This is a genomic window from Agaribacterium sp. ZY112 (genome assembly GCF_041346925.1).
Classification (GTDB): Bacteria; Pseudomonadota; Gammaproteobacteria; order Pseudomonadales; family Cellvibrionaceae; genus Agaribacterium.
Genome location: NZ_CP166840.1, coordinates 114,257 through 171,927, shown reverse-complemented (window position 1 = coordinate 171,927; position 57,671 = coordinate 114,257). Strand labels below are relative to the sequence as shown.

The window sequence follows — 57,671 nt, the reverse complement described above, 5'->3', positions numbered from 1 at the left end:
TACTAGCCCTAGGGTGGCAGAGGTAAGGCCTACATTGCTACCGGCCGGAGCCAGAAAGAAACTTTTAATCACGGTTGTACTACTCCCCTATCAAACGTGCAGTGTCTTGTGCGATTGCCCACTCTTCGGCGGTGGCAATAACCACTGCGCAAGTGCTTGAGTCGCTGGTAATGACACCGTTGTTATCGCTGCCATGTTTGCCGTTTTGCTCGGTATCGAGTTCAAAACCTAAGATTTTTAAATTGTTCAAGGTGAGTTCGCGTACGCGCACTGCATTTTCGCCAATGCCACCGGTGAAAACCAGTGCGTCTAGTTTGCCAAGAGGCATGGCCAGAGCGCAGATGCTTTTGGCTAAGCGGTAGCAGAATAATTGCACGGCTAGTTCGGCTTGCTCATTACCTTCTTCGGCAGCGTCACAGAGGCTACGCATATCATTGCTGAGTTCAGATACGCCTAATAAACCGCTCTTTTTATTGAGCATGTCAGTGATTTCATCAATGCCAATGTTTAAACGTTGGGCCAAGAATTGATGCAGGCTAGGGTCGAGGTCGCCACTGCGGGTGCCCATCACGAGCCCCTCAAGCGGGGTCATGCCCATGGTGGTATCAATACTGTGTCCATTTAAGACGGAGGTCGCTGAACAACCGTTGCCTAGGTGCGCGGTAACAATGCCGTGTTGGCTAGGGTTTAAGCCCAGCTGTTTAACGGCCTGCTGGGCAACGTATTTGTGGCTGGTACCGTGGAAACCGTAGCGACGTACGCCGTGCTCTCTGTACAGTTCATACGGCAGGGCATAGAGGTAAGCTTCTTTGGGCATCGTCTGATGGAAGGCTGTGTCAAATACTGCAATTTGAGGCAAGCCCGGGAAGAGCTTTTGCATTTGCTCAATGCCCAATACATTAGCTGGGTTATGTAGTGGTGCTAGATCGTTACAGCGCTTAATTTTATCGAGTACAAGATCGTCAACCAGTACGGAGTCGTAGAAGTACTCACCACCGTGAACAACTCGATGACCTACGGCGCTTAACCTGCTTGCAAAGCCTTTGTTTTCTAGCAATTGAAGCAAGGTCTCTAGGGCTTTTGCTTGATCAGCGCCCGCTATGGTTTGTTTATCTTTAACACCTTCGAACTTCCAGCTAAGTGCGGCTTCATCATCGTTCTGACCGAGTCTATCGGCCAAACCATTCATAAGCTCTTGTTGCTTGCCTAAGTCGAAAAGGGAAAATTTTAGTGAGGAACTACCCGAGTTTAATACGAGCACAATTGAATCGGCCAAGGTCTTACCTTCATCTCTGGTTGGCTGGGGGTTAGCTACAAGTTTAGAGCTTATCTGTTACCGCCGCTTGACGGAGGTCAAGCGGCTTGAAGCACAAAGAAAGACTGGCCTGTAGACTTAGCTTTCCATGTCAAAATCGTAGTCCATATTCTCGGCAGGAGCTTGCAAGTAGTAGCCCTGAATATAGTGCACGCCACTTTGCCACAGCTTACTCAAGAGGTTCGCGCTTTCAACAAGGGGCACGATACTGATTTTGTCTTTTTGGTGCAGTTCACTAACTAAGTTATTGAGTGTTGCTACACCTTCGTCGTTATCTTGCAGGTCTTCAGTAAAAGAGCCATCAATTTTGACATAGCTGCTATATACCTGCTCTAAAGCCTTAAATGGATTTAAGGCGCAACCAAAGTGATTAATACTTACGCCGCAGCCTACTTCTTTTAGGGTGTTGGTGAAGTTGCTAGCATCATTCAGGTGATCGTTAATATCTACTTCATTTAGCTGGAAGATAATGGAATCGGTAGGCAGTTTGGCGGTTTTAAATACCACGCTTAACCACGGTATAAGGCTCTCATCAAGCATACTTTCTTTGCTTAAGTGAAGAATGAGTACGGTGTCTGAACCGCTCTCTCGATGCTTAGCTAGGGTCTTAGTCGCTTCTAAGATAACCCAGCGATCAATACGTGTTGTTGCACCAATACTGCTTGCATGGTTTAAAAACTCTTTAGGAGAAATTTCTTCACCGTTGTCATTTAGCATGCGCAACAAGACTTCATAGTGTTCTTTCTCGGCCCCTCTCAAGCTTAAAATGGGTTGGAATAACAAGCGGAAGCGGCCTTGCTCAAGTGCCTTTTGGATATCAAAACTGGGCTCACCATCGCTCTCTTGAGTGACCAGTGGCGCTTCGTACAGTACGGCAACAACGTCGTTATCCTTGTCGTTTTCAATGCGAGCTTGGTCAAGTGCAATAATACTGTGTTCGACCGGCAGTTCGGCTTTACTGCTGGTTTCGTTGATAACGGCAATACCAATGTGGAAGTTAAAGTGCAGTGTTTTACCTTCAACACTGACCACGTGGTTTCTAAGCTCGTGACCAATTTCGTTAGCTCGTTCTTGCGCTCGTTGTGCTGTAATTTTAGGCGCAATTAAAATAAAGCTGTTATCACCGTAGCGGCATAAAACATCCGTTTTTTTAACAAGGCTTTGGGTGTGTTGAGCAATAGCGGCTAGGGCTTTATCGATGGCACCAACACCAAGTTTGGCTGAGACCGTTTCTTGAAAATTATCGATACCAATATGCAAAACGGCGGAGTTAAATTCTTTATCTGCGGCTTTACGTATGCAGGCATTTAACGCTTCGGTCATATAGTTTTTGTTGTATAGCCCTGTTAGCGCATCTTGATTTTTATATTCTTCAAGTTGGGCCTGCAGTTCCTCGCTGTCACCGCCTTTCTGGCTGTGATAAATCAGCTGGATACAGCTTTCTTCATCGTAGACATCTTTGTTGATAGAGAAGTTAATGGGTTTTTCTGTGCCGTCTTGCTGAATTAAGTGCAGCTCCATCTCTTTAACTTCTTCTTCATCTACTTTAAGCATAAAGTTTTTGAGGAAGCTTTTAAGAGTGTCATGCTGCTTAGCCGCGACAATATCGATTACCGGCATGCACTCAATATCATCTCTATCTTCATAGCCTAGTAACTCAGCAAAGCTTTCGTTGGCGTAAAGAAACATACCGTCTTGAACAAAGGCGATAGCATCACGGCTATTATCGAGTAGTTGTTGATTGCGTTGAGCTAGGGTGTTAAAGCGCCGTTCTGCTGTGCGTCGTTTTTCTCGATCGCTGCGGTTACTCAGCTCTCGATCGATAACGAGTAATAAGTGCTGATCTTCATCGAGCTGAACGACATCTTTGGCCCCTATTTTTAAGCCTTCTACTGAAGGCTGAGAGCCCTCTTTATCCGTCAGCATAATCATCGGGATATCTTTATTCTGGCGTCGTATTATCTTAAGGGCTTCAATAGGACTTAAATTTTCAGAGTTCTGTGTGGCGATAACCAGATCCCAAACTTTTTCTTGCAGCAGTTTGGCTAGGGCTTCGGAGCTTTCGGCGTGAGTTGCCCGTACAGAGCGCCCTGCATTTTGCAGCATACTAATTAAGCGCTCGGCCTCTTCCGCCGAATCGTTAATAAGCAATAAACGTATGGTTGGTTGTTGCATTGTTATTGGGTTCTTTTGTTAAGCTCTAATTCTTATTTCCGTTTTAGGCTAAAGCCTTTACCACTGGGCTTTTTTGCTTGGCGCCGGCTTTTGGTTTACGCTTTTTTCTAAAACTTGGAAGCTAAATTGTTGGACTGTGCTTGTTGAAAATAAGCAAACATCTAATTTTGCTAGTGTTGTGTGTTCTTTATCTAGCATTTTTATCCTGTCGCCGGCTTGAAACGGAGCGCTGGCTGTCAATATCGTATTGCTTTGTTGATTACTAAGTGGTGTTGCTGGAAGAAACAAGGCCCGCATAAAATCAGAATAACCGCCCATGTCGTAAGTCTGAGCAAGTCCACAGGGCTCTATCTTCTCGCTGAGTATCTGTATGCCTAGCAAGCTGCTATGGCGACGTTGTCTAATCCATCGAACTACACCAACTTGCCATAGACGCTTGTTAAGTTCTTTTAAACCGATCACGTCTCCAGCCTGAAGTTTTAACATTGACTCGCCTTTCCACTCTAAACAGTAACCACCTTGGCTAATGTTAGATATGTTGAGTCGAAATAGAGGTCGTTCTGAATGTTTAGTTTCAGTTGTAAAGGCATCGCCAGGGGTGAAGCTCATCGCTTTGCTGTCGAGCTCACTTTCACTGTGGTTGCTGTTTATAAAATCTTCAAAACTTTGATTGTTATTAGCGAAATAAAGGCAGTCACTTAAACCTATGCAAATATCGGCACTCATTTGCGTTTGGCGTCGATCGTGGCGGCGCTGTACTACGCCGCCCCAGCAATTAAGTAAATGCTTAAGCAGTGCCGAGCTTACAGTGGGGCTGATACTTAAACCGCCTGCTTCTTGTTTCTCTTCACCGTCTTGTTCTTGTTTGGCTATTTGATTGGTGATGCTGCGTAGATCTAACTCTAACAACAGTTGTTCTTGCTCAGCTTCGTTGGCCCGGCTTTTATAGTGAGGCCCAGCATCTGCCTCTAGGTTTAAATATAAAAAACACTCGGAGTTGTCGCTAAGGTCGAGTTGAAAGCGTGCTTGCTTGGCCCAGTCGCAAAAGTCATCGTAAAGCGCGCTGATATCGTTTTGAGTAATTTGATCCGGATGGGCTGAGGCGAGTAGCACACTGCGCAGATAATTATTTTGTATGCTGCTGAGCTTGGTTTTGTTTTGAATATTGTCGTTAACGCGGTGGTCGAGTAATTCAAAGGCATCTGCGCAGCGAAATAAACGGTGCATCGTTAACCAAATCCCTTTGGGGGCTGGCGTATAGAGTTGCAGGCCGCGCATGATAATCAGGCCTAAGCCGGTGATCGCGCGGTGGAGGCAGGTGGCGAGTAGTTCTCGTTCCTTTTCTTTGAGCTTACGTGCTTGGCTTAGCTCTTTTACGGCTAAACAATAGCCATCGACCATGTGCTTTTGCAGGCTCTGTGCGATGACAACGCTGCGTTGAGCTTCTTCGCTGAGTGGCATAGCTTGATTTAAGAACGCTTTACCTAAGCCCGTGATTGTATGCTGAACGTAGGGTCTTAAGCATTCTAGCATTTCAACGCGCGTACTAGTTGTGCAGCGTAATTGATTGATTTCGGGTAGGGCCGCATAGAGTAGTGCGCTGGTTTTTTCTACCTGCGAGGGGCGCAGTAGACTTGCCCAGTCGGCTACGCGCTGGGCTTTATAGCTGGAGCAAAAACTTAGCTTTTTAATGCTCTGTTCGGGCAGTGTTATCTGGCTTAAAAGATCTAAGGGCTGCACCAAAACGGATCCTGTTGTTGTGCGTCAATAAAAGTCTATCGGTCAGTGTACCCAGTATAGCCGTGTAATATAAAACACTGCATCTGTTATAAAGGGGTTTTAGCTATTTGGCCAGCCTCTTCTTTGACCAGTTTGGGTAGAAGATAGCCTGAAAGTTTGCGTCGCATCTCTTGATAGATGACATGGGCGTCATTGCTGTGAACAGTGAAATGAGCTGCGCCATTAACTTTATCTAATATATGTAAATAGTACGGTAAGACCTTGTTTTTAAACAAGCTGTGACTTAATGCAATTTGTGTTTCTGGGCAATCATTCACGCCGCGTAAGAGCACAGCCTGATTGAGCAGGGTGATATTGGCACTGTGCAGGTAATCCAGCCCTTGCTTAACGCATTCATCCAGCTCTTGGGCATGATTGCAGTGAATAACCATAATAGCTTGTAGGCGTGTATGACTTAAAGCCTTTGCCAGTGCTTTTGTAATGCGAGAACTGAGCACAATGGGAATGCGGGTATGCCAGCGCACTCGCTGTATATGCGAAATGGCTGCAAGTTGTGATAAGCGAGTACGAATATGTTCATCGGTCATTAGCAGGGGGTCACCACCGCTAAAAATAAACTCATCAATCTCTGGGTGTTTGTGCAAGTAGTCGAGAATGTCTAGCCACTGTTGCTGTCCACAACGATTTTCCTCGTAGGCAAAGCTGCGTCGAAAACAATAGCGGCAGTTGATTGCACAGCTTGAGGTCGCGATATGTAAAACCCGATTTTTATATTTGTGCACTAAACCAGGCAGTACATTGAATTGCTGCTCTTCTAAAGGGTCGTCACTAAATCCTATTTCACGTTTCAGTTCTTCGTTAAGAGGCAGTATTTGCCGTAATAGTGGGTCATTAACTTGGCCCTTTTTTACTCTAGCCAAAAAGCTTGGGCTTACTCGCAGAGGGAAGAGCTGACAGGCTTGTTGAGCTGCGGCTAATAAATTGGGGTCGAGTTCTAAGCGCTGAATGAGCTCTTTTGGATCGCTAATTAAGTTCTTTAACTCTTCTTGCCAAGTGATGACGTTTTTTAGAGGGATGGCGCTTTGCAAAGGGTATTCTCGCTTGAGATTAGTGAGCTTGCTGTCAAAGGTTGTTGCTTAGTGCTTGATGGATGGGGGATTCTAGCCGGAGTTAGTCAACTCTTCACCTCTTGCTGTACCTGAAGCCCAAAAACTGCTGTACTAAGGCACTTTAGTTCTAGTCTAGCTCTACTCTTGGGCCCAGTTGGCTGCTCTTTTGTCAGTCTTAGTAGTTATCTACTGGGGGTGGGCAAAACAGTATAGGGCCTAGTGGAAGAACGTCGTGACTCAGTTAAGGAGGAAATCAATGGTGAAATTTACGAAGCTTGTGTTTATCACTAGCTGTTTATTGACCGTAGCTTGCAGCTCTAGTCAAGATAAGGTCAGCACGGATATACAGGCGACCAGTGTTGATCAGCGTTACCTTTGGAATCTTACGGAGCTATATTCAAGTTCTGAAGCGTGGCAACAGGCTTATAGCAAGGCTCAGGCTGATATCGAAGCCTTAAAGCAATACAAAGGAAGCTTGAAAAATGGCAGCAATGCCATGCTCACCGCTAACCAAGCAATGAGCTCAGCTTATAAAGAAGCTGTTCGCCTACTTGTTTACGCAACGCTTAAGGCTGATGAAGACACTCGTATTGCTGCCAATGATGAGCGCCGACAATTAGCTCGCATGCTTATGACCGAGCTAAGTGCGGCTACTAGCTGGTATAGCCCTGAATTACTAGCCTTAGGTGAGAGCAAGGTGAAGGCTTATCTTAGTGAGGAGTCTAAGCTTGAGCCCTTCCGTATGAGTTCATTGAATACCTTGAGGCAAGCGCCGCATATACGTAGCACTGAGGTTGAGCAGGTGCTGGCCCAAACAGGAAAAATGTCTGCCGCCCCACAAGGAATTTATAGCACTCTGGCGAATGCCGACATGCCCTGGCCTGAAGTCGAATTACCCAGTGGTGATTTAAAAGTATTAAGCCAGGCTGGTTACGGCTCTTTGCGTAGCAATCAAAGTCGTGAGCTTAGAGCAGAGGTCTTTAACGAGTTTTGGTCGACCTGGATGGGCTTTGAGGCCACCATCGGGGCAACCTTAAACAGCCATTTGCAGGGGCTGGCTTTTACTACGCAGGTGCGCGATTACGATAGCTCCGTACAGCGCGCATTGTTTGGCGATAATATGCCTGAAGCTGTTTATTACACTCTTGTTGAAGAGGTGAACGCAGCCTTGCCAACCTTGTATCGATATTTTGAGTTGCGCAAACGTATGCTTGGTATCGAAGGTGACATGCACTATTACGACATTTACCCACCGCTGGTTAGTTTAGATAAAGAGTTTGATATTGAGACCTCCATCGATTTGACTCGGGAAGCTCTGCGGCCACTTGGGGCTGAGTACTTGCAAGCCTATGACATGGGTATCGAAGGTCGCTGGATGCATGTTTATCCTCAGCCGGGTAAGCGCAGTGGGGCTTATATGTTTGGCGCTGCTTATGATGTGCACCCCTATGTTCTGCTTAACCACAATGATGACTACGACAGCGCCTCGACCTTTGCTCATGAATACGGCCATGCAGTACACAGCGTCTTAAGCAATGAGAGCCAGCCTTGGGAGATGGCGGATTATTCGACCTTTATTGCCGAAACAGCCTCCATTATGAACGAGATGCTCTTGCAAGACTTAATGGTGAATAAGGCGCAAACAGCCGAAGAGAAGCTGTTTTATTTAGGTAATGGTTTAGAAAGCTTACGTGGCACTTTTTTCCGCCAAACGATGTTTGCTGAGTTTGAGCTTAAAGTGAACGAAGAAGTGGCCGCAGGTAAGGCGTTAACGGGGGAGCGCTTTAGTGAAATCTATTTGGACTTGCTCAAGCGTTATCACGGCCACGACCAAGGCGTGATCAAGATCGATGACCTTTATGCAATCGAGTGGGCTTATATCCCTCACTTCTACTACGACTTCTATGTCTTTCAATATGCGACCTCTATTGCTGCAGCGGCAGCCTTAGCCGATAAAATTGGTGAAGGTGATGAGCAAACCCGCGATGCTTTTATTACTATGTTGAAGGCCGGAGGCAGCGATTACCCCTATGAGTTAATGAAAGCGACGGGTATGGATATGGCCAAGGCTGAGCCTTATCGCGCCTTAGTTCAACGCATGAATACGATCATGGATGAGATGGAAGCTATCCTCGATCAACAAGCTAAGCCTTAGTTAGCTGTGATCAAGCGGCTAGCTGTTGTATCATGCCGCTTTTTTTATGGGCGATCTAAGCATCGCCCCTCATGTATTTAGAAAGAGGTCCTCATGGCTTACTCTACCAATGAATTTAAAAATGGCTTAAAAGTCATGCTCGATGGCGACCCTTGCGCCATTCTTGATTGCGAATATGTAAAGCCGGGTAAAGGCCAAGCTTTTGCTCGCGTGCGTTTAAAAAACCTTAAAACCGAACGTGTTTGGGATCGTACTTTCCGCTCGGGTGAAAACTTAGAAGCTGCCGACGTGATGGATAGAGATATGGAATACCTCTACAGCGATGGCGAGTTTTGGCACTTTATGGAGCCAGATAGCTTTGAACAGTATCAAGCTGATAGCACCGCTGTAGGCGAAAACTACAAGTGGTTGCGTGAGCAAGATAAATGTATCGTTACTTTGTACAACGGCGCCCCCCTTTCTGTACTTCCCCCTAATCATGTCGAGTTAGAAGTCACAGAAACAGACCCCGGTCTAAAAGGTGATACCGCGCAAGGAGGTACCAAACCTGCGACTCTAAGCACGGGTGCGGTAGTAAAAGTGCCTTTGTTTATCTGTGAAGGCGAAGTGGTGCGTGTTGATACTCGCACAGGTGAATATCTAGGCCGCGCTGCTAAATAAGCCAAACTTAGAATTCTTTCTCAAGGCCCTGCCAATTGACATTGGTGGGGCTTTTTAATACCCGTCTGTTAGGCGCCTTGTTTCTTATGCCTGAGCACTTATAGCGGCTTGTACTATGCTTCAAAAATAGTGAGTCATATTTGGGCCGTAACTCATGTCGGGAGTTAAAACTATTGGGGTTTATACCCCTCATCTTCAGGGATTTTTCTTTGGTGAGTTAGTTAGTCAGTTACAGCAGTACAGCCTGATAAAAGGCTATCGTTTTACGGTGATTAAAACTGATGGCTTTGCTAACTACCACTCTGCCCTACATACAGAGCATATCGATTATGTCGTGATTTTACGCAACGCTGTGCACCCTGATTTTGCCAAATACTTGCTTGATGAGGGCAAACAGGTTGTTTCAATTGCTTATGACTACTTCCCGCTAAATATACCCGTCGTCAGTAGTGATAACGCTTTGGGGGTGGAGCAGGCCTTTAATTATCTCTTGCAAAAAGGCCATAGGAAAATGGCCTTTGTTGGAGACTTATCACAATACGATGTACGCAATCGCTACGAAGCTTTTTGTGATCAGCATGGAATAAATGACTTTGAGTTGGATGAAAATCATATTTTCTCTGTGCCTAATACCTTGGTCTCAGGCGGTGCGAGTGCTGCTGAGGCCTTTATAGCAAAGCGCTGTGATGCAACAGGGGTGATATGTGCTTCCAGCCTAACTAGTATTGGCTTTAGAAGACAGCTTAAACATCTGCACCCGTGCCCTGATGATATTGATGTTGCAGGCTTTGAAGCCATTTCTCTTGTGCCTATTGCTCACCCTGAAATAGCGATGGTTGATTTAAATTTACATCTATTTGCTTACAGTGCGCTTGGCGTATTAGAGCGTTTAAATCAAGGCAGTACGGTAGAACATCATCACTTAATAGAGCCCAAACTGATTAGCCCCTGCTCTGAATTTATGCAGGCTGACCAAGCGTTTTTAGCTACGAGCACGGAGCTTGCCGAGCTGCATAACGCAAACTATATGAAAAGCGTATTGAGTAATCTCGATGAGTGGCCAAAAGAGATCGTAAAAAGTGAGCTTGATGATCTGATGATGCTAGCGCCAATGTTTGAGAAACAAATGCAGTTGGCGTGTTTAGGTCGTTTTACTTTAAACCAAGAGGGAGGCGGCTTTGTTAAAGTAAGTAAAGTAATGACGTCTTTTGCGGTTCGCAGTGTGGATGAAGGCGATGCATCCATGAAGTCTAAAGTGGAGGCTTACCCTCCTTACAATGTCTTTGGGAATAATGAAGAGTGTGATACCTGTGTGCATATTCCCATCATGCTTAAGTCTCGATTATGGCAGGTGTTGAGCGTTTATGGTTGCAGTAAGTTAGGAGAGGGAAGCAGTAGTTTTTCGGCTTTTTGTAATTATATGGAGGCCATCGCATCGCAGTTGGCTATGTGTTCATGCATAGAGCACAAAAATGAAACGCACGAAAAAGCAGAGCCTGTCGATGATAGGCCAGTAGGTCATATAACGTGGCAGCTTGATAGTAATGAAAGCCAGTGGGATACCAATGCTTTAGCAATGTTAGGGTTGTGTTCGGCGCTCGAGCAGAGTGTTTATCAAAATATGGATTTAACGGACAGGATTCATGCCGATGATGATGCAGTATTGCGAGCTGCTATTGTTGCGGTTAAAGACGAAGCTTTTGATTTACGAGTACGCCTTATGCATAAAAATAAAAGCTACGTTCCTTTACAAATTCAGGGCGCCTATGATGAAAGCTATGACAGTGTCGCCCTTCAGCTTCGAGCTCTAGGTTAGCTTTAAGCTTATGTACGAGGCCAGTAACATACAATTATTGTACGGCCTGCTTTTACTGTTAATCATCAGTGTGATGATTAATTTGTATTTTTTTAGTAACCGCCTTTCTGCATCATCCATTAAAAAACGTTTTAAAAAAACACTTCCTTTAGAGATTAAGAAGTATTTATCTAGCCAAGAGGAGGCCAGCAAAGACTTTAGTCGGCACTTACAGCGTAAGCACCTTAATAAAAAGGCAATGCGCCTTAGGCAGGCTTATTTGTGCATTGAGTCAAAAGCAGTTGATCAAGGTATTGATAGCTTAGAGTACTGGAACCTGATCAATGCCAAGTTATTGTTACTTTTGGATGTTCTTGTGCCAGCTAAGGCAAAGGTTTGTGCAAAGCAAATTAGGGAGAAAATTACAAAGATTAAGGAGCTAGTATCAAAGTCTGGTAAGTCTAAGTTCGCAAATAAAGCCATAGAAAGCTTGTCAAATTTCGAGCAAGCTTGCTTAGATGATGCAAGTGATGAAGTAAAGCTTCTTTCTCACTCTAAAAAAGTCGATGCCCTGTTAGAGAAGTTAGAAAACGCAATGCAGAGGCGAATTGAGAATAGCTCTGATATTCATAAATCCTACTCTATTACTAGCCATAAAATGCTGAAGCAGCTAAGAGGGGCGATTGAGGAAGGTGAAAAGAAAGTTGATGAGATAGAGGAGCATGGTGCTCCTCCTATTGATGTGTCTAGTTTGCAAGAAAATAACAAAAAGATGCGAGATGCCGTTAATAAGTGCCGGCATCAAGTTTATAAGATACAAGAAAACAATGAAAAGGTTGATGCGGGTGTCATTAGTTATAGTGATGATGGTTCAGAACAGTCATCTCAAGATGACTTATATGATCTTTCTGAGCAAATCCAAAAGGAAAGTGAAAAAGAGATTGATCGCCTTAAAGGTGTAGTGCGTGACCAGCATAATGTCATTCTTGAGTTAGAAGAGAGTTTAGGTAGTGTGCAATCTGAAGTGGCTCCGGGGGAGGTTGAGTTATTTGATAGTAACACAAAGCCAACAAATGAAGGCCTAGGGGGATTAAAAGCAAGCCTTAAAGATGCCGAGAATTGTATCTCGACCCTAGAGAAGGAATTATTAACTCTACGTAAGAAGTTAAGTAAACAAAAAGAGTTAAGTAATGAAGAGGTCTTAGCTGAACCGCTATCTGAAAATTCATTAAAAACGCTTGAGCAAAGTGTCAGTGTTTTAGAAAAAGAAGTGGCTGGTCATAAGCAAGCTGAAGAACGAAGCTCTTTAATGATGACTTATGTTATGGAGTGTTTAGATGCCGGTTCTATAGAAGATGTCTCTTTATCGATTTATCAAATATTAGCAGATCTTGGTTGGAAGGTTGGGCTTATTGTGAAAGGGGATGGTCGCAGCCTAGAAATAGACCCTGAGTCGTGCCTCAATAATAAAGAAAAAACCTTAATTAAAAATATGCAGATTGATGAGATAGATTCAAGCCATGCTAAAAATGTAATTAAGTTTAGGCACGTCAATATAGCCGGTAAGTTACAAGAGTCAAATGATGGCGGTGCCGATGCTAAAGAGGTTCTTCGTCTGATTAAAGCTTCCGATAAAATATTAGAAAAAATGAAAAGTGGTCAAGGGCTTAAAAAAGAGAAAAAACGTGTTGAAGAGGGTGCCAATCTTGTTAAGCGCTTAGCACATGAAGTAGATACTTCGATTGAAAAAATGTGTACTAGAACTGAACAAGAACTCACCAGTAGCTTTGGTCAAATACAAGATCTTGCTCGAGCAAAAGGCTTAAGTGCTAGTCAAATTGCTTCTTTTAAAAGTCTTGAACAGCAGGCGATTTCTGTTGTAAAGGCTGAAAACACAGAACGCCTGAAAGTGAAAAAGAAATTTCTTGGGGTATTAAATAAGTTGGAATCTTAAGCGTTTCCATTATGTGGGCCTATTGTATAACCATGCTTTTAAGGTGGTTATTTGCTCTGCTAGTTAAGCTATGCTGTTAAGAGGTATTAGGCTTTCTGTGGTCGTTACTGTTAAGGAACTATCTATGAAGCCTAAAGAACAAATAAGGAACTATACGAGTGACTGTTATTCAAGCCTTAAGGGCCGACGACCACCCAGCATGGCCTATATTAATTGTTGATGACGATGAGCAGGTTCATGCCTCTACGCGCTTTTCTCTTAGAGCTTTTCATTATGAGGGCGGTGCTCTTGAATTCGTTTCAAGCTATTCATGTGCTGAAGCTAAAGAGCTTCTCTCTAAGCGGCATGATTTTGCTGTAGCGCTTGTTGATGTACAGATGGAAACTAAAACAGCGGGACTTGAATTAGTCGAGTGGATAAGAGACGAGCTTGGCGAAGAGCAGATGCGTATTGTTTTACGTACAGGCCAGCCGGGCGAATATGATCAACTCTCTATTGTCGAAGAGTTTGATATCAACGATTATAGAGAAAAAAGCAGCTTGACTAATAAAGGCTTGCACACGCTTATACACTCGTCCCTTAAAACTTATTGTGATTTAGAGTTTATTAACTCTGGACGCAAAGGTTTAAAAGAAATTGTATCGTCTTTAAGTGAAGATATGAGTTATCGCTCGCTTAAGCATTTGTCTCATGGGGTACTTGAACAACTCGCTGCATTATTACATACAGAGTCATGTCTTTTTTACAGTGAAGCTATTGTTCGAAGGGCAGATTATTCTGAATTAGATGGTTATGTTGTTGCTAGCACTGGAGATTATAAAAACCTACAAGATCAGCCCTTTTCTTCCTTATATGATGCGTTATCAACCCCGAAGGATGTATTGGATTCGGTTTTAAAACAGGGGTTAAAGAGTGTTAGAGATAATGTGTTTTTAGGAGGTTATATAACCCCGGGAGGACATAGAAGTTTAATGGTGATAAATACGCCAAAAGAGCATAAGTTAAACCCTGTTAATATTGCACTTATTGATATATATGGTTCTCATGTGAGTATGGCTTTTGAGAATATTGCTTACCGAGATGAGGTTAACCGCTCTCAAGTCGAAATGCTTTTTCGGCTTGGTGATGTTATCGATTCTTGCTCTAAAGATACGGGTAGTCATGTACGAAGGATGGCACTGTCGTGTCGAGCCATTGGAGAAGCAATGGGTTTTGACGCAGCGAATCTTGAACTACTCTATAAAGCCTCTGCCTTACATGATGTGGGTAAAGTCGGTATTCCGGTTGAAATATTAAACAGAGATGGGCCTTTGCTAGATGATGAGTGGGCCTTGGTAAAGCAGCACACAACTTGGGGGGCAGAAATTTTTGCTTCTTCTAACTCGGAGCTATTTCGCTTGGCGGCCAGCATTGCTTTAAATCACCATGAAAATTGGGATGGTTCTGGTTATCCTCAAGGCATCAAGGGTAAAGCGATTCCTCTTGTAGGGCGTATTGCGGCTGTTGCTGATGTGTGGGACGCACTTGTTAATAAACGCTGTTATAAAGATGACTGGGCTTACGAAGATGTGTTTGATTTTCTACTGGAAAATAAAGGAACTAAATTCGACCCAGAGATTGTCGATGTGGCTCTATCTATAAAAGATGAGCTAATTACTATTCAAATGGATGACTTTGTGCAAGCCGATACTTAGGTGTTGGTTTGCACTTGCTATTTTGGTTAGACCTTAACTTTGTACTTTAAATCTTTTACTTCATCTCCGCACATGCCTCTAAAACCCCACTGGTAAGCTTCTTGCTCTTTAATTGTTATTTCTATATCGATCGGGCTAATGTGTAGCTCTTGTTCAATTTTGCTAAACAGGGTTTTGATAAGTTGCTTTTGTGTTTCAATTTTTCTCCCAGCCATCATGTTAATTTCTATCACCGTGTAGGCGTCACTGCGGCCACCTGGATAATAAAAATCTTCTTTTGACATTGGAATAAAACGATGGGCGCGCTTATCTTCGGGCAATCCCAGCACTTGAGTCATGCATTGTTGAATGGTGTCCGATAACTTGGTTTTTATCGGGTTTAACTGTTCTTTAATTCCATATATAAGAATCATAAGTGCTCTACTTAAGTTGGCTTAAATGTGCTTGCTTAGCTGATTTTTATGGCGTTTCGGTTTAGCATGGCGGCAACTTAAAGAGGTGAACTATGTCCATATTATGGCAGCCACGGGCAAGCTTGAGTGTGCTTAAAAAACGTGCTCGGATCATACAGACAATCCGGTGTTTTTTTCAAGATCTCGATGTGTTGGAGGTCGATGTTCCTGTATGGGCTGAACACAGCGTTAGTGACCCTTGGTTGGATGCACTTTCTGTTGAGTGCGGTGAGCAGACTTTGTGGCTGCAGACATCGCCAGAATATTATATGAAGCGCTTGTTGGCGGCAGGTTCAGGTTGCATTTATTCGCTCGCAAAAGCCTTTCGAGCCGATGAAAAAGGGCGTTTACATGAGCCGGAATTTACCATGTTAGAGTGGTATCGATGCGGTTTGGATGATAGACAGCTTATTGATGAACTTATTCGCTTAATTAACATTTTGGCTCCTGACTTAGAGTTTCAAAAAAGCAGCTATGCCGATTTGTTTCAGTCGCTGTTTCAAATTGATGTGCACAGTGCGACAGCTGAAGAGCTTGAGTTATTAGCAAAGTCGCATTTAGACATCGATTGGCAGGATGATAAGAGCGGTTGGTTAGACTTGATTTTTAGTCACTTGGTTGAGCCTCGCTTACTTAAGGGGCTTCATGTTGTTTACGATTACCCTGAGTGCCAGGCTGCACTTGCGCGAACGGCCGTAAACAGTAAAGGGCAAACGGTAGCACGCCGTTTTGAATGTTTTATTAATGGGGTGGAGCTTGCTAATGGCTATTGGGAGTTAAGTGATGTGAAGGAGCAGCGTCGCCGTTTTGAGCAGGATAATCTTAAGCGTCACTCTCTAGCTAAGCCTCAGCAGGAAGCGGATCCTTATTTGTTGGCGGCTTTAGATCATGGTTTACCCGATTGTGCTGGGGTTGCTTTAGGGATCGACCGTTTAGTGATGGCGCTGCTTGAATTAGATTCTATTGCTGAGCAGCGCACTTTTTAGCGCTCATGTATAGGCGTTTACTTGATAACAGCTTAATCGCAGTCGCAATTAATATCGTGATTCATATACAGGGCGGGGGCATTACTGCGTGGTACTCCTACTGCTTTTGCGGGTACACCAACAACAGTGGTATGCGCTTCAACAGGGTCTAGTACAACAGAGCCTGCTCCAATCTTAGCGCCTTCCCCAATCTCAATATTGCCGAGAATTTTAACTCCGGCGCTAACTAGTACCCCTCGGCGAATTTTAGGATGCCTATCACCTCCGGTTTTACCGGTTCCGCCAAGTGTCACGTTCTGCATAATAGATACATCATCATCAACCACACAGGTTTCGCCAATAACAATTCCTGTTGCATGGTCAAGCATAATGCCTTTGCCAATTTGTGCGGCAGGGTGGATATCAACAGAAAAGACCATGCTTATATGGCTTTGTAAAAAATGAGCCAGAGAGGTACGGCCACCTAACCACAAGCAGTGAGCTACGCGGTAAGCTTGCAAGGCATGGAAGCCTTTAAAGTATAAAAAGGGAATGCTAAAGCTTTCACATGCGGAGTCTCTATCGTGAATGGCTTTTATGTCCGCCCTTACCGCGTCACTGATACCGCAGTCTCGCTTCATAGCATCTTCGATAATTTCACGAATTTGTAAGGCGCTAATGGCAGGATTAGCCAGCTTATTTGCTAAGTGATAGCTAAGCGCCGATTCTAGGGTGTCGTGATTCAAAATGGTTGCGTGGAGAAAGCTAGCCAAGGCGGGTTCTTGTTCGGCTTGTTCATGGGTTTCGTCACGAATTCGCTGCCAAACAGGGTCTTTATGTTTTTTGGTGGTTGTTGTTTGTACCGACATGGCTTTCTCTCTTTAGGGCAGAGGGTATTATTGGGGGTAAATTGAGATTTTTAAAGGCGCAGGAGGCTAAGTTATGTCAGTAGAAGACTATCAGCAGCAATGTAAGGCTTATGTTGCCGCTAAACAGGAAGCTAAAGCGAGTTTTCCTTTTGGCCCTGAGGCCGAGGTCTTTAAAATTCGAGGCAAGATGTTTGCGCTATGGATGGAGGATTACCAAGGCTGTGTTGCGGTGAATTTAAAGTGTGACCCCGAACAAGCTCCTGCACTAAGAGATGTCTTTGAGGCAGTGAGTGCGGGCTATCACATGAATAAAAAACATTGGAATACAGTAAGGTTGGATGGCTCTTTACCTTTGGCGGAGTTTGTACGACAGCTGGACCACAGTTTTGCCTTGGTTGCGAAGGGCCTGCCAAAAAAAGAGCGTGAAGCACTGCAGAGCTTATACGGGCCCGAGTTACTACGATGTTGAAAGTAAGGGCTTGTGAGCCTGCAATTACAGTCCGTTAGGGAACGCCTTATAGTGTGCCAAGGCTTGAAATTAGACTAAGCGCCATCATATCTAGGCTAAGCGTAAACTCTGGAGGAAATAGTGAAACGCATTGGATTATTTTTAGCGACTAACTTTGCCATTTTAATCGTCGCGAGTATCACCTTAAATTTATTGGGTGTTGGCTCGTACTTAGATGAAAGTGGTACAGGTTTGAATTTACAAGCCCTGTTGATTTTTTGTGCGGTCTTTGGTTTTAGTGGGGCCCTAGTTTCACTGTTTATGTCGAAGTGGATTGCTAAGCGCAGCGCCGGTGTACAGATTATTACTGAGCCCAAAACACCTGAAGAGCGTTGGCTCGTTGAGACCGTACGTGATTTAAGTCAGAAAGCGGGTATTGGTATGCCGGAGGTGGGTATTTTCCCTGCTCAACAGAGTAATGCCTTTGCAACAGGTGCTAGCCGCAATAATGCCTTGGTAGCGGTCAGTGCAGGTTTAATGCATCGCTTTGATAGAAGTGAGGTGCGCGCAGTGCTCGGCCATGAGATTGGTCATGTAGCTAACGGCGATATGATTACTCTGACCCTTATTCAAGGAGTCATTAATACGTTTGTGATGTTTTTTGCTCGTATTATTGGCCATACCGTTGATCGAGTGATTCTAAAAAATGAGCGAGGTCACGGCATAGGTTATTATGTTGCAACGATTGCATCTGAAATTGTCTTGGCGTTTTTGGCGAATATGATTGTGGCGTGGTTTTCTCGCAAACGCGAGTTTAAGGCTGATATTGCCGGTGCAACGTTGGCCGATAGAGCTTCGATGATATCTGCATTACGTCGTTTGCAAGAAGAGAGTAATGCTCATGTGCCAAATCAAATGCCGGATACCATGCGTGCCTTTGGTATTAGTTCGGGTTTTGTGCAAGGTTTTGCAAAGTATTTTGCAACTCACCCGCCGCTAGAACAGCGTATAGCCGCTTTGCAAACATCTTAAGATAAGGCGAGTTTAGCTCGCCTTTTTTACTTTTGATTAGCTGTTAATCGGCCTCTGTATTTTAATTCTGAGCCTTTAAATAGATGAGGCGAAAAAATCAAAAGCCCCGATAGGGGCTCCGAGTATTGAAGTGCTCGACTCGATTTTGTGCTAATGCCATTTATGCTTGCGTTTAAGTCGGCTAAATACAACAAGGCCTGTGACAATGGCTAGAACCATTAAACCATGAGTTAGATCACTAGCGGCGCTGTGTTCTATTTCCGCTTCAATAGGTTGTGCAGCTAAGGCGTGGCTAAAGCTACTTAAAGCAAGGCTAAGCGTGATTATTACTGTGGTTGGAATCCTTTGCATTTTGTACATGATTTCCCTCCGGTAGCACTGGGTAAGTGTTTGGGTTTGAGTGGGTTTTTTGGTTAAAAATCCAGTTAAAACAATAGCCTGTATATATGTTAAAGGCTTAATCAAGCAGTTTGATTGCTGCTGATTGTCTTCACATTCAAGAGTATTTTGAAGGTATTTTCCATCGTAAATTCAGAATAAATAGATTGGAACTTAGGGTCTTTTAAGTACAAATTTGTATAGGCTTTTTCTTGCTTAGTTAAGGGTTTTTATGCGGCTCGTATTTATCAACGAGAGTATGAGTGTTGACGAGTAAGCATGGGCTTACTTCAATGTTTTAGTGCTGAAGTAGAGCGTGTTTTTTGAGTAATCTTATTTTGTTCTTAAAAATATTTGTTTATGTTTGATGCTGATCTCGGGCCTGTTTAAGCTGGCGATTGGGTTTTGGTGTTCTTGCCAAGGCCCAAATTTCTACGCGAGCCGCGCCAGCTCGTTTTAGCTGACGGCTTAGTTGATTGGCTGTTGCCGCCGTCGTGATAAGGTCATCGACGATAGCAACATTTAACCCCCGAATGTCGCGCTTTTTAAGTGTAAATGGCTCTGCCGCATGAATTTGCCGTTGCTCTCGGTTCAGTAATTTCTGTTCGTTAAAGTCTAATTTGTGTTCAAACAGGCAACAGATCTGTAGTGGTATTTCTAGGTGTCGATTAAGTTGCTTGCTTATAAAAGCGGCTTGATTAAAGCCGCGTTTTAAACGCTTTAGCCAGTGTTGGGGCGTGGGACACATAAGGTCGATTTGTTGATGCTTAGCTTTTTGTTGCGCCGCTTGTTTTAGTCGTTGTGCCAATTCTTGGCTTAGCCAGCAACCAAGGCGTAACTGCCCTTTATCTTTAAAGTGATGAATGAGTTGCTTGAGCTCGGCTTCATAGTCAAAAGCACAATAGGCTTGGTCAAAGTTGTGTTGGCCCTGCTGGCACTCAGGGCAAAATGAGGCTTCTGAGTTTAAACGGAGATCACAGCCTAGGCAGGCCTTTGTCGGGCGTGAAAGCTTAAGGCTGCAGTTCAAGCAGAGCGCTTCGGGGCTAAGGCTATGACACAGCAGACAGTGGTTGGGCAGCAGGTAGTGCTGTAGCTCATGTTGTAAGTAGTGCAGCAGGCTGGAAGCCCTGCTTTGACTCTCATTTTTAGACATGCTGTAAACCTGAAGCTCCATTTCGGGTTGACAGGGCGCAAGCACCCTCTTAATGTTCGCAGCTTTAATTCTAGCCCCAAATTCTTGGAGAACATCATGCAAGCTGAGCTTGGCACCGTACGCAGTGACTGGACCCGCAAGGAAGTTGAAGCCTTATTTGCCCTGCCATTTAACGATTTGGTCTTTGAAGCCCAGCGAGTGCACCGCATACACTTCAAAGCTAACGAGGTCCAGGTGTCTACCTTGTGCTCGATTAAAACCGGAGCTTGCCCAGAAGATTGCGCCTATTGCCCACAAAGTGCGCGCTACAACACAGGCTTAGAGAAAGAAAAACTGATGGCTGTTGCGAAAGTGATCGAAGAGGCGAAAGAAGCCAAAGCAGCAGGTGCTACTCGTTTTTGTATGGGTGCTGCATGGCGTAGCCCCCGAGCACGCGACATGGAAATTGTCACCGAGATGGTTAAAGAGGTAAAAGAGCTAGGCTTAGAAACCTGTATGACCTTAGGCATGCTAGATGAAAGTCAGGCTCAAAACTTAGCTGATGCCGGTTTGGATTATTACAACCACAATTTGGACACATCACCTGAATATTATTGTGACATTATCACCACTCGCACTTATCAAGACCGCCTCGATACGTTGGCAAATGTACGCAGTGCCGGTATGAATGTCTGTTCTGGTGGCATTGTTGGTATGGGCGAAGAAGAAAGCGATCGCATTGGTTTAATGCTGCAGCTGGCTAATATGGAGCAGCAACCGGAAAGCGTACCGATCAATCAGCTTGTTCGTGTTGAAGGCACGCCCTTAGCGGAGCAAGAAGAATTAGACCCATTTGATTTTATTCGTTGTATTGCGGTGGCTCGTTTGATGATGCCTAAATCCCATGTGCGTTTAAGTGCGGGCCGTGAACAAATGAATGATCAAACTCAAGCTTGGGCCTTTATGGCTGGGGCAAACTCTATTTTTTATGGTGAGAAGTTACTGACAACTACGAACCCAGAAGAGAATAAAGATATGGCCCTGTTTAAGCGTTTAGGCATTGAGCCTGAAAAATCCCGTGTGCGCGAAGAGCCAAAAGCTGTGCCTGTACCTAAGCTTAATGAGCAGTTTTACGAAGCGGCCAACTAATCTATGCCTATGGACGAGGTGCTCGCCTCAGCACTGATGCAGCGGCAGGAGCAGGGGCGCTTGCGCCGTCGCCGCAATGTAGAGTCAGAGCAGGCGGTTGAGCTGCAGGTAAACGGGCAGCCACTGATTAACTTCAGCAGTAATGATTATTTGGGTTTGGCCGAGAATGAAGAGTTGCGCCTAGCTCTTGCGGAAGCTGCGGGGCGCTGGGGTTTGGGCTCTGGTGCCTCCCACCTTGTTTGTGGACACAGCCAAGAGCACCACTTATTGGAGCAAGAACTTGCTGATTTTGTCGGGCGAGAAAAAGCTCTGCTATTTTCCACAGGTTATATGGCCAACATGGGCTGTGTGCAGGCCTTAGTGGGCCGCGATGACGCTGTATTTGAAGACAAGCTCAATCACGCCTCTTTGCTTGATGGCGCCTTATTGAGCCGGGCTAAGCGTCAGCGCTATGCGCATTTAAATTACGAACAGCTCAATCATCGTCTTAGCAAGTCAGAAGCGAAAAGAAAGTTGGTACTTACTGACTCTGTGTTTAGCATGGATGGCGATATAGCCGAGCTTAACTTGCTCAGCCGCTGTGCCAAAGAACACGATGCTTGGCTCATGGTCGACGATGCTCACGGCTTTGCTGTTCTTGGTCAGCAAGGTCAGGGCTGTACAGAACACTTCAAATTAGATACTCAGCAAGTTCCTATTTACATGGCGACCTTAGGCAAAGCCCTAGGTGGTTTTGGTGCTTTTGTTGCCGGATCTGAGGCGCTGATAGATTATCTGTGCCAATTCGCTCGCCCCTATATTTATACCACCGCCTTACCTCCAGCGCTTGCGGCTGCTAACCGTGTGGCTTTGCGCTTAGTGAAAGAGCAGGGCTGGCGACGTGAAAAACTGAATAACAACATTGCTTATTTTAAGCAGCAAAGCGCTGTTGCTGGTTTGGTTTTAATGCCTTCCGATACGGCGATTCAACCCCTGCTCATTGGCGAAGATAAACAGTTAATGGCTCTGGCTGCGCAGATAGAGAAGCGAGGTTTTCTAGTGGGCGCTATACGTCCGCCAACCGTTCCTGAGGGCACCGCACGTTTACGCATTACCTTGAGTGCCGCGCACAGCTTGCAGCATATTGATGCTCTTGTTGCTGCCATTGTAGAGGGGCGCTCTGAAGTCCAAGCGTCTTATGTGAAGGAGTTTGGGCTTGGCTAAAGCAATCTTATATTTTCTTCCAGGCTGGGGGGCTGACGAGCGCTGCTGGGCTGAGTTAGTTAATGAACTCGGCACTGATTTTGATTGTCGCTATTTAGATCTTCCTTGCGAGCTCGCTGAGCCTGAGCTTATGCTCGAAGCATGGTTGCAACGTACGGTTTCTAATATAGAACCCTGTGAGGCACTTATTGGCTGGTCTTTAGGTGGCATGCTTGCTGTTAAGCTTGTTGAGCGTTTAAGTGAGCAGGGTGATGATCGTGTTAAGCGTGTGATCATGCTGGCTGCGAACGCCAGTTTTGTAGCTAAGCCTGACTGGCCTCTGGCGATGAGCGAAGCGGTATTTTCGGCGTTCTATCAAGGTTTACAGTCTAATCCAGCAAAAACGGCTAAGCGCTTTTCGGCCTTGCAAGCTCAGGGTGGGAGTGAGATAAGGAAAGTGAGTGCTAACTTGAGCTCAATTTCTTGCATTAACAGTGATCAGCAAGAGCGCGCATTAGCTCAATTAACACTTCTTGCTAGCCTTGATATCCGCACGGCTTTAAGCGCCATTAAGCGGCCAGTTTTAGCGCTATTTGCAGAGGGGGATGCACTTGTGCCGATGGCGCTGCAGTCGCTCTTTAAACGACACTGGCCTGGCATACGCAGCCGCTGCCTTTTAAATACAGGTCATGCACTGCAGTTAATCCAAGCAGAGCAAGTCGCTGAAGAGGTAAAAGACTTCCTCGCTTCTAGTGATAGCGCTCAAGTGCGTAGTAAGAAACGGGTGGAAAAAAGCTTTGCAAACGCCTCTTTGACCTACGATAACTATGCCCACTTTCAGCGTGATGTGGCTACTCGGATGCTCAAGTGGGCGCCAGAGCTCTCTACACCGCTGCTGGATCTTGGTTGTGGCACCGCTTATGTGCTTGAGCAAGTGCAAGCATCTCATGATTTAAAGGGCAGTGTGGGCTTAGACCTAGCGCTGCCAATGCTGCAGCATGCCAAAGAGAAACCCGCGTTTACAGACCTTGATGGCCCTTATTGGGTGCAAGGTGACATCGAGTCTTTAAGTTTTGCAGATAAGAGTTTTGCGAGCCTGAGCTCTAGCTTGGCCGTGCAATGGTGTGACGATATTAAGCATTGCATGAGCGAAGCTTGGCGTGTGTTGAATGATGGTGGCCTCTTTTTACTGAGTACACTCGGACCAGATACTTTAAAGGAGCTTAGGTTGGCATGGCAAAGTGCTGACCCTGAGCATGTGCATGTTAACCAATTTCTCGATGCTGATACGGTGATCAATGCTGCGACTGAGGTAGGTTTTGGGCTGGAATTATTTGCACAAGAATGGAAGGTCTTGCGCTATCAGGATCTCGGCCAACTAATGGCAGAGCTTAAGGGCATTGGTGCCCACAATGTTAATCAGGCAGGCAGCTCTGCTTTAACGGGTAAGTGTCGCATCAAAGCGCTTTATCAGGCTTATGAAGAACAGCGTGAAAGTGAAGGCTTACCTGCCACTTATGAAGTGTACTTCTTGTTGTTTAAGAAATGAGTATGAATGCATTTTTTGTTGCCGGTACTGATACTGATGTGGGTAAAACCTATGTAAGCGCTCTGTTACTTAAATCGGCGGCTCAAGCAGGTTTGAGTTCTTTGGGTTTGAAGCCTATTGCGGCAGGTGCAGAACTGGTAGGCGATCAGCTTCAAAATGACGATGCCGAGCAGCTTATGAGCGCATCTTCTATTGAGTTGCCTTATGCTGCCGTGAACCCAGTGTGTTTAGCGGAAGCGATGGCGCCACATCTAGCTGCAAAGCGCGCTGGCGTTGAGCTAAAGTGCGATGAGCTGCTTGAGCAAGTACGGCAAAGCCTTCATCTGGCTGAGGCTGATTTAAGTTTGGTTGAAGGCGCTGGAGGCTGGCGAGTACCACTTGTGCCTGGTTTTGATATGGCGGACTTGGCTAGGGCTTTAGACCTGCCTGTTATTCTGGTTGTGGGTATGCGTTTAGGCTGCTTAAACCACGCACAACTGAGCGCTGAAGCGATCCTTAAAGATGGCTTGAGCTTAGCGGGTTGGATTGCCAACGAGCTTGATACACCTATGCACTGTCTGGATGAAAATATCGAGACATTAGCTGAGTTGATGCCGGCACCCATGCTCGCTAGAGTCAGTAGTGGCGCGCTGTCGCTGGATATAAGTAAAGTGTTAAAGAAGTTAAAGTCTTAGTGATAAACAGTCTTAAAAGGTTGGCATTAAAGACCGTTTCTGGCTGATTTTTAAGCATTAAAGGCGTAAACTTAGTTTGTCAGTAGTTGTAGGTGGAGAGCAGCATGGTTTCTTCTGTGTTAAATGAAGGTGCAAGAGGGCTTGCAAACAGCCAGCGTGAATTACAGCGCGCGGCGAACGATATAGCCCGGGCGAACGTCGGCCCTGAAACCAGCACTAGCCCAGAAACCCTGCGTGACAACAGCCCCACAACCTTGGCCCCTGTTGAACAGACCGCAGAGAGTGAGCGCAGGCAGGACATTAATGAACCCCTGATAGAACTGCGCCGTCAAGAGTTGGTCTTCAACGCTTCTGCCTCGGTAGTTCGTACTGCTGACGACACGCTCGGCACCCTGCTCGATACTCAGGCTTAGCTTGCCCTTAAAGGCCTAAGACTTGAGCCGGCCCGGTGCTGAGCTTTTCATTCAAGCAGGTGAGGTCGCTACTAAAGCTGTATTGTCATGATTAATATTGGCGCTATCAGCAATCCCTATCCTACGTTAGCTAGTGAAGCTCAGCCGGCGGAGCTAAACTCGGTTGGTCGCCACGGCCTCGATTCAAATTTCTTAAGCTCTCGCCCTGTCCCCTCAATTGATGAAACTCCCGCAGCACAGTTAAACAGCAATGCGCCTAACGGGCTTGAAGCAAATCTGGCTCTTGGTAAAGAAAAGCAAGCCTCGTCCGGGGCTGATGATAGTGATCAGCAGCAAGAGCGGCGTGCGGAGCAACAAAGAGAAGCCAGTATAGAAAAACAAGAGCGAGCTGAAATTAAAGAACTTGCTGCTCGAGATCGTGAGGTTCGCGCTCATGAGCAAGCCCATGCCGCTGTGGGTGGGCAATATGCTGGTGCCCCACAATATGAGTTTCAGCGAGGTCCCGATGGTGTGAGTTATGCCGTTGGTGGGGAGGTAAGTATTGATGTTAGTAAAGCGGCAACACCAGAGGAAACAATTCGTAAGATGCAGGTGGTGCGAAGGGCTGCTTTAGCGCCTGCAGAGCCCAGTCCTCAAGATCGCTCAGTCGCCGCGCAGGCACAGGCAACCGAGTTAGAAGCCAAGCAGGATTTAGCTGCTGAAAATAGAGAGCAAAGTCGTGAGTCAAGTGCGGAAGCGGCTCGTTCTGAGAATAGTAATAATGCAGGAAGTGAAAGCAGCAACGGTGTCGGCCAAGGTATTGCAAGTCAAGGTGCCGCTGTTATCAACTCCAGTAATGACATTACGGCTTCTGTTATTAACACGTTCTCGCCCATATTGCCTTCGTCAGCGATCCAGAATCAACTCAATGACTCGATTGCATCAACTCAACTAGAGAGCCGTAATGGTCAGCTTATTGATCAGCGTGTTTAACTCTATTTATCCCTCTTTTGCTTGATATTCACTTTGCTTGGCATAGGCTGAAATTAAAGGTCTTCACTTATTTGGGCTGTTAATCCACTCGCTGAGCGTTGTTTATGTCTAGTTATCGTGCCCCTGTCGACGAGCTTCTTTTTCTCCTATTTCGAGTTTTTAATCTTGAGGGGCACTGCCAGCAGCTCGAAGATATTAACGACGTGGACGAAGCGATGACGTCGGCAATTTTAAACGAGGCAGCTAAGTTATGTGAGCAAGTGCTTGCACCTCTGGATGCTGTTGGTGATAGCGAGGGCTGCCAGTGGTCTTGTGATGGGGTTAAAGCTGCCGCAGGCTTTAAAGACGCTTACCAAAAGTGGTGTGATACCGGTTGTCTAGCGTTGAGTGGTCCTGAAAGTTATGGCGGCATGGCTATGCCTAAGCTTTTATCAGCGGCTGTAGATGAGATGTTGCAGGGCAGTAATATGGCTCTAGGTTTGGCGCCCATGTTGACTGCAGGCGCTTGTCTGGCCATCGAACGACACGCTAATGAGCAACTGAAGCAGCAGTATTTATCGTCAATGTATAGTGGTCGCTGGGCAGGAGCGATGGATTTAACCGAAGCTCATGCTGGCTCAGATCTCGGGTTGATAAGGACCTTAGCAGAGCCTCAAGCGGATGGCTCTTTTCTTATTTCAGGTAGCAAAATTTTTATTACCTGGGGTGAGCATGATATGGCTGAAAACATCATTCATCTTGTTTTGGCTCGCCTACCGGGTGCACCAGAAGGTGTTGCTGGCATTAGCCTATTTTTACTGCCTAAGTTCTTATTGAATGAGAACGGTGGTTTGGGACAGCGGAACCATGTGAGTTGCGGTGGTATAGAGCATAAGATGGGAATTCACGCATCGCCGACTTGTTTAATGAATTTTGATGCTGCTAAGGCCTGGATGATTGGTGAGCCAAATAAGGGACTGGCTTGTATGTTCAGCATGATGAATTACGAGCGCCTTGTAGTTGGTGTACAGGCTTTGGCTGTGGCTGAGAAAAGCTACCAAACTGCCAAGGCTTATGCCTTTGAGCGACAGCAGGGGCGGGCGCCGGTTGATAGTGCAATAGTCGTTCAGTCGAGTTCTGCCAAGCAGACTTTGCTAGCATCGAGAAGCCCAATTGCTGCTCACCCTGATGTTAAGCGCATGGTGTTGGAGATGCGCTGTTTTAATGAGGCTGGCCGTGCCTTTTATCTGTATGTCGCAAAACAGTTGGATTTATGGCGTTACGCTAGCGCTTCAGATCTGCGTGAGCAGGCTGAAAAGCGAGTCGCACTATTAACGCCTGTGGTAAAGGCATTTTTAAGTGACAGGGCGTTTGAGAGCTGTGTGTTGGGGCAGCAGGTACTCGGTGGGCATGGCTATTGCCGAGAGTTGGGGCAGGAGCAGCGTGTACGAGATGTGCGTATTACCCAAATTTATGAAGGCACTAATGGCATTCAGGCTGTGGATTTATTACAGCGCAGAGTAGTGGCTGATTCAGGTGTAGAGTTTAAAAACTACAGCCAAGAGATTCGTTTGGCTGCAGAAGCTGCAGAACCCTCTATTAAACAAGCGGTTCTTGAGCTTATTGATAAACTTGATGTATTGACTGACTACATTTGTGGTGAGAGCCGAGCTTATCTAACAGCAAGTTCGGCAGTCGCTTTTCTAGATTGTGTGGGCTATCTCAGCTACGCCTATATGTATATCTTGATGTTAAAACAGTCAGGTGACGATCAGCGTAAAGCTCGCGCTCACTATTATGTGGCAAAGTTATTGCCGCGAGTACAGGCCTTAGTGGTAAGTATTGAGACTGGAGATCAGCTGCTAATGGAGCTTAGTACTGATGCCCTATAAACGTTAGCTGGTAAGCGTTTTCTTATTCTTCCCAAACCCAGCGTATTGGGTCTCCAAAGTCATCAACGATAAGGCGTTTACGCGGCTTTTTTGTTTTTGTGCTTACAGGCTTATTGGGCTTGTGCTTGCGCGCCTCTAATGTTTTAACCACTTCGGTAAGAGGGGTGCGGGTGCTGCGCGGTTCGTCGGTATGGGTTTGTTTAAACAAGTTTTGGTTGTCAAAGTTGCCACTGGTTCCTCTCGGTACTTGAGTTACATGGCCGCCACTGTTCAAAAAATCTTGAACACTTTGGGCGAGCTCTTCACTTTGCTGGTGTTTGGACTTGTTTTCTTTCATATAAGAGACGATAGCGCCTTTCATTTCCTGTGTCTAAATCAAATCAAGCTGTTAGTACTTTTGTATGGGGGGTATATGAGCCTTGCAGCTAGCAATTGTTTTTATTTGTAGCTACATTACTTCGCATGAAATTAAACTAATTAAAAATACCCTTACTTTGTCTTTTTCTTGCTGTGTGAGCCTTAATTATTACAGCTTTACAGAGCGGATTGGTGTTAAACTGAACAGCGTTTGCCCATCTATTTTAGATGTGTGCGTACTTTAGTACTAGTTTCTAATCAATAAAAACGAATATAAAAAAATGAAAGCATTAGCGACAGACTCGTTTCAGCAGGAGGGAACGGGCTTATCACGCGTTGAATACGCTTACAGGAAGATAAAAACAAATATAACAACTAATACGTACCCATCTGGTTATCAGATCTTGGAGCCAGAGCTGGCTGAACAGCTTGGGGTAAGCCGCACGCCTATTCGTGAGGCTTTGATTCGTCTAGAGGCTGATAATCTTATTCAGCTAATTCCTAGACGAGGAATGCGTGTTACACCACTTAACTTTAAAGACATTGCTGAAATCAACGAGCTTATTGGCTCACTGGTTCTTACTGCTATTCGCTCTGTATGTGCGCCTGCGCGCAATGCAAATTTTGAATACATGAGCCAGTATCTTGCGGAGCTACATACGGCACTTGAATCCAATGACGCCAAAGCCTGGGTTGAAGCTGAAGATAAATTCTTTATCTCATTAATGGCTTTAACGGGAAACTACCGTCTTAAGGGGTTGGCTGTTAACTTTCTTGATCAAATGCGACGTTCAAAATATGTCGTACAAGATTATTTGCTCGAGCGTTCAAGCTATTACGCTTTGCATGCGGATTTATTGCAAAGCTTAAAAAGTAAGAATGTAGCCAGTGCTTTTGATGCGGCAAAGCGTTATCAAAATGCTTTGAATGCGCTGTTCTCCGAAGTGCAGAATAAATACCAAATAAAAGAGTTTTAATTCTGCCGTTGGTGTTTATGTGCTTTCGTTTGAGTTGGGTGGGAAGCGGCTTTCGTTCAGCTTAAGTTTGGCTTTGGTGGCGCTTTCGATATCAATATCTAAGGCGTCAGCCAATAAAAGACTATACATAAGTATGTCGGCGAGCTCTTCGCCGGCTGCTTGCCGCTCATCTTTAGAGGCTTGCTTACTTTGCTCTTCGGTGTGCCATTGAAATAGCTCAAGTAATTCTCCGCATTCAACATTTAATGCCATCGCCAAGTTTTTGGGGCTGTGATACTGGCGCCAATCTCGCTTCTCGCCAAATTCAACCAGTTGTTTTTGCAGCTCTTTTAACACGCTCATAAAAAATACTTATCTTATTTACTTTATAGAAATAAATGTGCGCCTGGGCCTAGAGGGAGTTTAAATGTAGCCCACAGGACAAGTAAGGCTGTCCAGCCAATTAAGAAACTAAGGGAGTAAGGCAGCATAAGTGAAATTAATGTACCTATGCCTAAATCGTTTTTATATTGTTGGGCAACGGCGATCACAACGCCAAAATAAGGCATTAACGGGGTGATGATATTGGTGCTGCTATCGCCAATACGGTAAGCCATTTGGGTCGCTTCTGGAGCTATGCCTAAGAGTAAAAACATAGGGACAAAGACGGGAGCAATTAAAGCCCATTTAGCCGATGCACTGCCAATTAAAAGATTCAGCAGTGCCGCCAGAAAGATAAATGAAATTAGCAATATAGGTTTTGGCAATTCTAGAGCTGAAAGCACACCCGCCCCTTGGATAGCACTGATAATACCAAGCTGAGTCCAGCCGAAATAATTAACAAATTGGGCCGCAAAAAACATCAGTACTAAATAACTCGTCATTGTGGCCATATGTTTTTCCATGGCTTCAACAAGAAAACTGGACTTCCATTTCTGTTTGCTGAACTTAGCAAAGGCGAGCCCAGTGAGTGCGGCGTAAAGAGAGATTAATACCACAATGCCTTGCATAAATGGCGAGCGCAGTAGGCTTCCTGTTTGAGGATCTCTTAGAATTCCATCACTACCTGCGGTTGCGGCAATTAATAAGGCGAAAAAAATTAAACTCACAATGCCCGCTGCTCTTAATCCGCGTTGCTCCCCGGCTACAGCCTGTAGGGCCTTGTGCTTGCCTTTGTATGTAGATGTATCAGAGCTGCCAGAGCTATCTAATTTCTGCGGTTCTGGCTCTTGAGCTAGTAGGTGAACAGTAATCTTTTCAGTAACCCAGGTGCCTATAACAGAGATTAATAAAGTAGAGGCGACAATAAAATAATAATTTCCAGTAACAGATACGTGATAGCTCGAATCGACTAGCTGAGCCGATTCAGTACTAATACCAGCCAGTATGGCATCCAGCGGCCCGACAATAATATTGGCACTAAAACCGCCAGATACACCAGCAAAAGCCGCGACGATACCGGCAATAGGTGGGCGCCCAAGTGCTTGAAAAATAAGTGCGGCAAGAGGAATTAAAACGACATAACCCGTATCGAGAGCAATGCTAGAAAGCACGCTGGCAAGTACCACAAAAAAAGTAACTAAGCGGGCAGGTGCTCTTAAAACAGTGCGTCGCAGTACTGCATCGATTAACCCGCTGTGTTCGGCAATACCAATGCCTAATACCGCTAATAAGACACTGCCAACTGGGGCGAAACTGACAAAATTTTTGACGGTATTACCGAGTATGTAATGCAGGCCTTCAACACTTATTAGGCTTTTAGCTTCTAGTACGTCTGAGCTATTAGGTGCGATCGCACTGACACCTAAGGCTTTACATAACGCTGAAATAATAACAACGCCAAAACATAAATAAATAAAAAGCAGAGTAGGGTGAGGTAGACGATTACCAATGCGTTCAATTCGCTCTAGTACAGAGTTAAGCCATGAGCTTTGTGCAGGGCTATGGGGTGAGTCTGGGGAGGAGTTGTTTGCGGGCATGCCTAGCCTGTTTAATCCGTATAAAGTGCCTACCTTACGAAAAGCGAGGCCTTGTGGCTAGTGAGGCGCTTATGTATTGGCTGTAGAAGGGGGCGAGGCTAATAGAGGCTTGAGTATTGGCGCCTGTGTCAGGGGGCTTAGAAAGTTGCGGCTACTTGCTTAAAGCGGGTAGCCGCAAACATACTTGCCTAGTTTAGTCATTACTACTGGCGATAATGCCCGGTTTTAAGTGGCGTTGGCTTTTTCCTAAACGCTTAAGCCAGTTAACGGCGGCGGCCATCAGCAAGGCAGAGCCAAATAACCAACTTAAAGAAAATACAGGGGTCGTGGTTACTTGGCCAATTTGATATAGGCCTGCTGCAGTCCAGTAGGCTAAGAAACTTGACCAGCCGACAACCAAGCTTGCCCAGAAAGGCCCACTTTCACGATTCATAGCCCCCATCACTGCAACACATGGTGTATAGAGCAGAATTAAAACAAGATAACAAAAAGCGCTGTAGTGGCTAACAAAGAGGTTTTGCATAGCGGCAAGGCCGGTATTACTGACTTCTTGGTCTTCGGCGCTGTCATTAATTGCTCCTAAGCCAAGTGGGTCTAATAAGGCTGCGCCAAGATCACCCGCGTTGGCCGCGATAGACTCAAAGGCCTCTGCTGTTTTTTCTGTTAGTGAGAAATGTTCATCTTCATTGCCCTCTACACCCGCAACATCTTGATAGAGTGCGTCAAGGGTTCCCACGACGGCTTCTTTGGCGAAGATCCCTGTAAAAATGCCTACAGTAGCAGGCCAGTTATCTTCTTCAATGCCTATTGGTTTTAGAGCTGGGGTGAGAGTTTTTCCTATGTAGCTCAGTACGGAGTCTTTGCTGTCTTGGTTGCCAAAGCTGCCATCTATGCCAACTGAATTAATGATGGTGAGCAGGGTCACAACCTTGATAATGGTGCTTCCTGCACGCTTAATAAAGCCACCTAGGCGATGCCATGTGGTCATTAAGGTGTTTTTAAATAGGGGGGCGTGGTAAGCGGGCATCTCTTGGAAAGATGGGCTGATTTCGCCTGAGAACAAGGTTTTTCGGAAGATCCAGCCTGTAAAAACGGCCATCACGATGCCCAATAAATAGAGGCCAAATACGACGAGTGAACCACTTTCGTGAAAGAAGGCTGCTGCAAATAAGGCGTATACAGTAAGGCGCGCACCACAGCTCATAAATGGGCTCATGGCGATGGTTAATAGGCGGTCTTGTTCACGACTTAAACTGCGTGAAGCCATGACAGAAGGCACATTGCAACCAAAACCAACAATCAGCGGCACAAAGCTGTTACCGGGTAAGCCAATGCGTGCCATAAGGCGGTCGACAACAAAGGCCGCCCGAGCCATATAACCACTGTCTTCTAATAGGCTTAAACATAAATACAAAAAGCCAATCACGGGAATGAAGGTGCCAACCAGTTGTATGCCACCGCCGATACCGTCGGCAATGATGGTGCGCAACCAATCTGGACTGCCTAAAGAGCTCATTAAGTTGCCAAGGCCATCAACAAGCAGGGCGCCGAGCAAGATATCAAAGAAGTCAATAAACACGGCGCCAACGTTTACCGCGATCATAAACATCAGATACATCATTAACAGGAAGATGGGCAGTCCCAACCAGCGATTAAGAACAATGCGGTCTATGAGCTCTGATGCGCGTCCTGCCTGCCCCGGCTCGACTTCAACGACACCAGTAGTTTGCTCGCGAATAAAGTGATAGCGGTGGGCAATAGCTTCTTCGCTGCACAATAAGTCTTCTTTGGGGCGAGGGCTTAATTCGGGGTCTGCAACGACGGCGGCAATATGCTGTTTGAGTTCGCTGGTACCACGTTGGCGACTAGCCGTTACAGCAAATACGGGCACACCCATACGTCGTTCAAGTTCTTCTGTATTGATGCGAATACCGTTTTTCTCGGCAACATCCATCATATTTAAAACAATGATGACGGGGGCGCCTAAGTCGAGTAATTCGTGGGTCAATAAGAGGTGGCGATTGAGATTGCTAGCATCAACAATGTTGATCAGTAGTTGAGGTTTGCTTTTCGTAATGAAGTCGCGAGCAATTTGCTCATCAAGGCCCGCAGCTTCGGTATCGAGGCTATAAACACCAGGCAAATCGATACACTCAACTCGACTATCAATGCCTTGTACCCAGCCGGACTTTTTTTCGACGGTCACACCGGCCCAATTGCCAACTTTTTGGCGGGATCCGGTCAGTGAGTTAAAAAGAGTGGTTTTGCCGCAGTTTGGATTGCCGACAAGTGCAATGGTGGGTGTTGTCACACTAGCTCTACTTGAATTTGGTCTGCATCTCGTTTGCGAATACTTAGTACGGTGTTATCTACACGTACTTGCATGGGGTCACCAAAAGGAGCTGCTCGCAAGATGCGAGCCTCGGCGCCAGGTATCACACCAAGTTGGTTTAAGCGTTTACAGGCCTCACCGTTGCTGTTGATAGCGGCGATAAGACTAAGGCTTCCGTGTTGTAATTCGGCGAGTGTCATTGCAATCGATGCTCTAAATAAAAATGGTTCCCATTTATATTACTGCGTCTGGCCGTGTTTTGCCAGAATATTTCTAGTTTAGAGTCGGCATGTAAAACATTGTTTGATTGGGCGCAAGCAAGTCTACTTGCGTATTGCTGAGTGCTTATCTACGGAGGGGCGCTGCAAGGCGCTCAGGCTCTAGAATAGAGCCGAGCGTCGTATTGTTACTTTAGGGCTTTAATACAACTCAGACTCGCCGCCAAAAGCCTCAAGCAGGTCTTTTACAAACTGACTGAGTTCACCGTGCATCAGTGCAAAATCGGCATCAAACAAGGCCGCTGCATCATCGCCTTGCTGATCGGAGGCTTGCTCGATAAGTAATTCACTAAATTTAAGGCTTTTAATGCCAAGCTCATCATCGAGTACAAAATCGATTTTATCATTCCAGTTCAAAGCGAGTTGGCGTACATGCATGCCGGTATGTAAGTGTTGAGTAACCTCATCGGCACTGAGGTCTTGGTTGCGCATACGAATGACTCGCTCGTCTTTACTGGCTCGTAGCTCAACCTGATCACCTAGGGTAAAAGGTGGTGGTGCCGCACCTTCACGCAACCACTCACTCAGCCTCGGTGGAATGGGGTTATGAGTACCAACAGGCACCGCTTTTAAGGAACCGAGGCTTTCACGTAATAAGGTCAGGATATCTTCGGCTTTTTTTGCAGAAGAGGAATTTACGTAAACAAGGCCGTCACTAGGTTTTAAATACGCGTATTCTTGGGAGCTCTTACTCAGGGCTTGCGGCAGCATAGTGAAAATCAGCTCATCTTTTAGACTCTGTTTTTCTTTTCTGCCTACCGGGCGGCCTTCATCTTCGCGAATTTGATGAAGTTTGTTTTCAAGCGCTTCGTTAATTGCAGCACTTGGTAATATTTTTTCTTGGCGTGTCGCACAGACCATGGTGGCGCCACCGTTGACGTGACTAAGCATTTTGCCATTGCGGCCCAAGGGACTGCTCCAGCCATAGCGCTGTAAGTCCATTTTGCCGCAGGGCTCAAACTGCTTGTCTTCGAGTTTGGTGTCGACCTCATCCAGTTCCGGTTTTTCACTGAGGCGATAAAGGCGAAGGTTTTTAAACCACATAGTCGTCCGCTTGTTCTAGCAATCAAAGGGGGCGAGAGCCTAGCGGTGTCGCGGGGATTTGTCCATGCTGTTGTCTTATCTCATTTATCCGTAATTTTTAAAGCTGATGTTCAATCGGTAGCATTCGTAAGATTGAGGTTTTGAAACGCTGCCACCAAGTGCTGTGAGGTTCTTTGTAAAGCGCTGGAGAGCCTTGTTGGTCATGCCATTCTAGGCGTTGATGTTGTTCGTCTAGTTCTAGTTTCCAGGCATTACCCGGTTCTATGCCGCTGTCTAGTACCTTAATAACTTTTTTAGCAAATTCTGGGCTATCAATTAATAGGCCTATTTCAGTATTAATATCCATGGACCTAGGGTCAAAATTATAAGAGCCGATAAACGAGTAACGGCGATCAACGACAAAGGTTTTGCTGTGTAGGCGACTTAAAGCTTGATGACTAGGCTTTGGCCACGTTGATCGTTCTTTAGCATCGGAGCGATACTCGTATAGCTCTACGCCTGCTTGCAGCAATTTTTTTCTATAGTTTGCAAATCCAGCATAAGCAGGAAGCACTTCTGTACTGTTTAACGAGTTAGTTAAAAATCGGATATGAACCCCGTTTTTGTGTGCTTCTTTGAAGCCTGCAACCATGGCATTACCAGGCACAAAATACGCTATTTCGGCCAGCATTTCGTGCTGGACCTCGCCGAGTGTTGTATTGAACTGAGTGGTGACGGTGTTTGGGTCTCCGTCGAATTTATCGCTCGGGTCGAAGATCACATCTATGTGTGCCCAATTGAGTGTATTTAAACCTGAACGAGCCGTTTCTATTATTTTGTTTTTGTCTGTTTCAAGAGTAAAGGGGAATGATAGGAGGTCTAAGGAGGCTTGTTTGTTTATGTCTTCTCTGAGCTTGTTTGCGCGTTCGTCATCCATCTTATGCTTGTAGATACTTTGAATGGGATAAGCCCAATCACTATTCCAGTATTCATCAAAGCTTTGGCTTACTTGGTCGACGACGGGGCCGATAGTTAAGATGTCTATATCACGACTGTTGTAACTGTCTTTTATGCCAAAGTAGTTATCTCCTATATTGCGCCCGCCAACTACGGCAACACTGTTATCGAGCACAAAGAGCTTGTTATGCATGCGATGATTGACTCGTTCAATATCTGTTATGAAACCAAGGTCTTTGGTGTTGCGATCTGTAAAAGGGTTAAAGATTCGGATATGAATATTAGGATGAGTCGCAAAGGCGACCAAGTAGCTGTCTTTAACGTGTAGGCTGAAGTCATCAAGAAGTACTCGTATTCGAACGCCTCTATTGGCGGCACTTAAAAGACGCTGGGCGAGTATGCGACCTGCTTTATCGTTCTGCCAGATGTAGTACTGAACATCAAGGCTGTGTTCTGCTAAGGCGGTCATTTCATGACGTGCTCGAAAGGCTCGCTCTGCTTCATGAAGCAGAACCACACCGCTTTGATCTGGATGCGCTTGAGTGGCCGGTTCGATTATCGTGTTTAATGCGCTTGTGTGTTTAGGAGAGATTTTATAAGAGGGTATACGCTCGACATCTTTAGGCAGGCTAGCGCAGCTACATACCGATAAGATGACTAAGAAACATATCGTGGTGACATGGCACTTATTAGCTATTGCTTTGTAAAAGTGGCTTATTGAATTGCCCATGTTGATTATCGTCACCTGAGGGTATTCGAGTGCTTATAAATGATGGATGTTAACGCCCTATATCTCTTGGGCAAAGAGGGAGGTATAGCTTTATTGGGATTTGTGTAACTAGCTTTTTTATCACTGATGTATTGATTTGTAAGACGACTGGTCATATATTGTATGCATGAGTAAACGAGAAATTAAAAAAGAAGCTATATTGGTCGCCGGTATGGAGGTCATGAAGGCTCAAGGTTATAACGGTTGCAGCGTCAAAGATATTGTTGATGCGGCAAAGGTACCCAAAGGCTCGTTCTATAACTACTTTCCAAGTAAGGAACAGTTTGCACTTGATGCAATTGAGTTTACAGCCTCTGAAGCCCGGACTCACGCCCAAGCCCTATTGGGGGATTGTAGTGAGTGTGCGCTCGATCGCTTAACTCGTTTTTTTCATGCTGGTATTGCTTGTGCTGAAAGCTCCGAGTTTAAAGTGGGTTGTTTTCTGGGCAATATGTGCCAAGAGATGGCAGATAGCTCAGATTCTATTCGGCAACGCTTAGATCCGATCTTAAATGGCAAAACCCGTTTAATCGCTGATGTCATTAAAGAGGGGCAAGAAGGCGGATCGGTTAACGCTGCTATTGATGCAGCTGTTGCTGCCGAGTTTCTGTTTAATGCATGGGAAGGGGCACTGATGCGAGCTAAGGCAGCAAAATCGCGCAAGGCCCTTGATGCCTTTGTTGCCATGCTTAAGCATGTTTTATAGCTGTTTTTTTAAAGCCAAAAACAAGCCGACCGGTCAGTCTGCTTGTTTAAATTAAAGACGACCGGTCACCTATGGAGGGTGGGATGAGTGAATTTGATGACAGATTGTGTCGTACAGCTTGGTATGAGCGGGTGTTACTTGCTTTAATTTCCGTCTTCTCTGTGGTTCTTGCACTAAGCAGTTCCGCAGCTTGGGCGCTTGAAAGAGATCAAGGCAGTTTGATTGATGCACAGGCGCTTGCTTACCACACACCGTGCGAGCGCTGGTCTTTTGCTTATGAAAATGATTTCTTTGTTCCTGGTGGACGTGACCAGGATTACACCTACGGTATGAGTTTTAGCTATCACAGTGATGATATCAGTGGGCGTATGCATAGGCCTTTAGAGCTCATAGATAGCTGGCTTGGTCTTGATAGTGAGCGCTCCAAAGCCCTTGCTTATGAAGCTGGCCTCTATGGTTTTACACCGGAGGATACCAGTGTTGTTGAGCCTAATAATGATGATCGACCTTATGCAAGTTTGCTTTATTTCGCGACATCGTCAGAGCGTATTGATAAGCAGGACCGAAAAGTCTTACGCAGCCAAATTAGTTACGGTGTTTTGGGTTTGGATCTTGTCGGTCAGGTACAAAACGAATTTCACCGTTGGATTGGTAATGAGCAGCCTCAGGGGTGGCATAATCAGATTAGTGCCGGTGGTGAACCTACTGCTCGTTATAGTGTGGCTTTACAGCAATTGATTATCTCGGGTTCGCATTGGGATTTGCGCCAAACTAAAAGTGCCTCCGTAGGTTATTTAACAGAGGCAAGCTGGGCTCTTGGTTTACGTGCGGGTCACTTAAATAGTCGTTGGCACCAATTTAACCCTGACATGGCGAGTTATGCCGAAGCTTCTTCACGCACTAAACTTGGTAAAAGTGAGCGCTTCTTTTGGGCCGGTGTTGCTGTAAAAGCTAGAGCTTACAATGCGTTTTTACAGGGGCAGTTTAAAGAGTCTGCGGTTAGCTATTCCTCTTCTGAGCTGAAGCATATGTTGTTAGAGGCTTGGGCAGGGTATACCCATGGCTTTGAAAATGGTTATTACCTGAGCTACGGGGTGCGTGGGCATAGCTCGGAAGTAAGGTACGGCGCTGGTGATCGCGCCGTGCTTTGGGGGGGGGTGATGCTGGGGCGGAGCTATCTATAAGCTATTGCCAAATATCAGGCCTGCAGCTTAATTTACGGTATTAATATTATAGTTGGCTTTCAATGGGCAGAATGCGTAAAACAGTCGCTTTTACGCGCTGCCACCAAGAGCTATAAGGTTCTTTTTTTAGAGGGGTTGAGCCTTCTTGGTCATGCCACTTAATCTTATTAGCTTTTGAGTCGAGTTCAAGCTTCCATGCATTGCCGGGCAGAACGCCTTCATCTAAAACGGCAATTACTTTTTCAGCAAACTCTGGGCTGTCGATCAATAAACCGATTTCGGTGTTTAAGTCTACGGATCTAGGGTCAAAATTAAATGAGCCGATAAAAGAGAATTGGCGATCAACAACAAAGGTTTTACTGTGTAAACGTGTAAGGGCATTGTGGCTAGGTTCAGGCCAAGTAAAGCGCTCTTTGGCATCTGAGCGGTACTCATAAAGTTCGACACCTGCTTTCAGTAGGTCTTTGCGGTAGCTAGAAAATCCTGCATAAGCGGGTAGAACTTCAGTGCTAGTGAGTGAGTTTGTTAAAAAGCGAATATGAATGCCTTTATCGTTAGCTATTTTAAAGTCGTTAACTAATTCATTGCCTGGTACAAAATAAGCTATTTCAGCAAGCATCTCTTGGTTAACGCCAATTAAGGCTGTTTCAAATTGCGCTGCAACAGTATTGGTGTCTCCACGTAATTTTTCAGTTGGGTCAAAAATGACATCAATGCGAGCCCAATCAAGTTGCTTAATGTTGGATCGAATGCCCTCTACTATTTCTTTTTTACTGCGTATTAAGTCAAAAGGTAAAGAGGCTCTATCAAGCGTCGCCTGTTTTTTTAATTCTTTTAGTATGAGTTTGTTATTTTCTTCGCTGATCTCATGTGGATAAATGTTTTTAATGGGATAAGCCCAATCGCTATTCCAATACTCATCAAAACTTTTACTGATGTCATCTACTACTGGGCCAATAGTCAGTACATCGATATCACGGCTGTTGTAGCTATCTTTTACACCAAAATAGTTATCGCCAATATTGCGTCCACCGACAATGGCCACTTTATTGTCTAGCACAAAAATTTTATTGTGCATGCGCTGATTAACTCGTTGAATATCGGTGATGAAACCAAGCGCTTTTGTTGTGCGATGAGCAAAAGGGTTAAATAAACGCAATTCGACATTGGGGTGGTCCGAAAATGCCGCCAGATAAATGTCATCAATATTTAAGGTAAAGTCATCTAATAAAATACGGACTCGTACCCCTCTGTCGGCGGCGTCTAATAAACGTTGAGTTAAAATGCGGCCGACTTTATCGTCGGACCAAATATAATACTGAACATCTAAAGTATGCTCGGCTAGAGTTGTCATCTCATCGCGTGCACGCAAGGCAATTTCAGGTTCGTGTAAGAGAACAACACCGCTTCGTCGTGGGTGAGCAGCAATAGCTGGGTCAAAAATCTCGCTAAGATCACTGTTAGCATTGGCGGCAATGCTGTGTGATTCGATGCGTTTTGGATCTTTAGGTAGCGAGGCGCAGCCGCTTAATAACACTAATAAGCAGAAAGCAGCAGTGAGCCTTTTAAACATGATTGACTGGAGTTGAAATAAAGCGGGCAAGATAAGATCCGTCTTTTAAAAATTTAAGTTTAGCAATTATCTACGCTGTTCTTCAAAAGGGCGCGTGTTTGGCTTATTCGCCAATACTTAATTGTATCAAGTCTGAAACACCATGGCTTGTGTAGGCTAAGCCGCCATCAGCAAGAGGGCTAGCATCGGACCATGAGAAGCTGTGTATAGTGACTTGTCCAGGTTTAAGGGCCGTGACTAGACCAAACTTATCGACTGTAGCGATATTTTTGTCAGAAGAGCGCCAAACAATCGCATTACGAGTGACATTACAAGGTTTGCGCTGAACGTGTAGTTGCAGCGTATGTCCAACGCTTAAGTGCTTTTGTGTTGCTGTGATACTGAGTGCTTGAATATCAACAAAGGCGTTGGCCTCGAGTACCTTACCCAAATCGTTGTAGGCCTGCTTTTGTTCTTCACTGAGTTGTTTCAGGTCTAAACCGCTATAGCGTAATACTCCCCAGCGAAACTCTTTTACAGTATCGCCTTGTTGCTCTAAGGCATCGCTGCGCAAATCAAAAAAGCGGCCTTTGGGAAAGTGCTGACTGGGTGCATAGCGTTTAAAGTTTTGGTCAAAAGCATATTCAACGGCGCTGGGTTGCTTACGATAGTCACTGTTGCCTATGTACCAGTGGTGAAGGCTGGAGCGCAGGGAGTCATTAGATCCTAAGATTTGAGGCATAAGACTGATGCCGTCGATGTCTCCGTTTGTTTCCAATTCAATTCCAGCAGCGTCAACGAGCGTGGGGAGAATATCGACAACGTGCACTAGGCCTTGGTAAAACTGCGAGCTTAAACCCTTGCTTGCTTTTGCTTGTGGGTGGCTGATAACAAGCGGAATATGGATACCGTTATCGGTATTTCCACCTTTGCGGGCTGGATAGTCTTGTCCTGAGTTAAGGTGATGGGTAAACACCTCTTTAGTGCCATTATCTCCTAGGATGACGACCATGGTGTTATCAAGTAATTGCTCTTGCTCGAGCTTATTAATCACTCGGCCGATGAGCTTATCCATATAGCTGATCATATCTGGGAAATAACGAAAATCATCACCTTGGTGCCCGTTGCGGTTGTGATGAACTTCATCCACTTCATCAAATAATGTTTTAGGACGTGTATCGGGAGTGGGTTTGTGGTCGTCATGAACAAGCAGCATCGGGTAGTAAAGGAAAAATGGCTTGTTTTTATTTTCCTCTATAAAGCGCAAGGCGTGGCGGTTAATAATATCTGGTCCATACCAGCGTCGGCCTGTTTTTGGGTCTAAATCCGTACGGCCTCGATAATCATGTGTTTCGCCGTTAATAACTAAACGTGGATTAATAAAGCGCTGGGTGTCAGAGATAACATCATAAGCAACATAATCTTGCCAGCCGAATTCACTTATATAGCTAAGGCCTGGTAAATCTCGAGTGCCACGTGATTGTTTCCATTTGCCAAAGAGTCCGGTTTTATAGCCTGCTTTAGCAAAAATATCAGAAAAGGTGACTTCGCTATGATGCAGCGACTTGGGTTTGAGGTAGTTGCGTTTATTAAATTTACCGCTCATAAGAGCAACGCGGGTATTTTCACAAAGAGGGTAGCTATAAGCGTGTGCGGCAACAAAACCTTCTTGTGCAAGCTCATCAATATTGGGGGTGCTGATGCTCTGCTTTGAAAAAAGACCGCTATTCTCGCTAACTGCATTAGCTCCGTAGATAGAGACCCCGTAGTGGCTTAAGTCGTCAATTAATATCAGAACAATGTTAAGGGGCTTGTTATTAGCCTTTGTTGTTAGGGGCTCAGGTGTCGTTTCTTTATTGCAGGCACTGATTAAACTTAGCGAGCAAACAAAAGATAACAGTGCGATAAAGCGATGGTGGTGCATGCTTGATTCCCTAAGCCTATGGCAGCATTAGTGCCTAGTACTAAACGCCTACCTGTAGGTGGGCGCTTAAGCTGAGGGAGTATCTTAACTGAAGCCGAGCCTTAACTGAATTTGTTGCAAGGCTTAAGAGTCGCTCTTTGACTTGGCTCTAATCTCTGCGAGCTGACTGTTTAACCAAGCACTGCTTGTTTGTCGCTCTTGGCCAGGGCAATCAATGTAATAAGGTTTACGACTTATGAGGCTGCCGGTGGCGCTGACTTCAATAAACTTCTCTGCCGTATCAATATCTTCGTAAAAATGCTCGTATTTTTTTTGGATATGTTCGACGGCTTCATCGGCATCATGGTTTTTATTGTTGCGGATAAAGCTACAGTCGCTGTGCCCGATAAATTGAAGCAGTTGTGTGATTTCACTTTGGGTTTTGGCGTCGGGTTCGGCAAAGCTAAGTAATGGCGCTGTTAATAAAGTGGCGCTAACTAATAGAACGCCTAGTTGTTTCTTTAATCGAGGTCTTAACAAAGTGCTTAAAGAGTGGGTCATGTTAAATCCTAAAGTGGGCGTGTAAGAAGTTATGGTCGGAGCTATCTACTTCAATTACTCTGCTGTTTTTAAGCTCTAAACCACGATAAAAAATATGGTCTAAAGGCCAGCCGCGAAATGATTTTATCTTTTCTTTCTCAAAAGGTGCAGCGATTAAGCCTAGCTTTTGAGTGCTTTTGGTTAGAGAGAGCATACGTTTTTGATTCCAAGTGTTAAAGTCGCCTGCAAAAATAACGGGGCCATGATGTTGCGCTATTTCTTGCATGACATCATCTAATTGTTGCTCAAAGGCGTCGATACCAAGACTAAAGTTAATCGCGTGAATATTGGCAACCAGCAATTGTTCGCTGCGGTCTTCGATGTTGTAATAAAGGACTAGAGCGGCTTTGGGTGTTTCTAACCACGGTTCGTAATGCCTGTACATGCAGCTTTGTGATGGCTTGGCTGTGGCACTGGTTATCACACCGGTTTGTTGACCGGCACTGATATAACCGGGCGCAAAAATTGGTTGGGCGTGCAGTTCAAGAGCTTGATGTAAGGCCTCGCCATAAGTGGCTTCCTGCATAAGTAGGATGGCGCTTGTTTCACTGGCTTTTTGCAATACCTTATCCCAGCCTAAACGCTTGCCTTTGAGCACATTCCAGCTGCCTATATGCAAATCGCCTTTGGCTAGGCTTTGCTCTGAACGATAGGCTTGGCAGTCTTGAGAGCTGTGCTTCTGCCCCCTTGGGGCCTCTTCTACGATGTACTCCCAAGCTGTAGAGGGGGCCGATATGCTTATTAGAGCTAATAGCGATGCTACGACCTTGTTTTTCAACGGGTCGAAAAGGCGGTTTTTGATTGAAAAATGATCGCTTTTGCTCACGTTAATAAGTTCCCTAGCTTGAAATCATATAGACTGATACAAAAGCGCTAGGTTCCCTTCTCTTTATAGGGGGGCTTTGCGATAATCGCCGCCTTTTCATACCCCTGCCGGAGCCCCCCATGTCCAGAATTGCAACGAATGAGCCGGTCATTATGACCATGCTAATGACCCCGGATTTGGCCAACTTTTCTGGCAAAGTCCACGGTGGAGCTTTGCTTAAATTACTTGATCAGGTTGCTTATGCCTGTGCCAGCCGTTTTTGTGGAAACTATGCTGTTACTTTGAGTGTCGACCAAGTGGTTTTCCGTCAGCCTATTATGGTTGGCGAGATGGTAACTTTCCGCGCCCGAGTGAATTTTGTGGGCAACACCTCAATGGAAGTAGGTATACGGGTAGAGGCAGAAAATATTAAGACCGGTGAGATTCGTCATACCAATAGTTGCTTTTTTAATATGGTGGCGATTAACGATGCAGGTATGACAACCAAAGTACCTCGCCTTAAGTTGGAAACCGATAAAGACAGGCAGCGCTACATTGCCGGTCAGTTGCGCCGCGATCTGCGTAAACAGCACGAAGCGCGTCTGCAAGAAGTTAAAGCAGAGTCGCGTGGCAAGATCGAGCAGCTCAGTGTTGAAGAGTTGGAACAGTACCTTAAGGAAAGCAAATAATGAGAGTTTGTGGTGTAGAGCTTAGTGGTGGTGACGCCATCATTTGCCTGTTAGGTCGTGAAGGTCAGTTATTTGATATTCCAGATTGCCGAGTACGTAAATTGAGCTTGGCAAAAGTACACAGCCAAGAGGATATGCGTAAATTTCAGTTTGATTTTGCCAAGCTGATGCAAGATTACTCGGTTGATAAAGTAGCTATTCGTGAGCGCCCAACTAAAGGTAAGTTTGCTGCTAGTGCAACTAGCTTTAAGATGGAGGCCGCCATACAGGTGATTGATGATCTGGATGTGCTAATGCTATCGCCGAGCACGCTTAAAGAGCTGCAAAAAGAACATCCGCTGCCTATCGACTTTACTGATACAGAGTTAAAAGTATTTCAGCAGCCGGCATTTATTTCGGCCTATGTGGCCCACTATTACAAAGGCGAATAATCTGTGACGCAATTTGCTGATTTGGGTATTCATGAGCGCTTATACAAAGCATTAGGTAAATTACGCTATAGCGAAGCGACAGAGGTGCAAGCGGCAGTCTTCCCTGTTGCCGCAGAAGGTCGAGACATTGTTGTGTCGGCAAAGACGGGTAGTGGTAAAACGGCGGCGTTTATTTTACCTATGCTGGAGCGTTTTCTGGCTGAGCCTAAACCAAATTCGGGAACGCGAGGCCTGATTTTGGTGCCTACTCGTGAGCTGGCTTTGCAAACTCTAAAAGCTTTTTCCGAGTTAGCTGCGTTCACTCAAATTAAAGCCAATCGTATTATTGGTGGTGAATTGTTTAAACACCAAGTTGCGAGTATACGTCGCAATCCAGAAGTGTTTATTGCAACGCCTGGGCGTTTGGTTGAGCACCTAGAAAAAAACAGCATCGACTTTGGCGATTTAGAGTATCTAGTGCTCGACGAAGCCGATCGAATGCTGGATATGGGCTTTGCCGAAGACTTACATACAATTAGTCAGAGCTGTAATCCTCAGCGCCAGAATTTCTTGTTTTCGGCGACCTTTAATCATAAGGGGTTTAGCCGTGTGCGTGCGCAGTTAAAAGATCCTGTTCATATTGAGCTAAGTCCTCAAGAGAAGGTGAATAAGAACATTCGTCAGCGTCGTATTTTGTGTGATGACGTTAAACATAAAGAAAACCTACTTAAAGCTTTGCTGTTACAAGAACAGCCAGAGAAGGCTTTTGTCTTTTGTAATACTCGTGATCAGGCCCAGCGTTTGGGTGAGATATTGCAAAGTGCGGGTGTTAAGACGGGCTTTATTCACGGTGAGGTTAGGCAGAGCGATCGCAAGCAGGTATTGAATCGTTTCCGTGACGGTAAAATTACAGTGCTTGTTGCTACCGATGTTGCTGCTCGTGGTTTGGATATTGACCAGTTAGAGCTGGTGGTTAACTTTAACGTTGCTCAAAGTGGCGATGATCACGTGCACCGAATTGGTCGAACTGGTCGAGCCGATAACCAAGGTGAAGCGATCACCATGGTAGGGTCGAGTGAGTGGAATCGCATGGCTGGCATCGAGCGTTATTTAAACTTCCGCTTTGAGAATATGAGTATAGAAGGTTTAGAAGCTCGTTATAAAGGGCCTAAAAAGCTTAAGGCTTCAGGATCTGCTGCGGGCTCTAAAAAGAAAAAACAGCTTAAGAAAAAAACAGGGGCTAAAAGTGCTGGGGCGAAAAAAAGCTCAGCTAAAAAAGCGCCTAGCCATAAAAGCTCAGCTAAGCCTCGTAAGAATCTTGGTTTGGGGGATGGTTCAAGCCCGCTTAAGAAGCGCTCTTAATATTCTCAGTTCACTAAGCTAGAGCCATTTGGGGTCTAGCTTTTCTCTTTATTTGCAGACATCGTTTTCTAAAAACGCTTCTTAATATCTGCAAGGCCTGTCTTTATTAATAAATTGTTTCTGGCGTTAATAGCACGTTGTTTGGCGGCTATGGTCAAGCTGTAAACTCAGCTCTAGTTAAACTGAGATTAAAGATCAACGTTAAACGGAGCTGACTAATGTCTATCTTAGCAATGATGAGCTTAATCATATTGAGTGCAGTAGGTTTACTTTTTATTGGGGCGCTTGCCCATAGTCGCGAAGCCGAGCCAAGACAGGCTTTAATCCCTGTCTCAGAGCATCGTTATGGCCCGCATTCTCGTACTTCACGCTCTTTGTAGGCGCGTTTCGCTCAGCTAACGAGAGCTATTAATACTGCGAATAAGTAGCCTGCGCTCGGCACTGCTAATGCTTAGGTCGAGTGCCGTTTTAAGTTCACTCTGTGCACTGTGAATGTCACTCATTGCATTAAGTAATTGGGCTTTACGGATGTGGTACTGTCCTTTGTGTTCGAGTTCAGGGCTCTCTTCTAGCAATCTCTCTAATTGCTCAAAGGCCACTAAGGGATTTAGTGTGGCTCGCCATAATATGTAAATACGTTGCAGTTGATTATCTACATTATTATTTTTTACACATAAGGCGTTGTACAAAACCAGTAATTGCGACCAGTCTGTTTCATCGTCATTTGGGCTTTGGTTATAAAGCGCTTCAATAGATGCTTCTAGGTGGTAGCTGCCTGTGTTTCCCGTTCTTAGGGCTAGCCCTAAATAGTGATCTGCTAAAGTGATGGCCGATCTATCCCATAGAGCTCTGTCTTGATCTGCTAGCTCAACCAGTTCATCTCGTTTGTTGTAGAGGGCTTTATCGCGCGCGGATCGGCCTAGTAATAATGATAATAAAGCGGCACTTCGGTCGCAGTCTTCGTGGTGATAATACAAACTTTGGGCAAAACATATGCACTGTTTGCTAATGCCTAGACGTATGTGGTGTTGATGCAGGCCTATTTCACTGTTTTTTTGAAAAATAGTTCTCAGTAGTACCTGTAATTTATAAAGGCTAACGGTGCCAATATGCTTAGGCAGTGCTTTTAAATTACGCTTATCGAGTAGCTTGCGAATGATTTTAATCTCACTGGCGAGAAGGCTACGCTCAATACCCAGTTGCTTAATAATGTATTTACGTTCTAAGGCAAAGCAGAAGTGCAGACATGCTATTAAGCGCTGGCGCTCACTAAGTAAAGGCTCGTGACAAAAGAGCATTAACTGCAGTAGTGGCGTATTGCCCAGCTCTTCGCTAGCAAGCGCGCAGTACTTTCTCTCACTGGTTGTTTGCATGCTATCGACGCAGAAGAGTAGATAGAAAAGCAGATCGTCGGCCTCTAAGCCTTTGCGGTAGTATTCACGAGCGCTGCGTTTGGCACGGCTAAGGCAAGATTGAGCCATGCTGAGTTTCATGCCATTTCTAAGTAATAAGGCTAGAGCATAAGGTAGTTGTTGTTGCAGTGCGGTTTCAAGTTCGAATTGGTTAGGTGCTGCGTTTGGGATCATGTAAAGGCATCTCTATTGGGTATTACTTCCCTGATGCTTTAACTATAGATCAGATATAAAAGACGCAAGCCTGGTATGCATATGCACGCCATTTTGTTTGTAGGAGGGGGGGAGTTAATCACCAATCGTTATCGCTTAATGGCAAGGTTGCTAAAGCTGAATCAGGCTTTATATCTCGTTCTTGGAGCATGGTAATGATGGGGCCTAGCGACAAGGATTTATCCTCACCGCGCTTATATACAGCAAAGACTTGCTGTTTAATCATTGGGCTGTCTTCTACTTGATATAAGGACTCTGACTCTAGGTAGGCTTCAACAAGTGCTCGAGGTAGAAAAGCAGCGCCTTTATGGCTAAGTATGAACTCAAGGGCGATATGGCTCTGGCCTGTATGTAAAACAGGAGCCACTGGCTCTTGGAACAAGCGTGCTTGTTGTAGATTGAAGGCGGTTCCCCAGTCGACAAAGACGTGTCCTAGCTTGGGTACATCTTCAATGTGTCGTCCTTGGCAGTTACAAACCATGATGAGTTCAAGTTCACCGATTACTTGAGATTCAATGTCGCTATTTGCGGGCGTTTCTAGTGCAGCAAACAGGTCTACACGGTTTCCGAGTAGTGAGCGAACTAAGTGCTGTGGGTTATTAATCTCGGTGCGGATGTAGAGGTTTGGAAATTGAGAGGCCATGCGCGGTAACAGAGATTGTAAAAATGTATCCCAGAGGTTTGACGTCCCACCTATAGAAATCTGAGTGTTCTGTTTGGTGGGGACGCCGGCCTCCTGAATGGCTAGCTGCCATCCAGCTAGTAGGTTTTCAGCATGAGGTAATAGGCGTTCACCTGCTGAAGTTAGCAAGATGTTATTACGCTGTCGAATGAATAGTGTTGCGCCAATAAGGCTCTCAAGCTGCTTGATTCTGGAGCTCACCGCTGACTGGGTGAGGTACAGGTTTTCGGCTGCATGCCCGAAATGTCGCGTTTTAGCTACTTCGAGAAAGGTTCTTAGGGTGTCGATATTCATACTTTACCAAGTTCGATAGAAAAAATTGATCGATATCGAGTTTATATCATCATTTTACATACCTTAACTTAAGACTGATACTGAATATAAGGTTTAAACGGCCATTTAAAGTTTAGATTGTTGTTCAGGTTTAAGTCTGTTTTTCAGTGAACACGCTTTTATAGGGGGGAGCACTTTGGTTATTACTTGCGTAGATCTGGTGAATTTACGCTTGAGTAGGCTGAGGTGTTGGAAAAGCATAGGCATGCCTTTTCGAGCTTTTCTCCTTGGAGAGCGGCAAGTGAAACATGAGCAGCAGGGGCTTTTGTATTGATGTGTTTAGGTCAGCGTAAAGCTCAGATACTCTGTGAACGAGCTTCGAGCTTACTGCCTGAACGTTAGTGGCCATGATGAAACCAAGAGCTAACGCTTAATACACGAGGATTAAAACCGACAATGAAAATATGTTTCATCATGTATCCGTGGGATCGTATTTCAGCAGACTCTGATAGCACTCTGCGTTTAATACATGAGTGTGCGGTGCGAGGTCATACGGTGGCTATTACAACGCCAAATAGTCTTACTATTAGAGACAGTGGCGCTCATGCCTTCTGTAATGTATTAAAGAAAAAAGCCAAAATATCTAGCAATGTTCCTACCTTCTATAAGGCGGCTGATTTTAAACGCAGCAAACTGCCTCTTGCGGGTTTTGACGTCATTGTTATGCGTGCTAACCCGCCACTGGATACTATCGCGTTGAACTTTCTAGATTCAGTACGAGAAGATGTTTTTATCTTTAATGATATAGATGGTTTACGTATCGCTAATAATAAGCTTTACCCAGCGTCATTTAGTGGAGAAGCCGCACGCTTTATTCCTACCACTCATGTTTCCAAAAGTATTGAGTATCTTGAACAGGTTTTAAATGAGTCTGAATCAGAAAAAATGATAATGAAACCTTTAAATGGTTTTGGTGGCCAAGGGGTTATTGTTGTAGAGAAAAGTGCTCAGAAAAACTTTCGCTCATTACTTGAATTCTATATAGGTGGTGACAACGGAAATTATGTGATCTTACAAGACTATATTGCTGGCGCAGATAAAGGTGATGTGCGTATTCTATTGCTCAATGGTGAACCTATTGGGGCGATGCGACGCGTGCCTGGCGAGAAAGATAATCGTTCTAATATCCATGCAGGTGGTCGAGAGGAGAAACATAGCCTAACCAAAGAAGAAAAAGCATTATGTAAGGCCTTGGGGCCTAAGCTTGTTCGTGATGGATTGTTTTTTGTTGGGCTGGATGTGATCAATGGTAAGTTATTAGAGGTCAATGTTTTAAGCCCTGGTGGTATTACGCGCATCAATAAATTGAATCGGGTGAAGCTTCAAAAGCAGGTGGTCGATTTTCTTGAGAATGTAGTATCAGCTAGAGAACTCGTGGAAGAAAGAAAAAGCGTATTCCGTAAGGCTATTGAAGATGCAGAAGCTCTCTGAAAAACAAATTATTGCTAAAATATATGCTGGTGAGCTATTTGAATGTGAGCTAGAAGATGGCAGTGTCGAAATTAAAATCGATGCTTATGTGCCAGCTATTTGTACAGCGATACATGCAGGTGGCAAACTGCGCCCCTTATTAAGATCCTTGTGTTTATTAAGTGATGAAGAGCGACGATGTGAAGAGGATACTTATGCTGAGAGCTTTATTCAGGCTATGCCTGTGACTCTGATTACACGTGACTCTCGCTATGAATATGACTTGAATCGCCCTTTAGCTAAATGCATACATAGTAAAACTTGGAATAAAAACCTTAGTAAAAAAGAGAGAGGTAAAAGCATTGATAAACATCAGTGTTTTTACCGCATTTTGGATGCTTTAGTAGGGGAGGTGGAGAGGCGTTTTGGTTCGGCACTTGTATTTGATGTGCACGCTTACAATCATCTAAATATAGACAGAAGTACACCTGTATTTAATATTGGTACAGAGCAAGTCGATACCGAGCGCTGGTTTAGTCTTATTGATAGGCTTCTGAGTCAATTAAATAAGATTAATTTACAAAATTTACCCGTTGAAGCTAGATGTAATAATGTTTTCTATGGTCGAGGGTATATGGTCTCTCATATCAATAGTCGTTTTGCTAATACACTGGTCTTGCCGATTGAAATTAAGAAAATATATATGGATGAGCTTAAAGGTGAACTTTATCCATTGGTTTTACGCTCCTTAAGCGAACAGTTTAAGGGGGTGTTGACTGATATTTCATCGCTCTTTGCTCGCCGCTATACTTCCAAGCGAAAAACCGCCAAAGCGAGCATGTTGTCAGAACAACTAGATCCATTAATATTAAAGGTTGATAGAGCATTATTTAGCTTGGCCAAGGGGCTTGAAACACTGCATTACATCAATCCTATTAATATACAGATTGAGAAAAGGAGCTTCTTAAAATCTAATGGACGTTATGAGCCCGTGTTTAAGTACCGACCATTAGAATTAGATCCGTTCTTATTTAGAAAGTCTCTTTATGATATTCCAGTAGACTCTATTCGTGATCCTAGTATTCAGCGCTTATATCGAAGTGTGATTGATGGTTTGAGTGAAAAGATTGGAATGTTGGTTAATGCTGGCAAACCAGGTTTTTTATATGAATCTTTAAAATACTATGGCGAGCCGACGCCGACTGATGAGGATAATGCCCAATTTCTCTTGCATGCAAAAGATATTGCCTTCAAGAAAGAAGGCTTGGTTAGTGACTCAGAGTTAAAGCAGCGCTTTATTGATGAAGCTAATAAGTATGGTATGAAATGCAAGGTTGAATTCAGCTCAAAGCTGGTTGCGAGCGCGATGGTTTCGAATGCTCGTAGAGCTGTGATGATCTCTAAGGGTTTATCAATGCCAGAAATAGAAGTGCGGGCACTGGTTGAGCATGAGCTAGGTGTACATATGGCAACAACTTTGAACTCAAATGCTCAGAGGCTAAAAGTGTTTTCTTTGGGCTTACCGGGTAATACCTTAACCCAAGAAGGCTTAGCAATATTAAATGAGTACCACTCTGGTAATATGACTTTGGGGCGTTTAAAAACACTTGCCTTACGAGTTGTCGCCGTAAAACAAATGTTAAAATATGGCAGTTTTAAGCACACCTATGCTTATTTACATGAGGAAGAGGGCATGCCAGTGGATAAAGCATTTGGTTTAAGTCTGCGAGTTCATCGCGGGGGGGGCTTCACTAAAGATTATCTGTATCTAAATGGTGTGAGTCGTGCGCTTAGTTTACATAAGCATTGTGATATAAGAAATCTTTATGTCGGTAAAACAGGCTTTGATTTTTTGCCCGTTATTAATGAGATGGTTGAGCGGCAGCTCGTGGAGGCTCCTAAGTACTACCCCGTGTATTTAGACAAGCCGGCAGAAACACTACCTGTCCTTGAATACTTGATGGGTTCCATTCAGGATGGTCATCGAAGCACCGTGTTAGAAAATTTTGCGATCTAGGCTGAGATGGGGTGAACAAGTCTGCTCTTTATATAAGAGCAGACTTAGCTGGTTGTGATTAGGAGAGCTGTTTAGCTATTTAAAGGCTTAACCAACATTGTGGTACCTTCAACAGCGATGATTTGGCACATTTGGCCCTCATCAATTTTAGATACGCTTGTATCTTGTAGGCGGGCATTCCAATCAATGCCGGAGAAACGAATCTTACCTGAATGAGCATCGATATCACTGGCGGCTTTTACATCGCGGCCAATCATGTCGCTACTTGTATCACTGCCTCCACCTGAGTTTTGAAAGTTCTTAAGCGGTTTCCAAAGTATTAGGGCAATAATGCCGGTCACAATGCCTAGAGTGAATAGCTCGATTTCCCAGCCATTAATAATGCCTAAGCTTGTTAGGGCTCCGGTAATAAAAGCCGCAATACCAAAAAACAATAAGGGGCCGCCTAAGCCAATGACGGCCAGCTCGATAATAAGGCTAACCCCACCTACTAGGTAATAAATATGGTCGTGGTGATCCATGGCATATTGCACGATATCCATAACAAAGCCCCTGTATTAAAGTTTCAGGTTGCTTGATACGGCTATAGCTTGAGCAACGGTAGTCGAGATGTTGTCTCCGGTTTTGCCGTCACTCAATACAACGGTGCCTTCGGCTGCGATGGCTTGGTGAGCTTTAATGGCATCCTGGGCAAGAGTTAGGGTTACTGCTGATTGACCTTCGGCAGAACTTGCTTGCTCACCAACAACACGAAGTGCGTCAGCTTCAGCTTTTGCAACGAGTGTGATGGCTTCAGCTTTACCTGCAGCTTCAAGAATCTGTGATGCTTTGCTGGCTTCTGCCGCAAGTACCTGTTCGGCTTTGGCGGCTTCTGCGTCGAGTACTCGCGCCTGCTTTTCACCTTCTGCTTGGGTGATGGCGGCTGTTTTTACGCCTTCTGCAGTAAGGATTACAGAGCGCTTTTCTCGCTCTGCGGTCATTTGTTTTTCCATGTCCTCACGAATGGACTGAGGCGGTGTGATGTCCTTTATCTCGTAGCGGGTCACCTGTACGCCCCACGGTGCGGTCGCCTCCGTCATGGAGCCAAGGATCTTAGCGTTGATGGCATCACGGCTTTGGAAACATTCATCAAGCTCCATTTCACCAATGGCATTACGCATGGTGGTCATTGCAAGTTGCACGACGGACACTTTGTAGTCGGTGATATTGTTGGTCGCTGCCGCTGCATCAGTGACCTTCATAAATAGAATGCCGTCTAATTGCAGGGTGATATTATCTTTGGTGATGGCGGCTTGGGCGCTGATGTCTAAAGATTGTTCTTTTAGGTTGCGATCAGCTGCAATGGTCTGAATAAAAGGCACGATAAAGTTCAGGCCAGCGCTTAGTGTTTTGTCGTATTTACCTAGGGTGTAGACAACATAACCCCGGTTTTGGGGGACAAAATAGATACCCTTTTTAAGGGTGTAAACGACAACAATGGCGATCCACAGCAATGGGCTGCTAATTAAGTCAGTGATAATGGGCATGGTGGTACATCCTTGCTTTATTGTTTGTGAAGCTTGCGTCAATCATCGCACGTAAACGTGCTGTAGATACAGCGGCAAAAGTAAATAAAGGCCGTTGTATGAGATTTAGGCTTAAGCTCAGATTTGGGGCTTAGGCTTAGGCTTAGGCTTAGGCTTTGGCGCTAAGTGCTTGGCCATCAAAGTGAATACCTTGCCAGCCGCTGAGCATAAAGTTGCGGATATTGGCGTGGTCACTGCCTTCTGGGGTCTTTAACACATCGTTGCGATAATAATCACCAAAACAAGCGAGGGTGGCTTCTTTATCGAGGTTTTGCAGCTGTGCAAATGCAAACAACTTACATGAGCCTTCATTTGTAGCCGCCGCATTTTGAGCTTCGCCATTACTAAAGCTACACGGCTGGTAAGTGTAATTGGCGTCGATGACGGCCATGGTATCTGCAAAGCTGATTTGCTCAGGGGTTTGTTTGAGTTTGTTTAAAAAAACGTCGATTTTCATCTGTGGCTCTTTGTCTTACTAAATTGCTGAGCTGTTTATTGTACATGCTAATAAGCGTTATGGGGCTTGTTCGTTTTCTAGATATTTCTTATTCTGACTCGGCATTTTTAGCCTGCAGTTTTCTTATTGGAGAAGAAACTGTTCAGGAATAAAACAATAAGCATAAAAAAGGGATGAGATGAAAAAGATCGTGTTAAGTGTTGTGGCCGTGGTGTTTTTACTCGCAGGTGCCGCGTTTATATTTCTATTTGGTAGTTTTACAGTATCACCTGAAAAGGCGATAAGTTTTCCGCTTGAACAAAGCTCCCACAACTTTTTGCAGATGGATGCAGAGCTTAATGGGCAGCCAGCCAAGCTAATGTTGGATACTGGCGCGACGATGAATGTCATTACCTTAGATTTTGCTCGTGAGTTAGGTATTAACTTGTCTTTTTTGCCTAGTTTGGCGGGCACAGATCATCTAGGTCAGCCGATGTCGGTCAAGTTATTGCCAACGCTGGATATGAGCATGAATGGCAACGATTTGACTTTGTATAAAGTCGCTATAGTCGATAATACCGATATGGGGGGCGCAGGTGTGCACGGGGTGTTTAATCCATTGGCAACCTTTTCAGGCCCGATTGAGATGGATCTGAAAAATAATACCCTAACAGCTTTTCCAGAAACTAAGGTTTTTGATGAGCTAAATACTGAGGCAAATTGGGATGGAAACGTGCTATTTTTAGCTTCGTCCTTGACTGAGGGTTCTGAGGTTTTGGGTTTAGTTGATACCGGCTCATATATTACTAAGTATGAAAAACCTTATATTGAAAGTGTTATGCTAGGTGTTGATGTGAGTAATATGGATCCTGCTGATTTTTCTCAAACACTGCCTTTGACGCAGGCTGTTTACATTGCCGGTGTTGAGCTGGATCTTGAGGCCGTGGGGTTACTCAACAAGGCTAACCATAGCCAGAATATTAATGCGGTAAAAGGTTATATAGGTTATGACTTTTTAAAAGATACCTTAATTAGAATTAACAAAGTTGGCGACCCCCGAATATACTTAGATTATCAGGGGTAAATTAAAGCTAATAAATGAGTGTTAACATGCCCTAGCTCGGCCCTTTGTCGATGAGTGTTATCTACAAAGGGCTTAAAAGAACCTTGACCAGTGCTATCAACTATTGCTGCCTGTATCCTTCCTCTTCTAGGGCCTTATCTGCCGTATCAATACTCTGCTGTTCATCATCCGTAATCTTAGTTTTTTTCCAGCCACCGGCATAAAACCAAGCTAAAGCAATCAGTGCGGTTACGATATTGGTGATAGGGAAAGACCACCACAGGCCCTCTTCGCCCATGCTGGTATGCTTGGAAAGAAGGTAGGCAAGCGGGAAGCGTAATATCCACTGGCTGACCATAGCCAGCACCATCGCATTGATCATATTGCCTGAGGCGCGAAATGCCGCGAGAATACATAGTTGTACCCCAATGCCCCCCCATGACAGACACATAACACGAATAAAGTGGGCTCCTTGTTTAATGACTTCCGCTTCATTGGGAACAAAAAACCACATAATGTGCGGAGCTGTTAAGTAGGCAAGCCCGCCAATAAGGGTGAGAAATAGGCAGCCCATTAAGGTAGCGAGTTTGGTAACTTGTTCGGCTCGCTCTATTTTTCCTGCCCCCATGTTTTGGCCTACAAGGGTCGAGACGGCCATAGATAAACCCATAGCGGGAATCATAACAAGCTGAATAATGTTGGCACCAATACCGTAGGCGGCAATGGTTAAGGTGCCCATCGATGCCACAAGAAAAGACATTACCATTAAGCCAAGGCTGCGAGTTGAGAGCTCAACTGAGCCGGGAAACCCAAGTAGCACGGCTTTTTTCATATAGCTTGGCTGGGGCACTAAATGCTTTAAGCGTAAACGAATACCCCACTTACCTCGCCATAAAACACATACACCAACGAGCGCAGCGAGACTCTGTGTGCCTAGGGTGGCCATGGCCGCGCCTTCTACGCCAAAAGCGGGTATGGGGCCGTAGCCAAAAATAAACAGTGGGTCGAGTATGAGGTTAAGTAAAACGGTTGTAAAAACAATCACTAATGGAATTAAAGTATGGCCAACACCGCGCATAAGGGATTGAAACATTGAGAAGGTAAAAACAAACACAATCCCAATAAACGAGACACGCATAAATTTAAGTGCATCGTTGTAAACGTCTTGCTCAACCCCCATAAGCGTTAATAAATGTGGTGCTAATACTAGACCTATGGCACCGAGAACACTTGAAAGTCCCACCACCATTAATAGAGTTTGTCCGGCGACTTCATTGACCTTATCTTGTCGACCTGCTCCCATATATTGTGCGGTTAAGGTCGTGCCTGCCATGGCTAAGCCTGAGCCAATAGCAATTAATAGAAAGGTAACGGGTGTGCTTACCGATACAGCCGCTACGGCAGCAGAGCCTAGACGACCAACCCAAAAAGCATCGGTAAACTGATAGCAAGACTGTAATATATTGGCGAGAATAATCGGTAGCGCTAAGCTATAAAGCGCGTGAGAAATGGAGCCGTTTAAGAATAGCTGCTGTTGTTTGGGAGTAGTCACGTAAGCAAAGCCGTTTTATTGAGCAAGGCTTATTAAAGCATATTTTTATAGAGACTTAGGTGTTTGTCTGATTGCTTTTAAAGCTCTTAATCCAAGTTATTATTTTCTTTTTACGTAAAACCAGTAATAGCACAGCGAGACTAAAATAGATGCTAGGTTCTATCCAGCCGCTTTTTACTGACCACCAAAAGTGCAGGCACACAAGTAAAATAATGAGGTAAATACTGCCGTGTAATTTTGTCCATTGCTTCCCCATGCCTCTAAGTAGTTTGGGGATGGAGCTAATACTCAGCATCAGTAGTAGTAACCACGCAACAAAACCGACCACAATATAAGTGCGCTGAGTGACCTCTTCGATAATTAGTGACCAGTCGTAAATAAGGTCAAATGCTAGCCAAGCAAAAATATGCAAGCTCGCCCAGATAAAAGCCCACAAGCCAAGGGGGCGTCTTAAGCGCATAAGGGGCGCTTGTTTAAGAAACTTTACAAGGGGCGATACAGCAAGACATAAGAGCAAAATTCGCAGTGCGCCTGTACCTAAAAAGTGAATCAGTTCTTTAACCGGATCGCCACCTAAGGTGCCTGCCGGTATAGCAAAAAACAGCCAAAGCAAAGGCACAAAGCACGCTATATGAGTACATAGTTGTAGCCCTATAGCTAACTGTTTGGCTGTTTTAGAGTGGGCCATATTAGTAGTACTTATGTAAGTCCATTCCTTTATACAATGCGGCGACCTCATCGGCATAGCCGTTAAAGGGTAGGGTAGCTTGGCGCTTAACACTAAGTGCACCACCTGGGCCAATAAAGCGTTCGCTGGCTTGGGACCATCGGGGGTGGTCGTGGGCTGGATTTACATTGGCATAAAAGCCGTATTCACTTGGCGCTAATAAATTCCAAGTTGAAGGAGGCTGCTGTTCAGTTAGGCGAATTTTAACGATTGACTTAATGCCTTTAAAGCCATATTTCCATGGCACAACTAAACGTATCGGTGCGCCATTTTGTGGCGGTAATGTTTTCCCATACATGCCGACAGCTAAGATACTTAAAGGGTGCATGGCCTCATCGATGCGCAAGCCTTCAACATAGGGGTAGTTGATACCACCACCAACTAAGCGAGATTTTTGCCCCGGCATTTGTTCAGGGTCGTAGAGGGTTTCAAAGGCTACGTATTTCGCTTTGCTGGTAGGGGCAAACTGTTTTAAAAATTTACCTAATTCAAAGCCCAGCCACGGGATATTCATCGACCACGCTTCAACACAGCGCATCCTGTAAATACGTTCTTCGAGCTTGTTATTATTCATCCACTGCCAAACATCAACAGTCGCTGGTTTTTCAACTTCGCCTTCTACCGTTAGTGTCCATGGCTCAAGTTTCATGTTTTGGCTGCTCAAAGCAGGTGCCGTTTTGGATGTGCCAAATTCATAAAAGTTATTATGGGTGCTG

Annotated in this window: 53 protein-coding genes (2 of these 53 running past the window's edge); 25 read left to right on the top strand and 28 right to left on the bottom strand. The window is 45.0% G+C overall.

The window, feature by feature from the left end; all coding sequences use genetic code 11:
- From pta to epmB, 5 genes are all read right to left on the bottom strand, one after another.
- Positions 1-72, bottom strand: partial view of a phosphate acetyltransferase gene (gene pta, locus AB1S55_RS00800; protein WP_370979872.1) — the start only. 2,076 nt of this gene lie to the left of the window's left edge; the window shows 72 of its 2,148 coding nt (coding positions 1-72); its start codon is at positions 70-72; the stop codon falls past the left edge of the window.
- A 7-nt stretch (positions 73-79) separates the two neighbouring features.
- The gene (locus AB1S55_RS00795; protein ID WP_370979871.1) at positions 80-1,276 is read right to left on the bottom strand and encodes an acetate/propionate family kinase; all 1,197 of its coding nucleotides are present in this window, start codon (positions 1,274-1,276) and stop codon (positions 80-82) included.
- A gap of 117 nt (positions 1,277-1,393) precedes the next feature.
- Positions 1,394-3,490, bottom strand: coding sequence for an EAL domain-containing protein (locus tag AB1S55_RS00790; protein WP_370979870.1), 2,097 nt, complete (start codon positions 3,488-3,490; stop codon positions 1,394-1,396).
- Between the two features lie 57 nt (positions 3,491-3,547).
- Positions 3,548-5,230: a hypothetical protein gene (locus tag AB1S55_RS00785; RefSeq protein WP_370979869.1), complete on the bottom strand. Its 1,683-nt coding sequence runs from the start codon at positions 5,228-5,230 to the stop codon at positions 3,548-3,550.
- Positions 5,231-5,316: 86 nt separating this feature from the next.
- The gene (epmB, locus tag AB1S55_RS00780; RefSeq protein WP_370979868.1) at positions 5,317-6,318 is read right to left on the bottom strand and encodes an EF-P beta-lysylation protein EpmB; all 1,002 of its coding nucleotides are present in this window, start codon (positions 6,316-6,318) and stop codon (positions 5,317-5,319) included.
- Between the two features lie 277 nt (positions 6,319-6,595).
- Here epmB and pepF point away from each other — a divergent pair, with 277 nt between their 5' ends.
- The 5 genes from pepF (at position 6,596) to AB1S55_RS00755 (ending at position 14,597) form a co-directional block, all read left to right on the top strand.
- Positions 6,596-8,494, top strand: a complete 1,899-nt coding sequence (pepF, locus tag AB1S55_RS00775; RefSeq protein WP_370979867.1) for an oligoendopeptidase F — start codon at positions 6,596-6,598, stop codon at positions 8,492-8,494.
- Positions 8,495-8,587: 93 nt separating this feature from the next.
- Positions 8,588-9,154: an elongation factor P gene (gene efp, locus AB1S55_RS00770; RefSeq protein ID WP_370979866.1), complete on the top strand. Its 567-nt coding sequence runs from the start codon at positions 8,588-8,590 to the stop codon at positions 9,152-9,154.
- Between the two features lie 154 nt (positions 9,155-9,308).
- Positions 9,309-10,970, top strand: a complete 1,662-nt coding sequence (locus tag AB1S55_RS00765; RefSeq protein WP_370979865.1) for a substrate-binding domain-containing protein — start codon at positions 9,309-9,311, stop codon at positions 10,968-10,970.
- 10 nt (positions 10,971-10,980) lie between these two features.
- Positions 10,981-12,903: a hypothetical protein gene (locus AB1S55_RS00760; protein ID WP_370979864.1), complete on the top strand. Its 1,923-nt coding sequence runs from the start codon at positions 10,981-10,983 to the stop codon at positions 12,901-12,903.
- Positions 12,904-13,061: 158 nt separating this feature from the next.
- Complete coding sequence (locus tag AB1S55_RS00755; RefSeq protein WP_370979863.1) at positions 13,062-14,597, top strand: HD domain-containing phosphohydrolase; 1,536 nt, start codon at positions 13,062-13,064, stop codon at positions 14,595-14,597.
- A 26-nt stretch (positions 14,598-14,623) separates the two neighbouring features.
- On the opposite strand, the gene AB1S55_RS00750 is transcribed toward AB1S55_RS00755, so the two are convergent.
- Complete coding sequence (locus tag AB1S55_RS00750; protein ID WP_370979862.1) at positions 14,624-15,010, bottom strand: tautomerase family protein; 387 nt, start codon at positions 15,008-15,010, stop codon at positions 14,624-14,626.
- Between the two features lie 92 nt (positions 15,011-15,102).
- Between AB1S55_RS00750 and epmA the strand changes: the two genes are divergently transcribed.
- Positions 15,103-16,035, top strand: a complete 933-nt coding sequence (gene epmA / locus AB1S55_RS00745) for an EF-P lysine aminoacylase EpmA (protein ID WP_370979861.1) — start codon at positions 15,103-15,105, stop codon at positions 16,033-16,035.
- 32 nt (positions 16,036-16,067) lie between these two features.
- On the opposite strand, the gene cysE is transcribed toward epmA, so the two are convergent.
- A complete protein-coding gene (cysE, locus tag AB1S55_RS00740) occupies positions 16,068-16,883 on the bottom strand; it encodes a serine O-acetyltransferase (protein WP_370979860.1) in 816 nt (271 codons plus the stop codon).
- 73 nt (positions 16,884-16,956) lie between these two features.
- On the opposite strand from cysE, the gene AB1S55_RS00735 reads away from it, so the two are divergent.
- Both AB1S55_RS00735 and htpX read left to right on the top strand, forming a co-directional pair.
- Positions 16,957-17,352 carry an MmcQ/YjbR family DNA-binding protein gene (locus tag AB1S55_RS00735; protein ID WP_370979859.1) on the top strand — a complete coding sequence of 132 codons (396 nt, stop codon included), beginning with the start codon at positions 16,957-16,959 and terminating at the stop codon, positions 17,350-17,352.
- A 120-nt stretch (positions 17,353-17,472) separates the two neighbouring features.
- The gene (gene htpX / locus AB1S55_RS00730; protein ID WP_370979858.1) at positions 17,473-18,363 is read left to right on the top strand and encodes a protease HtpX; all 891 of its coding nucleotides are present in this window, start codon (positions 17,473-17,475) and stop codon (positions 18,361-18,363) included.
- Positions 18,364-18,513: 150 nt separating this feature from the next.
- On the opposite strand, the gene AB1S55_RS00725 is transcribed toward htpX, so the two are convergent.
- Both AB1S55_RS00725 and AB1S55_RS00720 read right to left on the bottom strand, forming a co-directional pair.
- Positions 18,514-18,723: a hypothetical protein gene (locus AB1S55_RS00725; RefSeq protein WP_370979857.1), complete on the bottom strand. Its 210-nt coding sequence runs from the start codon at positions 18,721-18,723 to the stop codon at positions 18,514-18,516.
- Between the two features lie 376 nt (positions 18,724-19,099).
- Entirely contained in the window at positions 19,100-19,894 is a 795-nt protein-coding gene (locus tag AB1S55_RS00720; RefSeq protein ID WP_370979856.1) for a ComF family protein, read from the bottom strand.
- A 96-nt stretch (positions 19,895-19,990) separates the two neighbouring features.
- Between AB1S55_RS00720 and bioB the strand changes: the two genes are divergently transcribed.
- The 7 genes from bioB (at position 19,991) to AB1S55_RS00685 (ending at position 27,683) form a co-directional block, all read left to right on the top strand.
- Positions 19,991-21,022 (top strand): biotin synthase BioB, encoded by a 1,032-nt coding sequence (bioB, locus tag AB1S55_RS00715; protein WP_370979855.1) that lies wholly within the window; start codon positions 19,991-19,993, stop codon positions 21,020-21,022.
- A gap of 3 nt (positions 21,023-21,025) precedes the next feature.
- Positions 21,026-22,225, top strand: a complete 1,200-nt coding sequence (bioF, locus tag AB1S55_RS00710) for an 8-amino-7-oxononanoate synthase (RefSeq protein WP_370979854.1) — start codon at positions 21,026-21,028, stop codon at positions 22,223-22,225.
- Entirely contained in the window at positions 22,218-23,753 is a 1,536-nt protein-coding gene (gene bioC, locus AB1S55_RS00705) for a malonyl-ACP O-methyltransferase BioC (protein WP_370979853.1), read from the top strand. Before bioF ends, bioC begins: the two co-directional genes overlap by 8 nt.
- Positions 23,754-23,755: 2 nt before the next feature.
- Positions 23,756-24,427 carry a dethiobiotin synthase gene (gene bioD / locus AB1S55_RS00700; RefSeq protein ID WP_370979852.1) on the top strand — a complete coding sequence of 224 codons (672 nt, stop codon included), beginning with the start codon at positions 23,756-23,758 and terminating at the stop codon, positions 24,425-24,427.
- A 104-nt stretch (positions 24,428-24,531) separates the two neighbouring features.
- Positions 24,532-24,840, top strand: a complete 309-nt coding sequence (locus AB1S55_RS00695; protein ID WP_370979851.1) for a hypothetical protein — start codon at positions 24,532-24,534, stop codon at positions 24,838-24,840.
- 87 nt (positions 24,841-24,927) lie between these two features.
- Positions 24,928-25,812: a putative metalloprotease CJM1_0395 family protein gene (locus AB1S55_RS00690; RefSeq protein WP_370979850.1), complete on the top strand. Its 885-nt coding sequence runs from the start codon at positions 24,928-24,930 to the stop codon at positions 25,810-25,812.
- Between the two features lie 104 nt (positions 25,813-25,916).
- Positions 25,917-27,683, top strand: coding sequence for an acyl-CoA dehydrogenase (locus AB1S55_RS00685; protein ID WP_370979849.1), 1,767 nt, complete (start codon positions 25,917-25,919; stop codon positions 27,681-27,683).
- Between the two features lie 22 nt (positions 27,684-27,705).
- On the opposite strand, the gene AB1S55_RS00680 is transcribed toward AB1S55_RS00685, so the two are convergent.
- A complete protein-coding gene (locus tag AB1S55_RS00680; protein ID WP_370979848.1) occupies positions 27,706-28,044 on the bottom strand; it encodes a hypothetical protein in 339 nt (112 codons plus the stop codon).
- A gap of 277 nt (positions 28,045-28,321) precedes the next feature.
- On the opposite strand from AB1S55_RS00680, the gene AB1S55_RS00675 reads away from it, so the two are divergent.
- Complete coding sequence (locus AB1S55_RS00675) at positions 28,322-29,017, top strand: GntR family transcriptional regulator (protein ID WP_370979847.1); 696 nt, start codon at positions 28,322-28,324, stop codon at positions 29,015-29,017.
- Positions 29,018-29,032: 15 nt separating this feature from the next.
- Here the strand turns inward: AB1S55_RS00675 and AB1S55_RS00670 are convergent, their stop codons facing one another.
- The 6 genes from AB1S55_RS00670 to AB1S55_RS00645 all read right to left on the bottom strand — a co-directional run bounded on the left by AB1S55_RS00670 (position 29,033) and on the right by AB1S55_RS00645 (position 36,295).
- Positions 29,033-29,359 carry a nucleotide pyrophosphohydrolase gene (locus AB1S55_RS00670; protein WP_370979846.1) on the bottom strand — a complete coding sequence of 109 codons (327 nt, stop codon included), beginning with the start codon at positions 29,357-29,359 and terminating at the stop codon, positions 29,033-29,035.
- Between the two features lie 23 nt (positions 29,360-29,382).
- Positions 29,383-30,975: an AbgT family transporter gene (locus tag AB1S55_RS00665; RefSeq protein WP_370979845.1), complete on the bottom strand. Its 1,593-nt coding sequence runs from the start codon at positions 30,973-30,975 to the stop codon at positions 29,383-29,385.
- A gap of 193 nt (positions 30,976-31,168) precedes the next feature.
- Positions 31,169-33,286 carry a ferrous iron transport protein B gene (gene feoB, locus AB1S55_RS00660; RefSeq protein WP_370979844.1) on the bottom strand — a complete coding sequence of 706 codons (2,118 nt, stop codon included), beginning with the start codon at positions 33,284-33,286 and terminating at the stop codon, positions 31,169-31,171.
- Positions 33,283-33,507 (bottom strand): ferrous iron transport protein A, encoded by a 225-nt coding sequence (locus AB1S55_RS00655; RefSeq protein ID WP_370979843.1) that lies wholly within the window; start codon positions 33,505-33,507, stop codon positions 33,283-33,285. Before AB1S55_RS00655 ends, feoB begins: the two co-directional genes overlap by 4 nt.
- Positions 33,508-33,726: 219 nt before the next feature.
- Positions 33,727-34,629, bottom strand: a complete 903-nt coding sequence (gene rdgC / locus AB1S55_RS00650; protein WP_370979842.1) for a recombination-associated protein RdgC — start codon at positions 34,627-34,629, stop codon at positions 33,727-33,729.
- Between the two features lie 97 nt (positions 34,630-34,726).
- Positions 34,727-36,295, bottom strand: coding sequence for a phosphatidylserine/phosphatidylglycerophosphate/cardiolipin synthase family protein (locus AB1S55_RS00645; protein WP_370979841.1), 1,569 nt, complete (start codon positions 36,293-36,295; stop codon positions 34,727-34,729).
- A 166-nt stretch (positions 36,296-36,461) separates the two neighbouring features.
- On the opposite strand from AB1S55_RS00645, the gene AB1S55_RS00640 reads away from it, so the two are divergent.
- Both AB1S55_RS00640 and AB1S55_RS00635 read left to right on the top strand, forming a co-directional pair.
- Positions 36,462-37,040: a TetR family transcriptional regulator C-terminal domain-containing protein gene (locus tag AB1S55_RS00640; RefSeq protein ID WP_370979840.1), complete on the top strand. Its 579-nt coding sequence runs from the start codon at positions 36,462-36,464 to the stop codon at positions 37,038-37,040.
- Positions 37,041-37,123: 83 nt separating this feature from the next.
- A complete protein-coding gene (locus AB1S55_RS00635) occupies positions 37,124-38,224 on the top strand; it encodes a lipid A deacylase LpxR family protein (RefSeq protein ID WP_370979839.1) in 1,101 nt (366 codons plus the stop codon).
- Positions 38,225-38,270: 46 nt separating this feature from the next.
- Here the strand turns inward: AB1S55_RS00635 and AB1S55_RS00630 are convergent, their stop codons facing one another.
- From AB1S55_RS00630 to AB1S55_RS00615, 4 genes are all read right to left on the bottom strand, one after another.
- Positions 38,271-39,797, bottom strand: coding sequence for a phospholipase D family protein (locus AB1S55_RS00630; protein ID WP_370979838.1), 1,527 nt, complete (start codon positions 39,795-39,797; stop codon positions 38,271-38,273).
- A gap of 103 nt (positions 39,798-39,900) precedes the next feature.
- On the bottom strand, positions 39,901-41,700 hold the full coding sequence (locus AB1S55_RS00625; protein ID WP_370979837.1) for a sulfatase-like hydrolase/transferase: 1,800 nt from the start codon (positions 41,698-41,700) through the stop codon (positions 39,901-39,903).
- Positions 41,701-41,823: 123 nt separating this feature from the next.
- Positions 41,824-42,240, bottom strand: coding sequence for a DUF5329 family protein (locus AB1S55_RS00620; RefSeq protein WP_370979836.1), 417 nt, complete (start codon positions 42,238-42,240; stop codon positions 41,824-41,826).
- 1 nt (position 42,241) lies between these two features.
- The gene (locus AB1S55_RS00615) at positions 42,242-43,105 is read right to left on the bottom strand and encodes an endonuclease/exonuclease/phosphatase family protein (protein ID WP_370979835.1); all 864 of its coding nucleotides are present in this window, start codon (positions 43,103-43,105) and stop codon (positions 42,242-42,244) included.
- Positions 43,106-43,224: 119 nt separating this feature from the next.
- Here AB1S55_RS00615 and AB1S55_RS00610 point away from each other — a divergent pair, with 119 nt between their 5' ends.
- The 4 genes from AB1S55_RS00610 (at position 43,225) to AB1S55_RS00595 (ending at position 45,925) form a co-directional block, all read left to right on the top strand.
- Positions 43,225-43,773: an acyl-CoA thioesterase gene (locus tag AB1S55_RS00610; RefSeq protein ID WP_370979834.1), complete on the top strand. Its 549-nt coding sequence runs from the start codon at positions 43,225-43,227 to the stop codon at positions 43,771-43,773.
- Positions 43,773-44,204 carry a DUF3010 family protein gene (locus AB1S55_RS00605; RefSeq protein ID WP_370979833.1) on the top strand — a complete coding sequence of 144 codons (432 nt, stop codon included), beginning with the start codon at positions 43,773-43,775 and terminating at the stop codon, positions 44,202-44,204. Before AB1S55_RS00610 ends, AB1S55_RS00605 begins: the two co-directional genes overlap by 1 nt.
- A gap of 3 nt (positions 44,205-44,207) precedes the next feature.
- Positions 44,208-45,545 (top strand): DEAD/DEAH box helicase, encoded by a 1,338-nt coding sequence (locus AB1S55_RS00600; RefSeq protein WP_370979832.1) that lies wholly within the window; start codon positions 44,208-44,210, stop codon positions 45,543-45,545.
- A gap of 218 nt (positions 45,546-45,763) precedes the next feature.
- On the top strand, positions 45,764-45,925 hold the full coding sequence (locus AB1S55_RS00595; protein WP_370979831.1) for a hypothetical protein: 162 nt from the start codon (positions 45,764-45,766) through the stop codon (positions 45,923-45,925).
- A gap of 15 nt (positions 45,926-45,940) precedes the next feature.
- On the opposite strand, the gene AB1S55_RS00590 is transcribed toward AB1S55_RS00595, so the two are convergent.
- Both AB1S55_RS00590 and AB1S55_RS00585 read right to left on the bottom strand, forming a co-directional pair.
- The gene (locus AB1S55_RS00590; RefSeq protein ID WP_370979830.1) at positions 45,941-47,131 is read right to left on the bottom strand and encodes a DUF6596 domain-containing protein; all 1,191 of its coding nucleotides are present in this window, start codon (positions 47,129-47,131) and stop codon (positions 45,941-45,943) included.
- A 118-nt stretch (positions 47,132-47,249) separates the two neighbouring features.
- Positions 47,250-48,146 carry a LysR family transcriptional regulator gene (locus AB1S55_RS00585; protein WP_370979829.1) on the bottom strand — a complete coding sequence of 299 codons (897 nt, stop codon included), beginning with the start codon at positions 48,144-48,146 and terminating at the stop codon, positions 47,250-47,252.
- A 435-nt stretch (positions 48,147-48,581) separates the two neighbouring features.
- Between AB1S55_RS00585 and gshB the strand changes: the two genes are divergently transcribed.
- Positions 48,582-49,616, top strand: a complete 1,035-nt coding sequence (gene gshB / locus AB1S55_RS00580) for a glutathione synthase (RefSeq protein WP_370979828.1) — start codon at positions 48,582-48,584, stop codon at positions 49,614-49,616.
- Positions 49,600-51,612: a flavohemoglobin expression-modulating QEGLA motif protein gene (locus tag AB1S55_RS00575; protein WP_370979827.1), complete on the top strand. Its 2,013-nt coding sequence runs from the start codon at positions 49,600-49,602 to the stop codon at positions 51,610-51,612. Before gshB ends, AB1S55_RS00575 begins: the two co-directional genes overlap by 17 nt.
- Before the next feature lie 71 nt (positions 51,613-51,683).
- Here AB1S55_RS00575 and AB1S55_RS00570 read toward each other — a convergent pair whose 3' ends face one another.
- The 3 genes from AB1S55_RS00570 to AB1S55_RS00560 all read right to left on the bottom strand — a co-directional run bounded on the left by AB1S55_RS00570 (position 51,684) and on the right by AB1S55_RS00560 (position 53,634).
- Positions 51,684-52,154: an NfeD family protein gene (locus tag AB1S55_RS00570; protein WP_370979826.1), complete on the bottom strand. Its 471-nt coding sequence runs from the start codon at positions 52,152-52,154 to the stop codon at positions 51,684-51,686.
- A 15-nt stretch (positions 52,155-52,169) separates the two neighbouring features.
- Complete coding sequence (locus AB1S55_RS00565) at positions 52,170-53,138, bottom strand: SPFH domain-containing protein (RefSeq protein WP_370979825.1); 969 nt, start codon at positions 53,136-53,138, stop codon at positions 52,170-52,172.
- Between the two features lie 148 nt (positions 53,139-53,286).
- On the bottom strand, positions 53,287-53,634 hold the full coding sequence (locus AB1S55_RS00560; protein ID WP_370979824.1) for a HopJ type III effector protein: 348 nt from the start codon (positions 53,632-53,634) through the stop codon (positions 53,287-53,289).
- A gap of 178 nt (positions 53,635-53,812) precedes the next feature.
- Between AB1S55_RS00560 and AB1S55_RS00555 the strand changes: the two genes are divergently transcribed.
- A complete protein-coding gene (locus tag AB1S55_RS00555; protein ID WP_370979823.1) occupies positions 53,813-54,697 on the top strand; it encodes a retropepsin-like aspartic protease in 885 nt (294 codons plus the stop codon).
- 100 nt (positions 54,698-54,797) lie between these two features.
- On the opposite strand, the gene AB1S55_RS00550 is transcribed toward AB1S55_RS00555, so the two are convergent.
- The 3 genes in view from AB1S55_RS00550 to msrP are tightly spaced (at most 55 nt apart) and all read right to left on the bottom strand, a layout consistent with a single transcriptional unit that may run on beyond the window.
- Positions 54,798-56,228: an MATE family efflux transporter gene (locus AB1S55_RS00550; protein WP_370979822.1), complete on the bottom strand. Its 1,431-nt coding sequence runs from the start codon at positions 56,226-56,228 to the stop codon at positions 54,798-54,800.
- A 55-nt stretch (positions 56,229-56,283) separates the two neighbouring features.
- Entirely contained in the window at positions 56,284-56,916 is a 633-nt protein-coding gene (msrQ, locus tag AB1S55_RS00545) for a protein-methionine-sulfoxide reductase heme-binding subunit MsrQ (protein ID WP_370979821.1), read from the bottom strand.
- A gap of 1 nt (position 56,917) precedes the next feature.
- Positions 56,918-57,671, bottom strand: the 3' portion of a protein-coding gene (msrP, locus tag AB1S55_RS00540; RefSeq protein WP_370979820.1) for a protein-methionine-sulfoxide reductase catalytic subunit MsrP. The gene runs 278 nt beyond the window's last position; the window shows 754 of its 1,032 coding nt (coding positions 279-1,032); its start codon lies beyond the right edge, outside the window; the stop codon is at positions 56,918-56,920.

Coding starts and splice junctions, on each gene's coding strand:
- AB1S55_RS00680 (WP_370979848.1), bottom strand. CDS start 28,044: ATGAAAGGCGCTATCGTCTCTTATATGAAAGAAAACAAGTCCAAACAC.
- bioD (WP_370979852.1), top strand. CDS start 23,756: ATGAATGCATTTTTTGTTGCCGGTACTGATACTGATGTGGGTAAAACC.
- AB1S55_RS00655 (WP_370979843.1), bottom strand. CDS start 33,507: ATGACACTCGCCGAATTACAACACGGAAGCCTTAGTCTTATCGCCGCT.
- epmA (WP_370979861.1), top strand. CDS start 15,103: ATGTCCATATTATGGCAGCCACGGGCAAGCTTGAGTGTGCTTAAAAAA.
- AB1S55_RS00585 (WP_370979829.1), bottom strand. CDS start 48,146: ATGAATATCGACACCCTAAGAACCTTTCTCGAAGTAGCTAAAACGCGA.
- AB1S55_RS00675 (WP_370979847.1), top strand. CDS start 28,322: ATGAAAGCATTAGCGACAGACTCGTTTCAGCAGGAGGGAACGGGCTTA.
- AB1S55_RS00695 (WP_370979851.1), top strand. CDS start 24,532: ATGGTTTCTTCTGTGTTAAATGAAGGTGCAAGAGGGCTTGCAAACAGC.
- gshB (WP_370979828.1), top strand. CDS start 48,582: ATGAAAATATGTTTCATCATGTATCCGTGGGATCGTATTTCAGCAGAC.
- AB1S55_RS00790 (WP_370979870.1), bottom strand. CDS start 3,490: ATGCAACAACCAACCATACGTTTATTGCTTATTAACGATTCGGCGGAA.
- efp (WP_370979866.1), top strand. CDS start 8,588: ATGGCTTACTCTACCAATGAATTTAAAAATGGCTTAAAAGTCATGCTC.
- AB1S55_RS00605 (WP_370979833.1), top strand. CDS start 43,773: ATGAGAGTTTGTGGTGTAGAGCTTAGTGGTGGTGACGCCATCATTTGC.
- AB1S55_RS00635 (WP_370979839.1), top strand. CDS start 37,124: ATGAGTGAATTTGATGACAGATTGTGTCGTACAGCTTGGTATGAGCGG.
- AB1S55_RS00760 (WP_370979864.1), top strand. CDS start 10,981: ATGTACGAGGCCAGTAACATACAATTATTGTACGGCCTGCTTTTACTG.
- AB1S55_RS00750 (WP_370979862.1), bottom strand. CDS start 15,010: ATGATTCTTATATATGGAATTAAAGAACAGTTAAACCCGATAAAAACC.
- pepF (WP_370979867.1), top strand. CDS start 6,596: ATGGTGAAATTTACGAAGCTTGTGTTTATCACTAGCTGTTTATTGACC.
- AB1S55_RS00765 (WP_370979865.1), top strand. CDS start 9,309: ATGTCGGGAGTTAAAACTATTGGGGTTTATACCCCTCATCTTCAGGGA.
- AB1S55_RS00560 (WP_370979824.1), bottom strand. CDS start 53,634: ATGAAAATCGACGTTTTTTTAAACAAACTCAAACAAACCCCTGAGCAA.
- AB1S55_RS00625 (WP_370979837.1), bottom strand. CDS start 41,700: ATGCACCACCATCGCTTTATCGCACTGTTATCTTTTGTTTGCTCGCTA.
- AB1S55_RS00670 (WP_370979846.1), bottom strand. CDS start 29,359: ATGAGCGTGTTAAAAGAGCTGCAAAAACAACTGGTTGAATTTGGCGAG.
- msrQ (WP_370979821.1), bottom strand. CDS start 56,916: ATGGCCCACTCTAAAACAGCCAAACAGTTAGCTATAGGGCTACAACTA.
- AB1S55_RS00570 (WP_370979826.1), bottom strand. CDS start 52,154: ATGGATATCGTGCAATATGCCATGGATCACCACGACCATATTTATTAC.
- AB1S55_RS00685 (WP_370979849.1), top strand. CDS start 25,917: ATGTCTAGTTATCGTGCCCCTGTCGACGAGCTTCTTTTTCTCCTATTT.
- rdgC (WP_370979842.1), bottom strand. CDS start 34,629: ATGTGGTTTAAAAACCTTCGCCTTTATCGCCTCAGTGAAAAACCGGAA.
- AB1S55_RS00610 (WP_370979834.1), top strand. CDS start 43,225: ATGTCCAGAATTGCAACGAATGAGCCGGTCATTATGACCATGCTAATG.
- AB1S55_RS00640 (WP_370979840.1), top strand. CDS start 36,462: ATGAGTAAACGAGAAATTAAAAAAGAAGCTATATTGGTCGCCGGTATG.
- AB1S55_RS00725 (WP_370979857.1), bottom strand. CDS start 18,723: ATGTACAAAATGCAAAGGATTCCAACCACAGTAATAATCACGCTTAGC.
- AB1S55_RS00690 (WP_370979850.1), top strand. CDS start 24,928: ATGATTAATATTGGCGCTATCAGCAATCCCTATCCTACGTTAGCTAGT.
- AB1S55_RS00590 (WP_370979830.1), bottom strand. CDS start 47,131: ATGATCCCAAACGCAGCACCTAACCAATTCGAACTTGAAACCGCACTG.
- AB1S55_RS00595 (WP_370979831.1), top strand. CDS start 45,764: ATGTCTATCTTAGCAATGATGAGCTTAATCATATTGAGTGCAGTAGGT.
- AB1S55_RS00645 (WP_370979841.1), bottom strand. CDS start 36,295: ATGGGCAATTCAATAAGCCACTTTTACAAAGCAATAGCTAATAAGTGC.
- AB1S55_RS00555 (WP_370979823.1), top strand. CDS start 53,813: ATGAAAAAGATCGTGTTAAGTGTTGTGGCCGTGGTGTTTTTACTCGCA.
- AB1S55_RS00630 (WP_370979838.1), bottom strand. CDS start 39,797: ATGTTTAAAAGGCTCACTGCTGCTTTCTGCTTATTAGTGTTATTAAGC.
- AB1S55_RS00720 (WP_370979856.1), bottom strand. CDS start 19,894: ATGTCTAAAAATGAGAGTCAAAGCAGGGCTTCCAGCCTGCTGCACTAC.
- AB1S55_RS00575 (WP_370979827.1), top strand. CDS start 49,600: ATGCAGAAGCTCTCTGAAAAACAAATTATTGCTAAAATATATGCTGGT.
- AB1S55_RS00620 (WP_370979836.1), bottom strand. CDS start 42,240: ATGACCCACTCTTTAAGCACTTTGTTAAGACCTCGATTAAAGAAACAA.
- AB1S55_RS00665 (WP_370979845.1), bottom strand. CDS start 30,975: ATGCCCGCAAACAACTCCTCCCCAGACTCACCCCATAGCCCTGCACAA.
- cysE (WP_370979860.1), bottom strand. CDS start 16,883: ATGTCGGTACAAACAACAACCACCAAAAAACATAAAGACCCTGTTTGG.
- bioF (WP_370979854.1), top strand. CDS start 21,026: ATGCCTATGGACGAGGTGCTCGCCTCAGCACTGATGCAGCGGCAGGAG.
- bioB (WP_370979855.1), top strand. CDS start 19,991: ATGCAAGCTGAGCTTGGCACCGTACGCAGTGACTGGACCCGCAAGGAA.
- AB1S55_RS00735 (WP_370979859.1), top strand. CDS start 16,957: ATGTCAGTAGAAGACTATCAGCAGCAATGTAAGGCTTATGTTGCCGCT.
- AB1S55_RS00565 (WP_370979825.1), bottom strand. CDS start 53,138: ATGCCCATTATCACTGACTTAATTAGCAGCCCATTGCTGTGGATCGCC.